Raw genomic sequence first — 55,218 nt, 5'->3', positions numbered from 1 at the left:
CCCCCACATAAATCATCAGTGCACCCACCCAACCTAGGATCAGCAATAAAGAGATCAGTACGCTCGCGCGATACAACCAATTGACGATGAACTCAGGTGGACTCAGCAGTTCCATGAGAGTTTGCCCGCCATTTAATGACGTTAATGGCAGTATATTCACCGCGCAGAGTTTGGTCGCAACCAGCGCAAACACCACGAAAGGCGAGTTTTGCTGTACGGCATTCATCGCACTTTCTATCAGTCCCTGACCGACCATGATGGGGTGCCGCGCACCGAGCAGCACCTGATATATGCCGACTCCCACCTGATTGATGGTATCGATACCCAGGGCGACACTGGCGATAGTCAAAAGCGGTAGCCAGCTCAGCAGAGGAATGGCTGCTCTTACCCAACGGCTTTGATGATCGAACGCATGTGGGTAGTCCGCTTTACTGAGAGGAAACATCCGGGAATCGAGCATTTGCACGCAGCCAGCGATTGGCAGCAATTTCAGGGTAAAGCGTTTCTGGTCGATAATACGCGGGCCATAACCCACAGAAATCGACATGACTCGGATGCCAAACAGGTGTGCGGTCAGTGCCATCGACAGGCAATGGAACAAGGTGATGGCGGCAAAACTCAAGATGAAGGCAGTCACAAAGGTTCCCTATTGGGGTGAACATCTGGCGAAGTGTTTTGAGTGTAGCGAGAAGCTCAACGCTGCGATGACATGTTCGCAATGGGTATGTCATCGCATAGGCATTGTTAGGCAGAGACAACGGCTTTCGGGTTTTCACCGTATTCGTTGGTGTCATGGCTGTCTTGTGCGAGGAAATAGATTAGAACAAGGACACCAATAATCGGGATCAGAGCGATTAATTGCCACCATCCTGAACGCCCCGTATCGTGCAGTCGTCTTGCTGCAATGCTCGTGCTTGGAATGAGTAGTGCGAGGCCGAGGATGAACGAAGCAACTTCTAAGCCAAGAGCCGACAATACAACGTTTATAATCAAATAGATAAGGATGAACATCCAATATTCTGTTCTACGGGCACGACCGGTGAAGTCTGCATATTTTTTTAGTGCACCGATAAAATGCTCCATGTTTATTACTCTCCATTTATAAAATCCAATATATCTCACTCTGTGGTAAGGACAATACAGAGTGGAAGTACGTTGCATGACGAGAAATTCCATATGCAACGAAGTGATCTTAAGCATTACTGATATATGAATGCAAGAGGGGGAATAGCAGGAAAGGGAGGCAGCGTATCGCTTGTCTACACCATGATGAAAAATTGCGAGTGAATGAACAGAATGACGTGCATACCGCGGCTTTATTCATCTGGGTGCCGTTGCATACAAGGATGAGCGGAGGGGACGGGCAGGGCAGTACCTTTTCAAAGCCGAGAATGGTGAAATTTGGCACTGCCCAGAATACGGTCAGTCTTACTGTAGTTGCTTAATCGCACCGATCAGGGCGTTGACGCCAGCTTCCACTTTACTGCGTGGGCAGCCGACATTGAGGCGCACGTAACCTTCGCCTTCCGGGCCATAAGTGTCGCCACGCATGATGGCCACTTTGTAGTCTTTGATCAGCACTTGCTGCAAGGCATCCATGTCGATGTTGAGCGGGTTAAGATCAATCCACGCCAAATACGTCCCTTCTGGTACTTGATAACCGATGTCAGGACAATGCACCTTCAATTGGTCTGCCACATACGTCAGGTTCTGATGCAAATAAGTTTTGAGTGCATCCAGCCATTCGCCGCCCTCGCGGTAAGCCGCAATATGGGCAATAACTCCAAGAATGGATGGTGATGACAGCCCATGTGCCGCCTTGAGTTGGTTCAGATAGGCCGCTCTTGCATCGGGATCCGCAATCACGGCATACGCGCCCGTTAATGCCGGAATGTTGAAGGATTTTGACCCCGAACTGACGATTGCCCAGTGCTGATCAACCGTGACCTGTGACCACGGGATATACGGCTTAAACGCCATGTCCATGTGGATGTCGTCAGAAATCACCTTCACCCCGTGTTGGTGGCAAATGGCCGCCATGCGTTTCAGCTCGTCTTCGCGCCATACGCGGCCTGTCGGATTGTGTGGGCTGCATAGCAGCAACACTTTACAGTCAGGGCGGGCGGCTTGGGCTTCAAATTGCGCCCAGTCGATGGCATAGCCGTCAGCCGTTTTGAGCAGCGGGCTGGCAAGCAGTTCACGGTGGTTGGCGGTCAACATATTGCCAAAGGCATCGTAGGCAGGGGAGTGTACCAATACACCGTCACCCGGTGCCGTCCACTGATTCACCAGTTGTGCGATGATATAAATCACCGACGGGCCATACACCACGGCATCGCTGTCTAGCGGTGCGTGGTAGCGAGTGGCAAACCAGCCTGTAATCGCATGCTTGAAGTCGTCGTGATTCCAGCGGCTGTAACCGAGTACACCGTGGCTTAAGCGGGTTTGTAAGGCGTCGAGGATGCAGGGCGCGGTTTCAAAATCCATATCGGAAATGGTGAACGGCAATAAGTCGGCTTCGCCAAAGCGATCTTGCACATAATCCCACTGCGTGCAGTAGGTACCGTAGCGGTTAACCGGTGTGGAAAAATCAAACATAACAACCTCTAAGAATAAGGTGCCGAACGATAGCCCTACCAGTAACGAGAGAGCAGAACCGGGCAGCGTGGAACCGTGTGTGGGAAAGGCCAACACCTATCGCAATGAACACTTAGTAAAAAGCCCAGTGCGATAGGAAGCGGCAAAACGGGAAGCTGTCGCTTCCCGTTGATTGATGGGCGAGGGCAATTATGCCGGTAATAGACCCTGGATTTCGTTTTTCACTAAATGAACCTGCGGACCAATGACCACTTGCAAGTTGTGCTCATCAAGTTTCACCACACCAATTGCGCCGTTGGCTTTCAGTACTACATCATTAACCAATGACATGTCTTTCACTGACAGGCGTAGACGGGTGATACAGTTATCTAGCGCAAGGATATTATCCGCACCGCCGAGTGCACCCAGAATGATGTCACCTTTGTAGCCAGAGGTTTTCTCGCCGGCTACTGCTGCGGCAATTTGCTCTGCCGTTTCAATTTCACGACCCGGTGTTTTCAGGTTGAAGCGTGTGATCGCAAAGCGGAACACAAAGTAGTACACCACAAACCAGATACCCGCGATAACCGGTACCAAGTACCACTTCGTTGCGGTGCCTTGCAGGATACCGAAGATGAAGAAGTCGATGATGTTACCGTCGGTGTTACCGATAGTGACATCCAGCAGGCCCATCACCATGAAGCCAACACCCGTCAGGATAGCGTGAATCAGGTACAGTGCAGGTGCCACGAACAAGAACAAGAATTCAAGCGGTTCGGTGATCCCACCTACCACACACGCCACCACACCAGATAACAGTAGCGCTTTCACTTTACCGCGGTTTTCAGGGCGAGAGCAGTGGTACATCGCCAGTGCTGCACCCGGCAAGCCACCCAGGAACGCAGGCATTTTACCCTGTGACAAGAAGGCTGTTGCAGAGGAAGAGAAGCCATCGGTTGTTGAGCAAGACAGTTCAGCGTAGAAGATGTTCAGCGCGCCGCTAACAGTATTGCCACACACATCAAGGGTACCACCGGCTTCGGTGAAACGGATCAGTGCAACCAGAATGTGGTGAAGACCGAATGGCAGGAGTAAACGCTCACCGGCACCGAACAAGAAGGGGCCGAATGGACCTGCGTGAGAAATACCGGTGCCAACGCCGTTAATCGCGGCAGCAAAGTAAGGCCAAATCAGTGGGACAACCAAGCCAACCACACCCAGTACAAGGGTCGTGATGATAGGCACGAAACGGGCACCACCGAAGAACGCCAATGCGTCAGGCATTTTGTAGGTGTAGAAACGTGCGTGCAGTTTTGCCACGATAATACCGACGATCACCGCACCCAGAATACCGGTATCGATAGATTGGGTACCGAGAATCGACTTCACACCGTACGCCGCTTCTTGCTCGGCATTGCCGAGTACGCCCGCTACCGTCAGGTAGAAGTTGATTGACAGGTTAAGGGCCGCATAGCCGACGAAACCGGCAAAGGCGGCGACCCCTTTTTCTTCACGTGCCAGACCCAGTGGAATGGCGACCGCGAACATCAGAGGTAGGTAGATAAAGGCGACCAGACCAATTTTGGTCATCCACATGAACAGCATCTGAAGCGGCATGATGTCCAAAAATGGCATGCTCTCTTTCACTGCGGTACTCGATAACGAACTGCCGATCCCAAGCAAAATACCAGAGAAGGCCAACAAAGCGACCGGTAGCATGAACGTTTTTCCAAGGCTTTGGAAAAATTCCCACAAGGTACTTTTCTTCGATGAGTGAGACATATGGATAACCCCTATCCGTATTATTGTTGTGAGTAGAGTAGATAAAACGTTTTATCAAAATCGTTTAAAAAAACGCTGAGGCAACGGTGGATAATGTCTGCACTCAACGCGGTATTGCTTTCGATAAAATAATGATAAAACGTTTTACCTAATGGTTTCGCCACGTGGATCACGAAAATACGCTCTGTTTAATCGGGTGATTTAAAGTGTGATCGAGGTAAAAGTGTGAAAGGGAAGGTAGAACGTTTTACTTGGGTGTAATATGCTTTGGATATCTTATCTTCCCACTTGCTTTGATACGAACAGCCAATGAGCCAGAAGAAAATCAAAATTACCGATGTGGCCGAGTATGCCGGTGTGTCTGTGTCGACCGTGTCGCTGGTCTTAGGCAACAAAGGGCGGATCTCCGAGGCGACCATTACAAAGGTCAATGAGGCGATCAAAACCCTGGGGTACGTCCGTAATGAAGCGGCGGCCAATTTGCGTTCCAACCAGTCCAACCTGATCGGGCTGGTGGTCAAAGACATCACCGATCCGTTCTATACCGAGATCACGGCGGGCTTTAGCCAAGCTCTGGAAAAACAGGGCTACATGTTATTTCTGGCCCAATACGGGGATTCGCCAGCGCGGTTGGAACATTGCATTCAGTCGATGATCCAGCAGGGCGTTGCCGGTGTGGCTTTCAGTCCACTGCGCGGCGCCAGTCAAGGGGTATTAAAAATGCTCGGTGATGCGGGGGTGCCCGTGGTGTGTGTGGCGCGAGCCAGTGTGAACGATGAGGTGGATTTTGTGGTACCGGACAATAGCCAGTCGGCAAAAAAGGCGACCTTGCACCTGATCGAACAAGGACACCGCCACATTGCCTATGTCGGCGGACAAGGGGACTCCCTGACTCGGGCCGAACGTATCGGCGGCTATTGCACGGCGTTGATTCAATATGGTTTACCGTTTAAAAATGAATGGGTGATTGAATGTGAAGGTACCCAGACGGCAGCAGCACAAGCGGTTCAGTCATTGTTAGTGCAGCACCCGAAAATTACGGCCATTCTTTGTCATCGCTCAGCGGTCGCATTGGGCGCGGTGTACGGGGTGCAACGCGCGAATCGCAGTGTCGGCCGGGATAACTACATCGGCCAGCAGGTGGCACTGCTCGGGTTTGATGATGTACCGGAAGCGGAGCTGACCCATCCGCCCCTCACGTTTATGTCCTCGACGGCGCAAGCCATTGGTGAGCAGGCCGGGCAACGTTTACTCCAGCGCATGAAACAGCCAGTGCAGAACACAGAGAAAGTGGTATTGCCCTCTGTCCTGATAATTCGTGGCTCGGCGTGATACCCGCGTAACACCTAATACCTGACATTTAACACCTTACACTTAACATCTAAGCCCGAGCATCCAAGACCTAACACATTGATATGCTTTGAAAGCGACTACACTAGAGAGTAACCACTCTTTAGGGCAGGGATTGATCATGTGGACAGGGACGCTGCGTGGAAAACACAAGCACAGTGGTGGCAGGCTACTTTGCGTAGTATGGCCATGGATGCAATGTCGCGTCATGATGATGTGGCGCGTGTTTATGGCGTGCTTGTTACTCATAATGTGCCTCGGCAGTACTGCGTTTGCCGTTGAGTTGCCTGAGCGCAGTGTGGTGGAGGCCGAGATCCGCCGTTTGTCTGCTGCTGATCCGCAAGACACGAACTTAATCGGCCAATACCAAGCGTTATCCCTCAAGCTCAAAAGCATCAAAAAGCTGACCGACGAGCAAGCAAAATTCAATACACTGATCACCCAGTATCCCCATCGACAAGCCGTGCTGACAGAGCAAATTGAACAAGCACGATCGCTCGACCTGTTTAAGGTCAATACCCTCAGTAGTTATGACGAGTTGGCGCAGGCGTTGGCGTCGTTGCGGGCGGCGGCCAGTGAATGGCGCACAGCATTTAAAACCAATGCGGAAAGCCTGAACACGTTGGATGCGTCACGTTTGACGTTGCCCAAACAGATTGTGGCGATCAATAACCAGATTGATGAGTTGGCATTGGTGGATAACAACAACACCGTGCAACTGCAACAATGGATAGCGTTGGCGAATCGGCAGCATTTGTTGTTGGAAAAACGGTTACTGGTGTTGCAGCAGCAAACACTGGATGAACGGGATAGCTTACTGAAACTGGAGCAGCAGTTGCTGACGACCCGAATGAAGTTGGCGTCACCTATCCAAATCACCTTGCAAAATCGGCTGGCACAGGTGGAGCAAGACTCGGCCAAAGCCATGATCCTACAAGCGACCCAGCTAGAGAGTGTGTATGGCGAGGGGGGCGCGATCACTGATGCCGACACAAAAAAAGACATTGCCACCAGTCAGGTATTGGCCAAAGAGCTGGAACGGGTGCTGGTGGATATCGAGCATGCGCGGCGCAAAAGCCAGCAGTTTGAAGCCGAGCGTCAGTTATTGTCGGATGAACAGCGCCTGATCAAAGATAACCTTGACTGGTTGCGACAAAGCACCGCGTTTGGCGCATCGTTACGGGCGCAACTGCAACGCTTGCCGCAACACATTGGGGATACCAATGTGCCCGATGCTATCGCAAAAAGTCATATCCGCATTTACGAGATCAGCCAGTTACGGAGCCGTATGACGGCCGACATGCCGTTAACCAAGGTGCCGTCCGAGGAAGCACTGGCCGCTGACCCGCAAAAAAACGCCCGTTACCATGTGCATCAGTTTCGCCGTGAATTATTGACGCGGTTGGGGGAAGAGTACGACAAACTCATTGTCGAGCTGGGGCGGCTGCAAGTGGTGAAAAGCCAATACCAAAGCGAGATTGATAAAGAGCGGGTGTTTCTGCGTGAGCAACAATTATGGATCCGCAGTAACCCGCCGTTATGGCGCAGTATTGCCCGTTGGCAGGCAGTGCAGTGGGACAAGATCGTGCCTTCGCTACAGGCCGCGTTCAGCACTTTCCCTGTATCGCAACGTTATTGGGCTCTGGCGGCGGTTTTACTCTACAGCGCGGCATGTGGGTTTGTGTATATGGCGTTATCGAAGCGAGAACGTGTGGTGAGTGAGACGGCAAAAAAAGTGCTCGGCCACCCGATTAAAGACCGATTCAGCCATACGATGGCCTTGGTGTTAGTGTCAATGTTACAAGCAGTGATATTGCCGTCATGGTTTGCCTTAATGACACTGGGCATGCACTGGTTATGGCCGGCGTTCATCGCAGGGGATCTGTCTCGCTTAGTCCTGACCAGTGCATTTGGCTTGTTCGTGGTGGAGTGGATTTATCAACTCACCAAACAGGGCGGGGTGCTGAACGTGCATTTACGTTGGCCACAAGAAATATGTACCTGCTTACACCAAGCCATTCGCCGTCTGCGCTGGGTGTTTGTGTTGTTGCTGTGGTTGATTTATGCCACCGAGTGGGTGTCAGGATTGAGTGCGTCAGAGCTGTCGCGGCTACTGTTTTTATTGTTGATCGGCTGCATGTTGTACATCTATGGTTTGTTGCTGAAACACAAACATTTACCGGCGGTGATGCCGTCACCGTTGAATCATCGCTGGGCATTATGGGTGACCCAAGCCTTGCTGGTAGGCTCGCTGCTGGCCATCATTGTGGTGGCGGCGATGGGGTACTATTTGGCCGCGTGGATTTTACTGACCTATCAGCAAGCGAGTTTGTTTATCGTTCTGGGGGTATTGATGGCGTACCAGTTGGGCGAGCGCTGGTTCAAGCTTGAACACCGTCAGCTCAATTACCAACGCTTGCTGGCGCGACGTGAAGAGCTGATCGCCCAGCAGCGGGAGCAAGCCGAACAAGATCCGGAATTGGCCGATTTACGGGAAGAGTTGCCGGATGTGGAAGAAAGCGGCATGGATGCGGAGCAGATCAGTGAGCAATCACTCACGTTATTGCGCGGTTTGTCCTTGATGAGCTTTGTCATCGCCATGCTCACGCTGTGGTCGAGTGCGCTGGAAATGGCGCGCTGGCTTGACAGGGTCGTGGTGTGGCAAGTCAGTGAGATGGGAGAAAGCGGTATCGTGGTGGTGGACATCACCCTGCAAGCCTTGGTGTATGCCCTGATTGTGGTCATGGTGACCGTGATTGCGGTGCGCAATTTGCCCGGCTTGCTGGAACTGCTGGTGTTGCGGCGATTGGATCTCGCTCCCGGTACCGGGTATGCCGTGACGACCTTGATCCGGTATTTGTTAGTGATGGTCGGGGTGCTCAGTGCCTGTTCGATTGTCGGAGTGCAATGGGCCAAGTTGCAATGGTTGGTGGCGGCGTTCGGGGTGGGACTTGGGTTCGGCTTACAGGAAATTTTCGCCAATTTTATCTCAGGGCTGATCATTTTGTTTGAACGGCCGATTCGGATTGGTGACATTGTGACGATTAACGATCTCTCCGGTACCGTGAGCAAAATTAAAACCCGCGCCACGACGATTATTGATTGGGACAACAAAGAAATTGTTGTTCCTAATAAATCATTTTTGACGGAAAAGCTGATCAACTGGTCATTGACCGACCCGATCACCCGTATCGTGATCCCGATTGGGGTCGCGTATGGATCCGATGTCGATAAAGTGGAAAAGTTATTGTACCAAGTGGCGCATGAGCATCCGTTGGTGCTGAAAGAGCCGTCACCGACGGTGTTCTTTTTGGCGTTTGGTGGTAGCAGTTTAGATTTTGAATTACGGGTGTATATCACGGCGATTGATTATCGCTTATCAACCATCCATTTGCTGAACAAAAACATTGATAGTCTGTTTCGTCAGCATCAGATCGAAATTGCCTTTCCGCAAATGGATATTCATGTGCGGGATATGCCTAAAGACAGTGGGCAAACACCCCCGCCAGTGCGGGAGTGAAAGAGAAGCGAAGGGAGATCCCGCTAGCCCTGTTTGAGTGTACTGCCCATTTGGGTAAACGGGGTGATGTTGGCTTTGGCTTCTTGCCATGCGCCTTCTACATCGCCACTGCAAATGGCCTCAATCATGGCCGCATGACTCAGGCCACTTTGGGCTAAATCGTAATCTTCGTGCGTGATGCTCAAGTAGCTTTGCAGTTGGTTGGCGATTTGGCTGTAGATTTTTTCCATCCGCTTGCTGTGGCTGGCTTCAACAATCTTCTTGTGCAGGTTGAAGTCAGCTTCACTGATCGCGTGACTGTCAGTGGGGTTGTTTTCACACAAGCGGCAGTAGTCTTGATACAGCTGACGCAGGGCGTCTTTGTCTTGCTCAGACGCTTTTTCTGCCGCCATGGCGGCGGCCTGACTCTCGAGTGCCACGCGCAGGTGGTACAGTTCCCACAAATCGTCGTCATCCAGCGAGATCACCTGCCAGCCGGCATACGGCTTTTGCACGATCAACCCTTCATGCGCGAGGGAGTTTAATGACATACGCACGGTGCTACGAGAGAGCTCTAGCTCTTTAGCGAGGGTACTTTCGACAATTTTCTCGCCTTGCACCATTTCACCGTTGACGATTTTTTGTCGCAGATAGTCGGTTGCTTGTTCTTCCAAGCTTTGTTTATTGATTTTCATTGTTATCAAAAGATCTCTTTGGCGTCATGCCGGTTGCTGGCTTGTTGCTGTCCATACGGATGACGGTTGAGCGTACCGTCAGTTGATACCCAAGGATATATTACGCGAAATCATATCAGAGTTTGATTTTTATCCGCAGCAGAACGCGATAAAAGCCGTCTGATCGCCGTATATTCCGTCGGCTTGTTCTGATAAAGGCATGCGAGCGCTTCCCGAGCGATGACCTGTGCTTTTATTCTTCCGGGCGGATCATATTGTCGGAAATATTCAATTCTTCTGCCAGTAAAGTGGCGTATGCTCAGCTTCATTATGGCGAAGACCGAGATGTCTTGCTGTTGTTCTGACTTTTTATGGCGAAATACTGATGTCTGATTTATCCCTCACGCTGCCACAACTGGGCTGGCGTCCTTTTTTCCAGCAACAATTGATGCTAGAAGACCTGACGGACTTTACGCTCGGCCGGGTGATTGAACAGCACCGTAGCCATATCGTGGCCATGTCAGAGCAGGGGCCGTTATCGTTACTGCAACGCCCTGACAGTGAGCGTGTGTGCGTGGGCGATTGGGTGTTATTCAATGCCGATTTAATCTTGGAACGCGGCCTTGAGCGCCAGTCATTGTTTCAGCGCAAAGCACCGGGGTCGAAAGTGGCGACGCAGTTGATTGCGGCCAATGTGGATACCGTCATGATTGTTTGCTCACTCAATCACGACTTCAGCCTTAACCGTATTGAGCGTTACATGGCGATCGCTAAAGACGCAGAGGTTGAGCCGGTGGTCATTTTGACCAAAGCGGATCAATGCGAAGATGCTGATGCCTTGCGTATGCAAGTGCAGGGGCTAGACCCTTTGTTAGGCGTGTATGCCGTGAATGCGTTAGACGCCCGTGATATTCAGGTGTTGCACAGTTACTGCAAAACCGGCCGTACGGTGGCGTTTTTGGGCTCATCCGGTGTGGGTAAATCTACCTTGGTCAATGGCTTGCTTGGCGAAGACGCGCAGCAGACGGGTGGCATTCGTGAAGACGACAGCAAAGGGCGGCATACCACAACGGGCCGTGCATTGAAGGTGTTGCCACAAGGCGGCTTGCTGATGGACACCCCCGGAATGCGTGAGTTGCAGCTTAGCGATTGTGAGCAAGGTGTCAGTGAGACATTCAGTGAAATTGCCGCGATGGCGGAGTTGTGCCGTTTCAGTGACTGCGCCCATGACGGTGAACCCGGCTGTGCGGTACAGGCCGCGCTGGAACGTGGCGAGTTAACGGCAAGGCGTTTGGTGAGCTACCAAAAGCTCATGCGTGAACAAGCCCTGAATGGGGCCACGTTGGCTGAAAAACGCGCCAAAGATAAAGCCTTTGGCAAAATGATCAACCGCACGCAGCAAACGGCACGTCACCATAAAAAAGGGTATTAAGCCGAGTTGTCGCGGGGTGACTTGCCCGAGCTTATCTGTTTGCGAGGGCGAGAAATACGGACGTGATAACGAAAAGGCCGCCGCTGATGCTGCGGCCTTTTTTGATGTCAGCTTGCCGAAAGAATCAGGCAGAACGCATGGGTAACGATGCGTTATCCCATAAAGCCTAAATTCATGGTGGTAAAATGGCGAGAGGTGGTTGGGAACAGGGTTTGAATGCCGGAGGGGGAAACCCCAAACCAGGCGGCCAGAGTCGCGGCCATTTGTTCGTGCGCCAGCGTGGGGATTAACCGTCCGCGTCCGTTGTCATTCGGGCTGCCGACACTGAAGTCGGGGTAGGCGCCGTAGCATCCGCCTTGTACACTGCCGCCAATCACCAGTTGGTTACTGCCCCAGCCGTGGTCGGTGCCTTTGTTGCTGTTGTTGTGCATGGTGCGACCAAAATCTGACATGGTAAAGGTGGTAACTTGGCTTTGCTGCTCCCCTAACGCGCGCGTGAACTCGGTGAGGGCGGTGTCTAATTGGCCATACAAGGCCGCATGTTTAGGCTGTTGATTGGAATGGGTGTCATAGCCGCCTTGGTTAACGATAAACACCTGTCGACTTACGCTGCCTGACGCGATAGAAGCATCAATGATACGTTTGACCGCAGAGAGTTGGGCACCGAGTGAATGTTGACGATTAATGGCCGGATCCAGCGGTGTGTCGTTAATGAGTGAGCGAAATTGCCTATACGGCGTCAGGAAATTATTGTGTTGGTGCAAATACTGCTGGTGGAATGGGGATACTGACACGGCATTGAGCATCTCGCTGTACGCCGATTCGAGATGAGAGGCACCCGTGAAGGCTTTTACGGTTGCGACGGTACCTTGGCGATTCGTGCGCACATCGCCGACATTCACCCCATTAAGCCACTGGTTACTGCCGAGTGAAATCAGTTCGGGAATCGCCCCGCCTTGCGCTAAGAGATCCATTACCAGTCCCCCCCAGCCATAAGCCGCATAAGCAGAACTGTGCCACGCACTTTCCCACGCGTATTGCTGTTTTGCGTGGTTATACAAGCCAGTGGGAAGTGGTGCGCCGGAACCGGACGGCCCCACGAGCGGGCCGATATTCAACAGGCCAGCGGCCATCCCTTCGTGAAACAACGCTTGTACCCCGGGCATGCTGGGGTGTAAGCCGATAGCAACCCCGTTTTCATCGGACTGCTGGGTCATTAACAGCTGGTCTTTGTCGATTGCTATATCAGGGCGCCTTGCTGCATAGCGGGGGTACATGTGATCGTCACCGGGCATGAGCATGTTGAATGAATCATTTCCGCCGCGGAGAAACACGCACACTAAGGCTTGGTAACTGTTTGCGGCATAGGCGGTGTTAGACAGGGTGAAAGACATTGGTAGTGCGGCGGCTCCCGTCATCAGGGCGCTTTTTTGTAAAAATCGACGGCGTGATAATGGCATCATTATTACTCCTGAATCTGGAATTCGGGGGACATGGCGGCGAGCCAAAACAACTGGTGCATCTCGTCATGCGTATCTTTCGGCAGGGCATCGAAGCGTGTACTTAAGCGGTGCTCGAGCTGCGGGGTTAAGGTGCCATGAAATAAGGTATTGGCAAGTAACTGTAAAAATCCGGCTTTGTCATTGGCTTTCCATAGTGGCGTAAAGGCGGAATAATCCAAGATTAAGCGGGTCTCAGGTTGCGCCACCACATCGCCATCGAACGTGACATCTTCTTTCAGTTTGCGATAAAGCAGGTTCGCCAATGCGGGGATCTCGGCCGTGGAATACAAGGCAAACTCAGGGCCGACGAGTGAAGTATGTTCGAGCGGGCCACTGGGGCGGTAGGTGGCGGGAAAGAAGTTAAATACTGACGGCGCAGCCAAAGGGCCTTGCGAGAAACGGTGTTTCTCTGGGGACTCGCTTCGTTGATAACCGTAGCCCAGTGTGACGTCATTATGGTGCGTAAATCCTTGTCCCATTTCCCCATTCAGGGCGCGATAGAGTGCCGCTGTCGTGAGGATCGGCTCGCGGGCTTTAGCGATCGCAAGGGGATGAATCAGGTAAGCATGCGGATCAGTCAATATGGCTTTGACGACGGCCCCTAAATCACCCTGCGTATCATGAAAGGTACGAGCAACACGCTTGAGATATTGTGGGCTGGGGTTCGACGTGACTAATTGCTTGATCAAATGGCGGCTCACGAACACGGCCGTTTCCCGTTTGGCGATCAGTATATCCAGCAGGCGATCCAGCTCTTCTTCAGCACTTTCATTGCCAGGGAAACGCTTGCCTAAGATTCGCTTGGGGTCAGTGTCGTGATTGGCCGGTGTCACTACCATGGGACTTAATAAGCCGTTGCTTTCATCCCACCCCGTAAAGAGCCGCGCCAGCGCTTGTACATCCCGCTCGTGATAGGCAGGACGCGGTACGCCCGTTTCCCGGTGAGTTTTAGTGATGCCTTTATAGGAGGTTTTCCATTCACCTAAGGTAAACAATTGCAACAACTCGCGCGCATAATTTTCATCGGGGAACCGTTGGGTGTCGGGATCGGGGGGCAAATTGCCAGCCATGGTCAGGAAGCGACCCATGGCAGGGGAGTAAGTCACTGCACGCAGCAAATCTTTATACTGGCCAAAGGCATGGTTAACCAAAATGTCGTAGTAAATGGCGAGCCCTTTCGCGTTGTCATCCCCTGCGAGCCCCGCATCGTTTTCAGAGACAACAAGCAGTTGGCTCAGAGCAAAAGCGACCCGCTGGCGAAGTTGATCGTCCGCATTCAGTATGATGCCCCACCATGCATGGCTACGGTATACACGGTGTTCTTGTTGTATGCCTGTGATATCGGTTTGGATCTGCTGAATACGCAGATATTCCGCTAAATGGGAGGTTGGCGGTAAGGCCATTTGTGTGTCCACCCAGTCAGAGGCCGATTGACCAACCGCGACATTGACCGTTGCAGGGGTTGGACCGAACGTGGCACGTTCGAGCAAGCGGGATGCATTGAGGTAATTCAAGGCATCGGGCGCATAGTGCGGGGAAAATTGAACGCGATAATCCGTCGTTGGTGCCCAAAGCGTGTTTCTTACGCGGGATTTGACGGGAGTGATATCGCCATTGCGATGTCGTTTGCCTGCGAATACCGTTGTGCTGTGTTGATTGATACAGAGGGAAACCTGATACGCCCATTGGGCTTTTCGGTTCTGTTGCTTGGTGGATATTTCACAGTCAAACGTCTCTTGTAAACGTTCATTGTGATGAATCGTGACATTGACAGTGTAAGGGATGTGCGTCGTTTGGATATTTTTTGAAATGCTACCATTATCAATCAAATCAACAGCGTATGCAGATGTTGCAATAACTTGAAAGAGTAAAACAACGATAGCCTTTTTCAATACAGACAAAGGATTGAAAAACATCGTGGATACTCCAATGTTGTGGGTGAGTATGCGAGTTATCGATTTTCGGTGTGAGCTGTTATGTCATACGGTTCCTCCTTCTTTGTGGTGTTGGGTGGTGTTGAATTAATAGGACTGTATTGAAAGGTAGACACTGCTGAGTGAATTAACAGGATACTCCTGCCGTTAATACAGCTTTCTGATGAAAGTGTGATATTGAGTCAGCTTTGACCTAATAGTTGTTTGTTGTCTTGAAAATATGCGGCGTATGGCTAAGCCTGTCTTTTTACATGCGCTGTGAGCAGATCTGAGCAAACGGCACGTCACCATAAAAAAGGGTATTAAGCCGAGTTGTTGCAGTAAAAAATGGGGGTGAGACGAAAATGATAACCTACGTGTTTTCACCCCGTTACCTGTCTTTTTGACCCCTATCCAAAAAGCTTTTTCTCCTCTTTGCTCTCAGCAGTAATCAAGTCGCAATAAAAATATACTCGAGCTTATTTATAATAAGGTGATTGAGCATATGTCCGATTCTTCCCCGCTAAAATTTAAGTTAACGGGCTCGGTTGGATTGCGGGGACGCAATCTGCCGAAAGATATTCTTACCGTACAAAAAGCCATTAATCATCACCTGTCGTCTTTTAAAACGCGGATCCCAAAACTCGCAGAAGACAGCACATTTGGCTCAAATATCCGACGTTCTAAAACGTTAGCGGCCATCCTTCATTATCAGAAAGAAGTGGTGAAGCTGAATAAGCAAGATGGTTTGGTGGCCGTCGATGGGCCGACGCATCGTTGTTTTAATGGACTCACCCCTTTTGCGTCAACGGCAACGTTATTTAAATTTCACAATACGCGCTACACATTAGCCCGCCCGAGTATGACGTTGTCGGCGTGTTTGGCGACCCTCCCGAACAATATCCGTCCTGAGTTGAAAGTGGCCGCCACCAAAGTGATCACCGAGATGTACGGTTACGGGATCGCCATGGGATGCAAAGACTTCAATAATACCAGTCTTGGCTATCGCAATTTCCATCATCAAGTCTGGGATGCCACGATTCATGGGCCTGGCGAGTCGGCGCATAACTTTGGTCTGGCTGTCGATATTGGTGTGCTTGAGTGGGTAGATGTCGAAGGCGTGCATCACGTGTTCGATTTTGATTTATTTGAAATGGCGCGAATGAAAGATTACAGCGGATTGCCGGAAAAAATTTGGCATCTACGCAATACCATTTTGCCCAATAAGTTGTTCGCTTATACGGGCTCTGCCGGATTGAAACAACCGATGCACATGCAAATGGTGAAGCCCGATCCCAAGGCCTTGTTCTTGTATGGGTTGAATACGGCGGTGAAGGGGTCCCAGTATCGCTACCGCAATGGCCCACGTGACACGTATGAAGTGCGTATGTCATCCGGGCCGTGGGTGAATCTTGGTAATGCCCGTTCGATTTGGCTAGAAGAGTACAGTAGCCCCAACATTTCAGATATCCAGCGCTATTTCATTCATGACCACATGAAACTCTTTGAGTTTAAAGCGCGTAATATGCCGGTGCCTACCCACCTGACGCTGGCATAGCGGAAAAGTACATCGCGTAAAGAGCATAGCGAAAAAAAGAGAAAGAAAACGCCCCCAAGTGAGTCACTTTCTATGAGAAAGAGATTGCTTGGGGGCGTTGTCGTTTTAGCGTTTCACGTTAATATTAACGTCCCCGATAATCTGGGAATTTACGCCATAATCCCTCAAAGTGGGTACAAAATGCATCGATATGGCGTTTATCATCCGTTAAGGTGAGATCTTCTGAGTTAAAACGGGACGCACTGCGTGTCCAGTTGAAACTGCCATTGATCAAGTGCTTCTGATCAAACAACGCGAACTTGTGGTGCATATGATAATCGGTGTTATCGATTTTGATAGGCAGGCCTTGGCGGGCGAGGTAATCAATGTCACTGCCGCTGTCGTTCACTTTGTCGTTGTCGGTGATGATCCGCACTTTCACACCCCGGTTGTGGGTATCGAGGATCACTTTGGTCAGGTTGTCGTCGGCAATGGTGAATACACAGATGTCGACCGTGGCGGATGCATGCTGCAACTGATGACAAATGCCGTCAAAGCAGGTGTTTCCGGGCGAAAACCAAGACTCTGCTAACAAACCGGTGGGTTGTGGGCGAGCGTTATCAAATTGTTTGACGACGTGCTCTAACCATTTTAATGCGATCAGCGGTTCACCACCGTCACGGATATGCTGTTGGACATAGCCAAAGGCGCGATTGCGCAGAAACGCGATATCGTCGGGTTGCACATCCGCTTCACGCAGTTGTGCTGCCAATTCTCGGCGCTCACTGTTATCGAGTTTGACGTCCTCAAAACTGGCCGCTAACGTTGTTTCCAAGGTGAATTTATTCATGGGTCGCTTTCCTTGCGGGGGCATTGTTACCGAGTAAGGTGTGTGCCACGTGGTTGAGGTTTTGGTTTAAGGTCACCATTTGCTGCACCATCTGCCCAGCGCGATCACTGTCGTCACCGGTTTGTTGCTTGCGGCTGTAACCGTCTTTGATTTGCTGCCAGCGGCGCTGTTGTTCCGGTGACAGTTCACCGCGCAGTTCGGCCAATTTCAGCAGGTTTTCTTCCGTGCCATTGGTCAGGGTTTGAGCTTCGCCTTGGTAGTGGTCTTGCAACAAGGTTTGCAACTCGTCGTCGGTCATAACCGATGAGATCTTCTCGGCCAGTTTGTTCATGTTTCGGTAAGAACCTTGCAGTTTAAACGGCGGCTCTACCCGATAAGCATCGGCGGTCGCGGCAGAGGCGATATACTGCTGGTTCACTTTGAGTACGGTTTGCTGCACGGTCAGCATTTTCTGCAGCGTGCCGACTATGTCATTGGCTTCTGTCGCGGAATAGGGGTGGCTCAGGCTGTTCAGCGCGATATTTTCCCCTTGGGCCATATCAATCAACCGGTAGAGATCGTTCAAATCGCGGGTCGCCAGCGGCGCCAACACGGTGTTGGCGGTCAGGGAGTTTTCGATGAACGATAATTCAAACGCATTCTTCTGATCCGACAGCATGTCACCCAAGTTATAAATATCAGCACGGTTAGCCAGCATGTCCGGGATAGTGAACATATCGCCCGAYTCCGTGTACGGGTTCCCCGCCATGACCACGGCAAACTTTTTGCCTCGCATGTCATAGGTTTTGGTTTGCCCGCGCCAGGTACCTTCCACGCGTCGGGTGCCGTCACAGAGCGAAATGAATTTCTGTAAAAACTCTGGGTGGGTGTGCTGAATATCATCCAAATAGAGCAGAACGTTATTGCCCATTTCAAAGGCGAGGTTGATTTTTTCCACTTCACGCGCGGCGTTTTGATCCGGTGCATCACGCGGATCCAACGAGGTCACCTGATGACCCAATGACGGGCCATTGATTTTCATGAACACCAAGCCAAGCTTGTGCGCGACATATTCAATCAGCGTGGTTTTACCGTAACCCGGTGGAGAGATCAGCAGCAACATCCCCATCAAGTCAGTACGCTTATTTTCCCCCAAGGTCCCCATTTGCTTGGCCAGATTATCCCCGATCAGCGGCAGGTAACTGTCACTGATCAGTTTATTACGGACAAACGAGGTCAGCGGACGGGGTAAAAACTCGCCTAAGCGGAGTTGCGATTTGGCCTCAGAGAGCAGATCAGCACGCTGCTTTAGGTAGGCATCGTACTGTGGGATCGTCTGGTGCTGGTGGTGTGCACAGCGTTGCAAGAATTCATCCAGCACCACGGTCAGGGTGCCGTTGTCCATGCGGGAGTGTTCACCCAGTAAGCCTTTGATGGTGCTCATCAGTGAAAACTCGACCGCTTTGACACTGAGCTGTGCCACTTCTTCCTCAGATTCCGTGGCATCCGATTGCAGCGTGGCGAGCATGGCTGCTTCGGTGATAAAGGCTTGTGCTGATTGATCACCTTTTTCAGCGGCTTGGTGCGCCGCATACGCGGTGAGCCACTGTTGGTGATCGGCAAAGGCCTCGTGGGTCGGTAGCGGCGGGTTGGTCCAGCCTAAGCTACGACGGAACGACAGGTACGCTTCGCTCTGTTCAAGGGCGTCACGGCTGATGTCGACCGGCAATACCGAGGCCGCCCCTTCATCGGACAAAATGGCAATGGCGTATTCGGCGCATTGCTCAGGGATTGCATTGGCTTGCGGTGCAATCTGATCTCGCAGTGCCGTTTTCACGCTGTCGAACGCGGTGTTTGATCCTAAATGTTGCTGCATCAATACCGCATTGCGGGCTTGTTGGCACCAGACTAAATAGTCTTTGTAACCCAGTGCGGCTAACCACAGCAGTACCGAGGCGCGTTCGGCTTGACCAAAGCGCAGCAGACCGGCTTGCTCGTAACACGGTAAAATAGCAGCGAGGATCTTCTCGGCATCGTGATCATGCACCCCTTTCACATACCCTTCGCGGTAGCGTGGCGCGGCAAAAGCTTGGATCTCTGCCAGCAGGTGGTTGTCTTTCAGTGCCTGCTGCAAGCCGTCAATGGTGTGGCCGTCGACGCGACGTTGGGCACTGTCTAACAGGGCATACGCGAGGTATTCCGCGCGGTACACGGTGGGGCTTTCTGACGCCACATCCAACGCGGCCATGTCTTGCAGGGCGAGGAAGTCGGCAGACTCAACAGGTTGGTAATATTCGGTGCCGGAAATGTGCAATGACAACGCCTCCTCGTGGGTGACGAGGGTTAAATCCAGCGATTGCTTGTTCACACTGAAACGGTGTTTGCCTAAGCGCAGAACGTTGCCGCCTTGCTCGAAGATGTCCTGATTATCACGCAGTGCGCGCAGGGATTGATCTTGCACCGCTTTCAGTTTGCTCTCGACCGCATCGGCTTTCACGCTGTCGCCCAGCGAGCGCATGGATTCCGCTAACTGGCGCAGCTTGAGCACCATATTATCGGTGGCAAAGAAGCTGTTAAGGGCGGCCATATCATCGAAACGGGTGACCCGCTTTTCAATGCTGTTAAAAGTCACGTTGGCCGCTTGGTTAAGGTTTTGCACCCGTCGTTGCTGGGCCGTGATGAGCTGCTGCTTATGGCCTTCTAACGTGGATTGGATTTCGTCACGCTTGGTATAGATCTCGGCCAAGAATTCATCGAAATCGGCAAAGCGAGATTCCAGTTTTTCCAGCAGGCCAATCAGCTTGGCTAACTGATCATCACATTGATCAGGGGTTTGAGCTTGCTCCATCGCGCTGTTGACGGCTTGCGCCAGCAGTTTGAACTGCGAGCCAAACTCCGCCTTGGCTTCATTACCGCGCAAGGCTTGGTGTTTTTGGCGTAACCGTGCTGACGTGGCATTCAGCATGGAAGAGACTTCGGTGGTGAGATCGAGAATACGGGTGGCTTGGGTGGGGTCATCAGTCTCGATTTCTGCCACTTCTTCCGTGACCAACGCTAACTCAGCCCGCACTTGTTCCGTTTGGGTTTGCAGGGCATTGAGTTCGGCGGTTTTATCCACGGTCTGGAGTTTGTCTTCGATGCCGCTGATCGCCTGTTTATACGGGCGGTAGGCTTTCTCGTCTTGCAGCAGTTCTAACAGCAACAGGTTCATCGCATGACGCTGTTCGGCCAAGGTGTCGAGCATCGCTTCGACCGGCGCATCGGGCATGTAGCGGAATTGGCGCAATGCCATCACGTTGCCCACTTCGGCTTTCAATTCTGCTAACAGGCCAAGCAGTACACTGGCTTCATCACGCGGCGCCAGTTTAAGGCGGCCAATAAGGGCGTTCACTTCTTCGGTTTTGGCGGCGAGTGCCGATTCAGCATGCTGCTGTAACTGACGGACTTTGGCAAATTCATCAATGATGGAATCGGCTGTGCCCATGACGGCCATGACGGCTTTGTTGAGTCCCAGCGCGGCGGTATTATCTAACCAGTCATAATGATCCAAGGTGGTCTGACAGGTTTTCAATAAGGCTTCAAACGCGTTCTGGCTCACGTCTTCCGTTTGCGCCAACTGGCAAATGGTTAGCAGTGAGGAGAGGGCACGCACGAGTTCGCTGTTGCCCAAGTTAGCCAAGAAAGGATCGGCGCCTTGTTTGTGTTGCTGGTGATGGTGCGCGTATTGCTCCGGCATCATGAACGGCGTGTTCCAAATCCGTAGCGGATGGATGGTCGAGGCTTCTGCATTTTCGGAGACGCGGAACATCAGCATGCGGCCATCGGGGTACAAGCTGCAACCGTGGCTGTGCATGGGCGCAGAGAAGTTCTTCTCAATCAGGTTGTAGACATAAATGACGTAATACCCTTTGTCGACATTAAAGAAGTAGTACAGGACATCTTCGCCGTTCGGGGAGGCGATTTTTTGGAAGAAACGTAGCCCTTGCCAGTCTCCCTCAAAGTGTTTGTGATCGCCACCGGATAAGACATACCCACGGGAATATAACAGGCCATGTTTTTCGGGTAGAGCTTTGCCGCTGATACTTAAAGCGTCGGTACGGGTGACCTGTTGATTAATCGGGTTGTAGACAAAATAGCGTGTCTGTTTCTCACGGTTAGGCAGCACTTTGAGTACGATAAGATCGCCGACAAACGCATAGCTGATTTCAGCATCGGCCACACTTTGATAGGCGTCTTCGACGGGCTCACGGTATATCCCTTGGCCTTCGTCGGTGTTGTCCTCAATTTTGATGGTTAAATCGCCACCGACACACTCAACAAACAATTTATCGGCAATGGAAACATGCGGGTGTTCGCCATTGATGTGATCGTTACGCCCTGTGGCGATCCACTCAAAATCATGTTGCGGCGCGTCATTGAGCGAGACATGGCCAAGGCTGTCGAGGTAGCGCACGCCTTTGCCGCTGATCTCAAACCGGAAGACCTTGCGATCTTCTGAGCGCATGCCGATTTGGAACGCGATATAGAGGATCCCGTCTTGACGGGAGATTTGGGATAAACGCGCGTCTTTGTAATAGGTGAAGAGCTCGGAAAATTCATGAATGAATTGGGTGTCACTGAGGAACGAGGCCTCAAGGGGCACGGGGTCGAGGCGGTAGGTGCCGTCGGTTTCATTCAGGGTATAAACGCCAAAGACATCACTCAGTGATGGGCTGGCTTTTAATCCAACATAGACATGGTAACCGAATAGGATTTGGCCGTTCACTTGCGCCATATCGACCGGAATACAACGGGCGTCGGTTTGTACGTTGGCCTTCCCAATCAACGCGAAGTCGCTGCCGCCGAAGGTCTGCTGGCGTTTGAGATTAAATTGCTGAGAAAGGTCTTTTAGGTTTTCGCCTTGTTGGGAAAGACGGGCTTTGAGTACTTCGTAAGCCCCTCCTTCGCTCACGGCATCATCAATCGCATTATGAGTCGTTTCTGTCACTGTCTCATATCCTTAGAGAAGCACACCCTCTAAGCGAGGGTGTGAGGTGATTTAATGTGATGGTTTACGGCCTTGATCAGTTATCAAGGGAGGAGCCGTTGTTGCCAGATAAGCCTTTTTTGAGTGACGCCAGCAATTCGTTCGCGCCCCCTTGGCTATTGAGCATATTGGCGATGGCGATATTGCTGATATCCCCACTGTTCACATCGGTTTTTTCTAAGATATCTTTTAAGTCTTGCGGCAGGCTGCGATCGCCACTGATGTAATCTTTCACCAGCGGTGCCAGCACTTCCGATTCCTTAAAGCGGCTATCCATAGCAGCAGAGTCAATGACGGTACGGCGTAATTGTTCCATGCCTTCGCCACCAAACAGTTTAATGTCGGCGCTAGACAGGGCGTTCGCCAGGGCTTTCGCGCTTTCGGTGGACATTTCTTGCTGGGCAGTGATGCGTGCCATTTCCAGCTCTTTTTGTTGCTGAAGTTGCATAACCCACTTGTCGTGCTCGCGGGTCTCATCATCATATTGTTTCGCGGCTTCAAAGCGGGCGGTTTGTGCTTCCGCTTCTGCCAGACCTTTCGCACGAAGTGCGCCAGCTTCGGCTTCACCGGTTGACTGTAGGGTGTAAGCGTGTGCTTCGCCGGTTTCTTTAATCGCGATCGCGCGTTCACGTTCCACGCCCACTTCCGCCATGCCAGTGGCACTGATGTGCTCTTTCTCAGCTTGTGCCATGCGCTCTTTCGCGGCCGCTTCACGTTCTTGCTTAATGTACTGTGCTTCTGCGGCTTTCTCGTTCGCGATGAAATCAGCTTCTGCTTCTTTCGCTCTGACCACGTAATTCGCTTCCGCTTGGCGGGTCTTCACTGCCAGTGCATTTTCAGCATCACGCGTGCGGATCTTCAGCTCTGTTTCATTTTCAATGAGTCGGCGATCCGCTTTCTCTTTCGCGGCTTCTTTCTCTGCTTTCGCAATCACCAACAGATCAATTTGCTTGGCTTCGGCTTCCGCTTCGGCTTCAATCAGGCGCACTTTCTTGAGACGATTAACTTGCTCGGTCGCACGTAAGTTTTCTGTTTCTTCTTCTTCGCGTGCAATCTTACGTTCGATCTCGACACGTTGAGATTTCGTTTCTGCCACAGACTTCATGGCTTCTTCAACGGTGGTCTCTTTTTCCATCTCTTTTTGAGCCACTTCAGAGGCAGTACGTACTTTCTCTGTTTCAACGGCTCGGTTGAGTTCTTCTTGCTGAATTGCCACTTGGCGCTGATTCGCGATACGGGTCATTTCGACTTCCATATCAACACTTTCTTTGCGCTTGGAAACCGCTTCTTCGGTTTCTAGCTGCGCTAATCGTTCCGCGCGCTCAAACTCTTGGCGCTTTTCTTCCGTCAATGCATGCTCTTGCGCTTGAATAATGTCGACTTCACGGCGAGTACGGGCAATGCTTTCTTGCTCTTGCTTGTCGAGTTGTAAGCGGTTGGCTTCTGCTTCTACGTCTTTTTTACGGACAGACGTACGCTCGTCTTGACGAATGGCGTTTGTTTCGGTGTTTTTCACCGAGGTAATAGAGGAGATCTTGCGAATACCTTCTACGTCCAAAATGTTGTTTGGATCGTGCGCATCCAGCGCGGTTTGGTCGACTTTGTCGATCACCACGTCATAGATTTTGAAACCGTCCATCTCGCTGCCGATCACATTGACAACCGCATCACGGAAGGTGCGGCGATTGGTGAGCAGTTCTTCAAAATCAAATTGCTTAACGGCGGTTTTCAAGGCTTCCGAAAACTTAGGTTGAAAGTGCTCTTGCAGGCGTTCAAGGTTCGATGCACCATCAGCGGTGATCAGCTTGGCGACACGAACAATGTCTTCTTCTTCATGGTTAACGCCAATGTAGAAGTCCACTTTCAGGTCAGCACGAATGTTGTCTTTACAATGCAGGCCTTCGTATTCTTCTCCTTCTTGGTCTTTACGGCCGCTACGGATCACCGAAATTTTCTTTCGGGTAATATCCATGTATTCAGCACGGTTAATGATCGGCCACACAAATGCGCCGGTCAGTGAGGCACGGGTGCGATCTACCCCGTTAATAATGAGCGCTTCACCTTCATTTCTTACCTTCCGGTAACGAGAGGTTAAAAATAGCAAAATGACGACGAATAGCCCCACGCCCACTAATATAAAGAAAATGCTGGGGGTGATTTCCATTTCCATTACCGACTCCTTCAGTTTAAATGAAATGTATTGTGTGATTTGAATGTATGCGCGTTAAGAATAAAAAAGGGTTTTTGTTATTCTGTGATTTTTGATACCAGGTACCGCTTTGTGTTGTCGTCCTGCGCGAGAATAAGGACTTCATCACCATATTGAATGTTTTCATTGAGGTTATTGTAAATATCGATCTGAATTTCATTACCGGCCTCGGTAATGATGCCTTCGCCTTGTTCGCTATTGACGATGGCACTGCGTACGAATGCGCGCTTACCTTCAATGGTCACGACAGCAAAGCTGTTTTCTTTGCATAACAAGGGAGCAAGGGGGCGTAATAGCTGGGCGGATAAAAACAGTGCCACGTAGAGCACCACAACCAGTGTAATAACGGTGATACCGTCAATCATCAGCCCCGAGAACTGCCCAAGCAGCAAACTCTCAAGGTAATACGCCATCACGGTCGCTAAAAAAGTACTGATACACAGGGTGATAGGGAGCGGGATCTGTGCGATGACAGGGGGGAGAAAAAGTGTTGTCGCCCATGATCCATCCATGTCACTGCTGTTGGTGTCTGAGATATTGAGCATTAAATCAATGATCATCAGTAATGCAAACACGCAAAATGGAATAAAAAAAACAGCGACGGGGTAAGACAGTAAAACGGATAAAAAAGAACTCATATTCTTATGTTTCCATTACATATATTAGCGGTGTGAGCCGGTAGTTTATCTGACTAAACGGTAACTTTTAACGGGTTGTCTGTTTTTTTAGAGTCTACTTCTCAATTTTAGACGTAATGCATTGCTGATTAAAATGGAGAAGAAACGTGTCGCGAGGGGATATGTCGAGTATTACTGCGCGTATTGTATAGTGTCTTTATTATCAATAATGACATTTATTTCCAGTGTTTATTTATGGCCATATTATTGTTAAACCCATCACTATCAGTAATGGGTTATCAGGTGACGTGTTATTTACGACGGTGCGTCTTATCTATTTACTTTTGCAATATAGGATAAGTTGCGGGAATAGTGTTTCCAAGGTAAGCCATAGCCCATCAGTAGGTCGTCATTGATCATCTCATAGGCGAAATATTGGGGTACAGGAATCGCCACCCGTCCCGGTTTGACAAATAAGGTCGCGACCGATAATGACTTCACGTTAAACCCTGTCATCACGTATTCCACCAGTCGTTTCATGGTCCCGCCAGATTCAATAGCATCATCAATAATAATGACATGTTTGTCGGTAATCGATACGTGCGGGTGATACACAATGTCTGATGTGTTATGTCGGTCACCTGGCGTATGGGGGCAGGACAGGGTATCCATACAAACAGGAAATGTCAGGGCGCGCACAAGATCGGCCGTGAACAGAATGCCGCCCGGTACCACCGTGAGCACCACGGCTTCTTCCCCTTGAAAAGCGGTATTCAATTGCTGGGCGACGGTCTGTACGCCTTGTTGGATCTGAGCGGTGGTGAGTACAACGTCACCTGCGTGGTTTGGTGTCATAAAGACCTCGGTGAAAAGAGAAAGAAGAATACGGAAGAGAAAAGCCGCATCACCCCCGTGCAATACACGGGAGGATGCATAAAAGGATTGTCAGGCCGGAAAGGACGCGTTATGCCTTTTCGGTAACAGGTTCAGCTGCGGTGGCCGTTTCAGGAGCCGCTTCCGGGGTGTTGTGTCGGCGATTCAGGCGTTCTGTGGTTACCAGCATGATGAGGCAAAGCGCCAGTAAAATCACTGGGAACAGAGTAAAAGAGAGCGCCGTCATGGTGGTGCCCATCAACGGTGGCAGCAGGGTGGTGCCCACATAGGCACAGGCCATGGACAGCCCAATAATGGCTTGTGATGCCGCTTTGCCAAAACGTTGCGGGGTAAGGTGGATCGTATTGGGATAAATGGGCGCACAGCCCAAGCCAACTAACATTAATCCGACAGGGGTAAACGCCGCAGGGAGCGGTAACAAGAGCGCGAGGACGCCGGCCAAAATAGTCAGTAAGCCGGTGCGGATCAAGGTGGCGCTAGGAATGTGGTCGGCAATAAAACCACACAAGAAACGGCCGCCGGTGATCCCAAGGAAATACATGGCTGTCCAGAACGCGGCATCTGTCGGCGCCATGCCTTTTTCAACGGTTAGATAGCTTGCTGCCCACAAACCGGTGCCGGCTTCCAGCGAACAGTACGCGCAGAACATCAGCAGTTGCAGTTTTACGCCGCGAATGGATAACACTTGGCGGTTAGTGACCGGCGATGCCGTGGCCTCGTCGTCGTGTGGTGTCGACCCCGTTGCTCGCTGCCACAGTGGCAGAGATAGAAACAGGCCCGCCACCAAGGCAAATTGAATGTAGGACAAGGTGGCATACCCGTCGCGCCAGCCGCCTTGTTGGCTGAGGAACATCGCCATGATCAGCGGGCCGGCCGTGGCACCGACACCCCAGAACGAATGCAGGTAGTTCATGTGTTTGGACTGGTAATGCAGTGCAACGAAATTGTTCAATGCGGCATCCACAGATCCGGCGCCTAACCCCAGCGGGATCGCCAATAGCACAATGATCCACGCATGGCTGGCGACGGTGAACCCAAGCAAGGCGAGGGCGGTCATCAACACACTGATGGCAACGACTTTCCCCGGGCCAAAGCGGTGGATGAGTTGAGTGGAGAGTAAGCTGGAAATCACCGTACCGGCACTGGTCACGAAGGCAATGACACCGGCAAAGGCGAGATCGGCCCCTAAGTCGTGACGCATCACTGGCCAGGATGAACCTAATACCGCATCGGGCAATCCCAAGCTGATGAAGGCGAGATAAATGATAACAAGAAGCAGGATCATGGGTTGTTTTATCGCAAGTAAAAAGAAAGTGGACAGAACAATACGTTCACTTGATAGGTAAAAATAGACGTATACTGCCCAAAACTATAACGATCCTACCAAGATGCTGAGCGGGTCAGCCTAACTACGCTGTATACCGCCACGCGGCGCAAACAAGGAATGCACACCATGCAGGTTTACCATATTCAAACCGCCCCCGATGGCAGAGAGCTCACCCCGCACGGATCCGATGATTTTCCCTTTGCGTTTTATGATGAGCGTTTTTCTGAATTCGTCACGGGTGAAGTGCCATGGCACTGGCACGATAAGATAGAAATTGTCTGGGTAGTGGAAGGCGTGACGAAAGTGGAGTGCTTGGGCGGCGCCGACATTTTGCATCCTGGGCAGGTAATTTTCATCAATGCGGGTGCACTGCATAAGTTGACCAGTGTGGGTGATACGGATTGCCGTATTTTGAATGTGGTGTTTGACCCGCGTTTGATTGGCGGTGCGGTCTTTAGTCGGATTTACACCCAATATGTCGCGCCCGTGATCAAGAATACGGCGTTGCAGTGTTATGTTTTTTCGCCGCAAACGGCCTGGCAACTGCAGGCGATCACGGCACTGCAGGCGATGTTTGCCGTGTGCCAGCAAGCCGGTATCGGTGGTGAGGCCGAGGATGCACTGGGGTATGAGTTGGCGGTTACCCAGCATCTATTGGCCTTTTGGCAAACCTTCTGCACGCAGGATCCTGCGGTGCTGGCCAAGCGGCGTGTGTCGTCGGTGTGCGAACGGCGTGTACATACGGTGTTGCAGTTCATTCACCTGCATTATGCCGAGCCCCTGTCGATAGCCGCGATCAGCCAAGCGGCAAATATCAGCGAAAGTGAGTGTTACCGGCTGTTTCGCCAGACGCTGAAATGCTCCCCTAACCAGTATGTGTTGCAGTACCGCTTACAACAAGCGATGACCTTATTGTATGAAACCCGCAAACCCATCACGGATATTGCCTATGAAGTTGGCTTTAACTGTCCGGCGTATTTTACGAAAAAATTCCGCTTAGCCTTGGGACAAACCCCGAAAGACTTCCGTCAAACCAGTACTGCACTGTGATGAATATCATTCTGGCTGGTTTGTGATCACCGTGGCTTTTTGTGAATAAAGCCTCGGCAACGGCGGTGTGTACAAAGCGTGACATCGCATCAAACACCGTGATCCTGCCTCTCATAAAGACCGATATTGGCGACTTGCTTCACAGAATGCAGCGTCTTTTTTTCAGTATGGTGCCTGCCATAAATAAGACACGACATCCAAACCCGACAGAGGTTGGGTGCACCCACTTCCCCACCTAAACCTACTAATAAATTGAAACGTATAAAGGGATATATCGGTGAATTTTACTCTCTCTGCGGTGGCCAAAGCGGTGCTACCAGTGTGTTCTGCTTTTGTGATTATGGGTTGTAACAGTAACGATACGCATACGCCTGATGGCTATTTTGATACCACTAATCCACCCGCCATTGATATTACGCTACCGGCTACGGATGGCCCACAAGCCGCGTTGCCAGAAAGTGGCGCAGTGCCAGAGCCAGCGAAAGCGGCAGACAATGAAGCCGTGATTTACATGGTGGCTAAAAATGGCACGGCAACCAATCGCTTCCAGCAACGTATTGGTGCTGCGCCAGATTATGCGCAATACAGCTTGCATGTGTGGAACAACGAGACCTGTGATCGAGCAGGTGTAGAAAATGGGCCGTGGGATAATGTCAGTATCAAGCCGGCGGGTGTGGATGCACACGGGCCGTATTGGCGTTTGCCACTCAAAGACGGTGATACCGACTGCCTGAATTTCATCCTGCGAGATGACAAGCTGAACAACTTATCAGGGGCAGATGCCAAACTCGTCTTTGGTGAGATCACGGATCGCACCGCGTCGTATTTAGCGGGCAGCACAAAAGCCTACGACGAACGCGGTGATGCGTATGTGCAATTGTTTGGTATTGCCAATGCCGAAGCACACCTCGTAAGCAGCCACCTGTTGTTATGGGATGGGGTTGAACAGGCCGAAGAAGTGCGTTTATACGTCTCATTGGACGGGAAACTACAGCCGAATGCGCAAGGTCACTATGATGCGGAGTATGCGGTACTGACACCGATCGCATTGCCAGCCAACATCAAAATCGCCCAGCCGCACTTAGCGGGCAAAACCGCGTATGCGATTGATGGCGACATCGATATGCGCACCATCGTAAAGGCGCAAATGGCCGTGTTGGCGGTGGATGCCGCAGGTACGGTGATTAATGGCACCCAAGTGCAACCCGCCGCGGCGTTTGATCAGTTGTTTGCTGGGGCTGCCAAAGATATCGCGCTTGGGGCGACGATTGAAGACAAGGGCACCCAGTTCGCGGTGTGGGCACCCTCTGCACAAAACGTGGTCGCGGTGCTGTTTGATAATGACAAGAACGAGTTGGGCCGCCTGCAAATGGCGTATGACGAGGCCTCTGGCGTCTGGTCATTGCTGACTGACAAAGCCCCTAGTGGTACCTACTACCGTTACTTGGTGGATGTGTTCCATCCCGTGTCAGGTAAGGTGGAACATTACCAAGTGACCGACCCGTACTCATTGAGTTTGTCGATGAACTCCACGTTCAGTCAGGTGATTGATCTAAATGATCCGGCATTGAAACCGGACGGCTGGGATGATTTGAAACGCCCTGTGGCACAAACTAATCCGGCGGAATTTGTGATTTATGAAGCCCATGTGCGTGATTTCTCTGCGCTGGATGCCTCCACGCCAGTGGCTGACCGAGGTAAGTTCTCGGCCTTTACTCAGCGTGATTCCGTGCCGGTGCAGCATTTGAAGTCACTGAGTGATAACGGCGTGACGCACCTGCATTTACTGCCGATTTTCGATATTGCCTCGATCAATGAAAATCCGGACGAAGTGGCGAACATCGATGAACCGTTCAGTAAGTTGTGTCAGGTGAACGGTGCTGTCGCCTCATCGCCGTTTGGTCAATACTGTGAGTCAGGGTTACTGATCTCTGAAGTCTTTGATCGCGTGGCAGAAGGTGACACAAAGGACAATCCGGCGGTACAGGCGTTAAACCGTTTTGTTTCGAGCAGTGACAGCTTTAACTGGGGCTACGATCCGTTCCATTACACGGTACCTGAAGGGTCTTATGCACGTAATGCCGAAGGCCCGCAGCGGATCAAAGAGCTGCGTGAAGCCGTCATGGCAGTGAAACAAGACATCGGCATGAACGTGGTGATGGATGTGGTGTACAACCACACCAATGCCGCCGGCCCAGAGGCGCGTACCTCGGTATTGGATAAACTGGTGCCTTGGTACTATCAGCGTTTGAACCCGATGACGGGTAACGTGGAAAACTCCACCTGTTGTTCAAACACCGCCCCAGAGCGCGCCATGTTTGAAAAACTGATTTCAGACTCGCTAGTGGTGTGGTCGCGTGATTATAAAATTGATGCGTACCGTTTTGACTTGATGGGGCATCACCCGTTGTCACAAATGCAGCGCTCGTTGCAAGCCGTACAGAAAGTGGATCCGCAAACCTATTTCTACGGTGAAGGCTGGAATTTCGGCGAAGTACAAAATGATGCCTTATTTGTACAGGCGACCCAACCACATCTAGGCGGAACCGGGATCGGCAGTTTCTCGGATCGCTTGCGTGATGCGGTCCGTGGCGGTAGCCCGTTTGATGGTGGCAATACGTTGCGTGAAACCCAAGGTTTCGGTAATGGCGCGTATGTCATGCCTAATGAAATCAGTACGGTTACACTCGACAATGCGTTGCACTTGGCGGATCTGACCCGTTTGGGCATGGCCGGTAACCTGAAAGCCTTTACCTTGATCGATGCCACAGGCAAAGCGATCAAAGGGGAGGAGATGAACTACAGCGGGCAAGCGGCCGGGTACGCGGAAGATCCGAGCGAAATTCAGAACTACGTGTCTAAGCACGATAACCAAACCTTGTGGGATAACAACCAATACAAGATTGGCTATGACGTGTCGATGGAAACCCGTGTTCGCATGCAAGCGGTATCGCTAGCGACAGCGATGTTGGGTCAAGGCATGCCGTTTACCCACATGGGGTCAGAGTTGCTACGCTCGAAATCGATGCAGCGTGACTCGTACGATTCGGGTGATCGCTACAACATGGTCGACTTTACCTTGCAGGATAACAACTGGGATAAAGGCCTACCACGTCAGGATAAAGACGGATCAAACTATGCGTTGATTGAAAACGTGATTGCCAATACGAGCGATAAAGCGATCCCTACGCAGGCGGACATGGCAACCATGGTGACGTATTACCAAGAGTTAGCGCGTTTACGTCAGACCTACCCGTTAATTACCTTGGGTAAAGGGGAAGCCGTCATCAAGCGTGTGGATTTCCATAATACCGGTAAAGATCAGACCCCTGGTTTGATTGTGATGTCGATTGATAACGGTAACACCAGCGGGACGGATATTGATCCGACAGTGGATGGATTGGTGATCGTGATTAATGCCACGAATACGGAACAGCTTATCCCATGGGCGACGCCATTACAGCGTAGCGCGCAGCACACCAGTTCGCTGGCTGCCGATGCGCGCTTTGTTGAGGGCAATATGCATGTACCCGCCTGGACGCCAGTGGTGTTTGAACTGCCGCGTGCCGCCAGTGGTCGTGCTGCGGGGATCCCTGTGACAGCGAAGTAACGGTCTCTTTTACTTTCAGTATTTCAATCTATTAACAATAAAGCCCTCGACAGAGGGCTTTATTTTTTAGCTGAACAGCAACGCGGTGTTCGCTGCTCGGTGATCAGAGTTCAGTGATCAGTGATCAGTGATCAGTGCATTTTGCGTTGTGCAACGCCACGTACCAAATCTTTCCCTTGCTCAAACACGTCTTTGGTTACCCAGCGTGCCAGCAGTACTTCGTGCTTGTTGTTGAACGCAGCAACAAAATGACGGCCGTCAGCATTGTTGGTTGCCATACCAATCCCTTCGATATCTTGTAAACCTAGACCGCCTTTTTCGATGGAATCTAAGAAACGCGCCAGCTCTTCTAGGTTGTCGATAATATCCAGTTCATTATTCATGTTTTTTGCTCTTTTCTACGACGATTTATAGCCTATATACCACCGTTTGAGGGACAGCTCTCGGGCGGGTTGGAATGGGAGTACTTTACAGGTGACGAACAAAGATTGGAACCCTGTCACAATGGGTCGACAGCATCAGCCTGTTATGTGATCTATTCGATCGAATGAAGCGAAAGGCTGGCGGCAGAGCAATGTGAAGAATGACGTTATAAAGAGGAAGAGTGGAAAAAGGGATCGGGAGTAAAGAGAGGCCGTGGAAAAGGAGGCCTCCCGAGTGTTCTTTCAGGATAATACACGCAGCACTTTTTGAGTCTGGTAGACCACATTGAGTCCGTCATCCACCCAGCAATCAATCATTTCGCCTTCCATCGGTAATTCGTCGAGATCTTCCGCGATACCGAAAAGTCCATTGTCCAGTTCTACAACGACGTCCATTTGTTGTCTCCTTTGATTGAGCATGTCGGTTGATGGTGGTCACCGCTTTCCTTACAGCGACTATATGTGAATAAATGGTTAATGCCTATGGGGAATGTGTGAAAAAGTGGGGCCTAGCACAGAAATTAAAAAATATACTTTCTATGCATGCGGATAGTGTAGTAGGGGGAACGAAAAGAGAGTGGGGCTGTTTTCGATGAGAGATGAACGTCTTTCATTATGTAACATCGGCGAGAATCGTCAGCGATAAATAAGAAACAGTTCAATAAAGCATTGGTTTTGTCTTGTTATATTCGACATACTTCAAATTCTACCATGTCGTGATCGTTTGAAATAATTCATCAAACTGTTATCTTAATCGAGCTTTGTTAATGTCATCAGACGCATCAATGGCTGTATAAATAAAAATATAGGTAAATGGAATACTCTATTAACAACGAATAATGCTAATCCGTTTCTCCGAGTAAATAAATGCTGTCCCAGATACATGATGGGTAGGATATTATTGCTTTTATTTGTCAGCGCTATTATTCAGTCATTCATCTCTGTCGTTATATGGCGATATGGATATTTATTATAAAGAAAGAGTATCAAATGAAAGTAAAGATGTTAGCAGTATCCATTGCTCTTCTTGTTTCTGGTGTGGCACACGCGACAACAGATAACCCATGGTATGCTGGTGCCCGTCTTGGGATCAGCCATGTGAGCGATCTTGGCGGCAGCTTAGAGCCAGAGGGCAGCAACCCGGCGGGCGGCTTCTTTATGGGTTACCAATCCACGCCATGGTTGGCATTGGAAGCGGGCTATACCTATTTGGGTGAAACCGATGTGAAAGGTTTCCCGGGCAGTTATCAAGCACAAGGGTTTGATGTGGTCGGTAAGTTCTCTTACGCGGCCGCAGAAGACGTGGACTTGTTCCTGAAGGCCGGTAGTTACATTTACGACTGGAGTGCCAAAGGCCCATTACAAGGGGATGACAGTGGCTTATCGGCAACCTTAGGCGCCGGTGTGGAATACTTTATCAATAATAACTGGTCAACCCGTTTGGAATACCAGTATTACGATAACGTGGGTGGCGCGACCATTCACTTCACAGGCCTGTCTTTCGCATACCACTGGGGCGCCCCAGAGCCTATCGTGATCATTGAGCCTGAGCCGGTTCCTGAGCCAGAGCCGATTGTGGTGCCAGAGCCAGTGATGGTTGAAGTGGAAACGGTGAAAATTATCACTCTGGATGAAGTGAAAGTGTTGGTGCCTTTTGCATTTGACGGTACCGCATTGACCAAAGAAGAGCGTGCAAGCCTTGCGCCTATCGCCCAGCGTCTGCAAGAGAACAACATGGCCGTTGTCGTGGTTGTGGGTCACGCCGACAGCCGTGGTGCGAAAGCGTATAACCAAACGTTGTCAGAGAAGCGTGCACAGGTTGTGGCAGAGTCCTTGAGTAAAACACTGAACCTCGACATGAACCGCATTGTGGTTGAAGGCCGTGGTGAAAGTGATCCGATTGCGAGCAACGCAACGGAAGAAGGCCGTGCGCAAAACCGCCGTGTAGAAATCATTTCACCGGCCATGGACATTGAAGAGATCACCACTGAGTGGGTGGAGCAACTTCAGGTGCCTGAGCAGGCAGAAGACGCGACACAGCAAGCTACGCCAGACGCGACAACGGAAGCGCAAGATTAAACAAACGCGTAATCTGCAGCGTGAACGTGACCGAGCATTATTTTACCGTGTTCTAAGCGTATCAACATAAATACCTAAAAGCCCATGAGTCTTCTCATGGGCTTTTTTATTATTGCCGTTTTCTATCCCGCGTGTTTGTCTTACAGAGAGTGGCATGTGCTTGGATGCGCCTCGTGATTAAAAAGAAACGGTGTCTATTTACGTTTTGCCTGCTTTCTGGCACGTTAATATGTGGAGCCTGACAGGCAATCAATGAAGAAGACATCATAATAAATACCTTAAATGGRTAAGAATAAAGCCATCAATAATTGAAATTGGAATAGGTAAATAATGCAAAGTAATGATCTTCACGCGTATTTAAAGAAAACCGGGTTGCACACCCCGCCAGCATTGACCTTAGTCGGTTTAACGGCATTGCATAAGGCGCAGCATCGCTGTATGCCCTTTGAGAATTTTGATGTCGTGTTGAATCGTGAGGTGTCGGTTGAACCGGACGCGATAGTGCAGAAACTGGTGTATCGCGCGCGCGGCGGCTACTGCTTTGAATTGAATGGGCTGTTGCAACAGGTGCTGAAAACGGTTGGCTTTACCGCTCGTGCGCTGATTGGCCGCGTACACCTGACGGGAACGGCATCGGGACGTGGGCACTTGATCACGCTGGTGGAGATTGATAACCAACCATGGATTGTGGATGCAGGTTTCGGCTCCGCGACCCCGCGCGCGCCGTTGCCATTGGTGCTAGACCAACCCTTGATGACGGACACACAGTGTTTCCGTTTTATTCAGACGCCTGAGTACGGCTACATGTTACAACTGCGTGTTGCGGCTGAATTTACCGATGAGTCCGCCGATGAGTACACATGGTCGAACTTATACAGTTTTGATTTGGAAGCGGTGTGCCGTGGCGATATTACCTATGGCAACTTTTACAGTGCCAATGCACCCAGTTCGGTGTTTGTGACGTCTCGCATCAGTGCACTGCCGACCGAGAACGGCATTGTGACCTTGCTGAACAATACCCTCAAGCGCGTGGAAAACGGACACAGCGAGATCATCGAATTGCCGGACGGCGACGCCTACATCGCGGCCTTAAAGACGCACTTTGGGATTGAATTGGACGCGACGTGTGATCAATTCCGCCCCTTAGCACCGCCCATGCTGTAACGTGTTGCTCACGTGCTAGTGCGCGTCTGCTAACTATGTACTGCGCGCCGGTATTGACCGTGCGCGCGACCCGCTTGTCTCCCTGATGTATCACCGATGAGGGGAGTTTGTTTTGTCTCTCAACTTCGTTCTCTTCCTGTATTCAAGGGATCCGCCGAGTGCAATACTGAGCCCCTTACCGTTCTGTCACCCCCGTCGAGTAAAAGGATTTTTCATGACGTCAGTGAGTACGCTTAATCCGGCAAAGACTGCCGAGGCACCGCGCGATTCTCTCTCTTCTCACGCTGACCGCATCCCCCAACAACCTTGTCCGATGGAACACATTGATGCCCTGATCGAGCAAGGTCACTACCTTTCGGCCTATCAGTGTGCGGTCGCCGCATGGGGCCCCCATGCCCATTGGCAAGATGATGCGCACATCGCGCGGTTAATCCGTTTGTTGCGCGGGTTGGGGCGTCACCGTGCTGCCACGTATTTAGAATTGAAACGTTATCGCCGTTGGTTTACACGAACAGGGACGCCAAGGGAGGAAGTGGGAGGAGAAACTCGGGGGGAAGAGAGCCGAAACGAGGCGCCGCAAACGGAAGAGGGCGACCTCGACAGGCACCATCACGTCAAGCTGCGGTATTTCATGTATGTGCTGTCCCGTAAAGGGGCCATTGCCTGTTACGACATGGCACAGCACGCGTTAGAGGCAACCTGTGGGCATGCGGCACACACCGCAGACTGGAAAGTGGCCAAAGCGATCATTCTGTGCCGCGTGCGTGATTTTGCCCAAGCCCATGCGTTGCTTGATACCGCCAGACAACAGCCCGCCACCGAAGACTGGGCGGAAAAAATTCGCATTCGTGCATTGGAAGAGGAAGGGCGCTGGGAAGCAGCCCTGACACGCGCACAAGCCCATTTTTTCGATACACAGTGTCCCTTCACGCTGGAAATGATTGTGCGGTTACTGCAAGCCCAAGAGGGGCCTCAAGCGGCTTTATCGGCCTTGTTGCCCCATCTGTCGTGCTATCAGAGTGTTGCATTATGGCAAGAGGCGGCCAACACCCACTTTCAGCTGCAGCAATACGATGACGCATTGGCGTGTTTGGGTGAGGTGGACGCTTTACAGGTGATGGGGAAAGACAAAGGCGATGCGTATGCCGACGGGTTACGTAGTCAACTTTATCTCGAAATGCGTCATTTACCGGCCGCGCAGGCGGCATTACGTCCGTTGCGGGATGGTTTTTCAGCTAGCGTGCGACAGCGATTAAGCGGGCTTGAAACCCTATCACCGGTGCTCAAACTCAATGTTCCCCATGTCACACAAAAGCACATGACGTGTGCGCCTTCTTCGCTGGCCGCGGTTGTGCGTTTTTGGGGGCAGCTGGCTGATGAAGATGCCATCGCGGAGCAGATCTGCTTTGAAGGTACATCAGATACCTTGCAGCGTGAATGGTTGATCGACAACGGCTGGCGCTATCTCGATTTTGACTTAACCCAGGAGGCCGCCGAAACCCTGTTGGCACGTGGGGTGCCGTTTACCTTGGTGACGACCCAAGGGATGTCATCACACTTGCAGGTCGTAAAAGGTATCGACCGCGAAGCCGGTTACTTGTATCTGATGGATCCGTCGGTGAGCATGGAAAGCAAGATCCTCACCGAAGCAACGTGCCAGTTAGAAGCGGTCAATGGCCCCCATTGCCGCGCGATTGTTCCGGTGACGCAGCCGCATTTATTGGGTGGATTAGCGTTACCCGCCCAAGCCTTGTATCCCCTTCGCCATGAACTGGATGCCGCCGTAGAGGCACAAGATGTCTCCCGTGCTCACGCCCTTGTGCAGCAGTTAGTCGTATTAGATCCCACACACCGCTTAACCCTGTTAGCACAGCGCAAACTGGCGGGTCTGCAACGTGATGATGCCGAGATTGAGCGGGTGACGGATCAATTATTGGCGCAATACCCCGACACCACCTATTTAGTCATATCGAAATATCATTGCTTGCGAACGCGTCTTGGCCACCGAGAGGCTTATCAGTGGCTATCGGATCAGTTTAAGCGAGTAAGAAACGTGGAGGTGTTTACCCTGCTGCTGGAAGATCGTGCTGCTGCAGAGACGCTGAGCGGTGATGATGACGGCAGTGCGGGCAATGAAAGCGGTGACGCCATTGACGCCCTCGCCAAGCGGGCACGGATATGGACGAGTGCCGAGTATTTCTGGCTCAAAGGCCATGATGCGTGGCGCGATGGGGATAAAGACACCGCCTCGCGTTTGTACCGTTGGGCATTATGTTTGGAGCCCTCGCAAGAGGCTTATCTGCGCAGCTATTACGTCACGTATTTGGATCAAGGGCGGGTTGATGAAGCGTTGGCCACCTTACAGGAACTCTTTGAGGCCTCTATTCTGGTGTCCGCCAGCATGGCGTATTCCTTGTATCGCGCCTATTGCCTGAATAACGAAGAGCATGTCGGGCTGGCAGTATTGGCACGGGCGTGTGAAATACAGCCCAGTGACGCCGCATTGATTGCTTATTACTTGGGGGAGTTGGGACGATTTGGTCAGTGGGCACAATTTGAGACCGCTTATGACCAGTATGCCGCGCCGTTGTCTGCGGCTGACCGGCTGGCAATATCGGCCAAACAAGCCTTTGCGCAAGGCGACAATACGGTCGCCATTGAACGTTACGAAGCCTTGTTAGCATTACAGCCCGGTAATGACCACACAGTGGATTGCTTGTTGGAAAGCTATCACCGTGCGGGTCTGACAGACAAGGTTCACGCCTATTTGGCCACGCAGCGGGCAAATAAAGGCGAGAGTTTACGAACATTGAACTTGCTGGCTCAGCACTCCCGCGATGACAAAACCCAGATCCAAACGTTGGAAACGATTACCGAACGGTATCCGTTGGAATACCACAGCGCGCGTCGGTTGGCGTATTTTAGGCTTGCCGCCGATGACATCGATAGCGCAGAACGCATCAGTCAAACCTTATTAGACAAAGACAGCCGTAACGCAGACAACGTGCTGTTACAGGCGGAGATTTGCCTGAAGCGGGGCCAGTGGACGCAAGCCAAAGCCCATGCCAAAGCCGCGATTGCTTTTTCGCCGAACAGTGACGCGGCCTTTGAAGCATTGATGCGCACGCATACCGCGCCGGACGAGAAAGTGACGGTGATCCGCGAGTTTGCCGAGGTGCTAAAACGCATTCCCAATGCCGATGATGGCGTATGGCATTTCTGGCAGGTGGCCGGTCACTGGCTGGATACGGATGAACTGCGGGCGTTCTGTGATGCAATGATCAGCCGCCACGGGCAAAACTGGTGTGTATGGGTGGTCAGTGCCTATCAGCGGGAGCAGATCGGCGACATAGAACACGCGATTGATGATTTAGATCATGCGGCGAAGCGCTCGCCGTTAACCGCGCGTATCTTCGGTGAAAAAGCCCGTATGTTGTCGTGTCTAGGGCGTTATGAAGATGCCACGCCGGTGTTTGAGTATGCCATCACACTGGCTCCGGGCTGGCCTTTTTTAGCCATGGAATACAACCAGCACTTAGAGCGCATTGCTGAGCCGAAAAAAGGGCTGGTGGTGCTTGAACGTTGCCGACAATTTAATGATGACGACGGCGTGTTGTTAGGCCACCTTGCCGACAGTTACCTCAACGATCACCAACAGGCCAAGAGCCTAGCGACCTTTGTGGACGCGATAAGCCACCGCTTTTACTACCCATGGGCGTGGAACAAGCTGTACACGCTCAGCGAGCAATTGGATGACGGCCAAACATGGCGCACGTTGTTAGCGACGCGACAACAGGCCCATCCTAACCATGTCGACACCTGGCTGATCGCCGCGCAGCTCAGCAAGGCGTTGGCGGAACGTATTGATCATTTACAGCGGGCTGTGGTGTTGGCACCGACCCACCTTGAGGCAAACCGTGATTTGGTGGAAGCCTACATGGCGATGGGCCGTGATGACGAGGTGTACGCCCTGATCAATGGCGACAAATGGGACGGTCGTGCACCGCTGTCGTTGGCGATCAAAGAACCGATGTTGTTGTTTGAACGCGGCGACTATACGCAAGCATTGGTGATATTAACGGGCATGGTTACCCGACATCCACGCTATGAAGCCGGTTGGTTACTGCGGATGCAGTGTGCCGTGCGCGGTGAGCATACCGCGGAAGCGCTCACGTGCGCAGAGGCACTGGAGGTGATTGCCGGCAATGATCTGGAGGCCTTGTATGAAGTGGGCTGTGTGTATGAACAATACGGTGATGCACAGCAGCAAAGGCGCATATTGGGGTTATTTGAACGTGCCTATGCGATTGGTCCACAGTACAAAAATATCGCGTTCTCCTATTTGGATCGCCTGCTTGAAGAAAAACAATACGTGACGGCCCGGCATGTGGCCAATGCCATGGATGCGCATTTTGCCAAGCCGTGGATCGACGCACGGCGGTACGAGATCTATGCCGCGCAGGGGCACCAGCAAGCCGCCATTGATATGTATCAACACATTGTCGCGGCAGGGGAAGACGCCGCGTGGCTGTATAATTATCCGTTGGCTTGGGCGGAGAAACAGCAACAGCCGTCACTGTTTTCGGCGCTGTGGCAGGTGTTGGATCACGCGATGTCGCAGCACGATACCCCGTTCACGTCCGCGGCGGCTGATGTGTATGCACAGTGGTGCGAAAAACAACATGGCTTGCCGAGTTTATTGGCACTGTTGGATAGAAACGTTGAACCGGCTATCTGGCGTGCATTTTGTTATGCGTATTTAGAGGCGCTCAGTCAGAAGAGATCATTGCCCGCCGCGGGTTTTTGGGAGCGGTTTGATGCACGTATTTACCCCGATATGGCTCTGGCGAGCCAGAAAGGCTTAGTGCTGTTACAGGCGGAACATTATTATGAAGCCAAAGCACATTACGAAAAAATGGGCGTAGTCGACAACCCGGCAGTGCCGGGGTGTGCGCTTTACCATTGTGCGTATGTGTGTTCAAACACCAAAGATTACGCGCTGTTAGAGAAAGTGATGCCGCAGTTTTTATCCCGCCCGAAAGATAGCAGTTATAACAACGGATTGGTGTGGTATTGCTATGTGCAATTGCGTTTGGGCCAGCGTATCGACCCACACGTCTTGAGCCAAGTTACCGAGCAGGGGCTGACGTCGAGTGAAAAAAGTATGTTGGCCATCCTGCAATGCGCGGTTGGCTTTGATGCGGATCGTGATGCGGGGGTGTCAACGAGCATTGAGTCGCTCACGGCGATGCCGAGCACCTTCCGGCTGGATACCTTCGGGGTGATGGATCTCTGTGAGGTTTATATCCGTTATTTGTTGGCGAACAGTACCGGGAGTTGGTGGAAAAAAAGCCGACTCAAACGACGTTTGCGCGCGCGTTTACGTTAATGATGTGTTCGTGTAATTATATGATTAATAATGACATTGTGAGTTTTATTGATTTTTTTATTATAACGTATTGACCGTTTTATTTCGGAAGCATATATTATTTACACGAACTGCCTAATGGAGTTCGCTAACCCATTGCCTTTCGCCTTATCAGGGTTTGGCATGGATAGAAATCACTCATGAATCGCATGTCCCCGCGCTGAATGCCTGTGGAATGTCGTTTCATCACTTAGTGATGTATTGCTAAGACAGTATCGTAATGCAATCGCAAATTTACGGTGTCGTAAACTGTTTTGCTGTCATGACTGAGCTATTGCTTCTTATTGAGGATAGATTTATGCGTAACAACGATTTTGCCCCCCTATACCGCAACGCCATTGGTTTTGACCGTTTGTTTGACATGGTGGAAGCGAGTGCGAAGAAACCCCAATCTGGCGGCTACCCACCGTACAACATCGAGCAAAAAGACGAGCATCATTACTGCATTACCATGGCCGTGGCCGGTTTTGCTGAGTCGCAGCTTGAGATCACGCAAAAAGAAAACATGCTGGTGATCAGCGGTGTCCGTCAAGCGGAAGCAGAGAAAAACTTTATTTACCAAGGCATTGCTGAGCGTAACTTTGAACGCAAATTCCAATTGGCCGATCACGTTAAAGTGTTGAGCGCGAGCCTTGAAAATGGCCTGCTCCACATTGAATTAGAACGTGAAGAGCCAGAAGCGATGCAACCCCGTAAAATTACGATTGGCACCCACGCCTGATCCCACCGCGAAGGCGATACGCATCGTGTCCCATGGCGTGTGTAAAGGTGTGCTTTCAGCGTTGATCACCTCGTGATGGCCTCAACGCCGTATAAAGTGATGACGAATGCCGAAAAACAGGTCACAATTACACCGCCTGAACAACGGTGATAGTGCATCCCTTATCCTGCCATGGGAGTGATGCCAAAGATAAGGTCATGAAGGGGCAGTGTGTCCGCGGTTGAAAAGCCCGTCACAGGCTGTGATTTCATGAAACATAGGGCGTCAGAGTATTACTCTTGCGCCCTTTTTTTCAGAGGTGTTTGTTATGTCACAACGCGATTATTATGAAATTCTAGGTCTCGCTAAAAACGCGTCTGAAAAAGAGATCAAGAAAGCGTATAAGCGCCTAGCGATGAAGTACCATCCGGATAAAAATCCGGATAACCCGTCCGCCGCCGATCAATTTAAAGAAGTGAAAGCGGCGTACGAAATTCTTAACGATAAAGAAAAGAAAGCGGCTTACGATCAGTTTGGTCACCGCGCCTTTGAACGCCCTGATATGGGCGGTGGTCGTCAGCAGTACGGTGGATACAACGACTTTGACGACATTTTTGGCGGTGCCTTCGGCGATATGTTTGGCCGTGCGCGCGGTGGTTCGCAATTTAATGGCTTTGGTCAGCGTCCACGCCGTGGTCAAGATGTGCTCTTCAATATGGATGTTGATCTGGAAGAGATCGTGCAAGGCTGCTCAAAAGTGGTCGAATTGCCGATTTATGAAGGGAGCGTACAAACCACCAAGAAGCTGAACATCAAAGTGCCTGCCGGTATCGAAAATGGCGGCAAAATCCGCTTGGCGGGTAAAGGCGAACCGGGTGTGCAAGGCGGCCAACCCGGTGATGTGCTGATTCAAGTGAACATCCGTCCGCATCTGCGTTTTACCCGTGAAGGGAATAACTTGCTGTGCGCGGTGAAAACCGATTTCGTGACCGCTGCGTTAGGCGGTCAGGTGGAAGTGGTAACCATCGACGGGAAACGTGTGAACTTGAAAGTGCCTGCAGAAACCCAGACTGGCGGTAAGTTCCGCATGAAAGGTCAGGGCGTGACGGACCGCAATGGTCAAGCCGGTGACTTATTGATTCAGGTGAACATTGAAACCCCGCGTAACCTGAGCGATCAACAAAAAGCCTTACTGAAAGAGTTTGCTGCGCTATAAGTGGCCAGCAAAATTTAAGGTTTTGATTATTAAGTAAAAGCAATGGCTGTCCATTGCTTTTACTTTATGGGTCACGCACAGCGCTTTTCGTTAATGTGCACCGTGTGATCCCTTGTTTTGGGGAATCGCCACCATTTACAATGTAAATTATCCCCATTGCAATATCACAGTAACGATGTGCTTTGTGCGATCTGTTGATGCGCATCGTGATGATTGTTTATCGCTTAAAGGCATCTTCTTGTTGCTCGTCGCAGAGAAATCCTTACACTAAGCCTCCCAGACTGACAAAACTGGTCATACCATTATTTTTGTCCTTTGTTGGTGTTCATACACGCATGACGTTCCCTTTTACCCGAAATATTAAACTGACGCATATTTCACTGTTTCTGCAGGCAGGGGTGCTGACCTTTATTCTCCTGTCCGTGTGCTATTGGAGCTATAACATCCTGCATACGCAGCGCCTGCTGGCGACGGTAGAAAGCCAATTCAATACCCTTTATTCCTCGGTACGTCGCTTTGGTTCGTATTACGATAATGCCGACAGTGTGGTATTGGAAACTGGTGAATATAGCCACAATGATGTGGGCTTGTTGATCAAGTCAAAGAATGGCACCGATGTGAAGTGCCTGTCGAACGGGATCATTAAACTGCGGGCGCAATTGGAAACCAGCGCCGCGGATAATATCTGGACCATTGCGGTGTTTGATAATCAGAGTGCCTATGGCTACTTTGACCCACTGCGTCCGGCCTATCAAGCCGCCTTTAAGCGTTACCGAAAAGAAGACGTGATGCAGCGCATCGTACAGCGAGAAGGGCTTAATGAGACTTACCGCCAGTTTTACGGCTGTAATATCCACATGAGTGAGCCGTACGATGAAGAAGGTACCGGTGCGCGTATTCGCTCTATTTTCTACCCGATCCACAATCAGAAAAAGTTGGATGCGCTGGTGGTGGTCGACATTAAAGACACCTTCATCAATACCATCATTGAACAATACAATCATGATCAATATACGGTGATCAATCACGGTGCGGCAGATAACCTTTATACCCGCAAGTTGCAGTTGCCGTGTTCCGATATGGGCACCATTGAGGTGGGTGTTGCGTATGTCGATATTGTGAAAAAAACCTGGTTCCCCGCCTTGTTGATAGCGTTTTTGTATTGCGTTGGCTTGCAGTTCTTTGTGCGCAATAGCCGTTCATTGCAAAAAGATAAAATGACAAACTTTTATCGCCGCGATTACTATGAGCCGCGTTTGAAAAAGCAAAGTGACTTTTCGCTGTTGATTATTGATATTGACCATTTCAAATCCATCAATGATACCTATGGGCACAAAAAAGGGGATGACATTATCACCCAGTGTACCCAGCGTATATTGGGCTTGATCCGTCAGGATGATGTTGCGATCCGTTGGGGCGGCGATGAGTTTATTTTGGTGTTCAACAATATGGGGCCGGGTAAGTTAGCCGATAAAGGTGAGATGATCCGTGCCGCTATTGCCGATCAACCCATTGCTGACATGGCCGTCACGATCTCTGTCGGTGGGGTGTATGCGCGTGATACGCCATTCTCACAAGCCTATAAAACGGCGGATGCCGCCTTGTATGTCTCGAAACGAAAGGGGCGCAATGCGGTGACCGTTGCACAAGCATAACCAGACCAAAAGCCTCTTTATATAAGAGGCTTTCTTTTCCCCGTTCATACCGCAGAGAGACACCCTTTCCCGTATCGCTTTTCCCCTGCATCGATTTTTCGTATCATCACCCGGCACGTAAGGCGAAGAAAGTAGCTATACTCACAAGGTAATACAGTGAGTTACTGGTACGGGGCGCTGATTCACAGGCTGTGAACGTTGAGCAAAAGAAGAAGGGATGCAATGGCAAACGAATACCGTAAGAACACGATAGTTTCACGGACACAGCGATGCACATTCGTTCGTGCCACGTCATTGAGTTTGATGCTGTTCACCGCATGCGGGGTGATAGCGCAAGAGGCACAGCCGTCCTCATCCACATCTTCCGTATTTTTAGCTCCCCCCCTCTCTTCACCATCTTCGCTTTCGGGCTCATTGTCAGAACATTGGTCCAATTCGACTTGGGAAGAGACTGAATACCCCGATACCGTCTATGACTCGCCGTATAACGTGGCATTGTTTTCGGCTGAAAACGGGGAGGATCAGGCGCGATTGTGGTCGCAAACTAAATCCATTTTTTGGTACGGCGTGGGGGTGGCGGGTTTCATTGCCTTACTGCCGGAAGACATCTCCAACTGGGATACCAGTGATGACCGCCTGTTTGAAAAATGGTGGGACAACGTACGCCAAGGCCCGGTGTGGGATCGTGATGTGTGGTACATCAACTACATCGGTCATCCCTATTTTGGCGGGGTGTATTACCAAATCGCCCGAAAATCGGGTTATCGTCAGTGGGATGCGTTTGTGTACTCGTTTCTGATGTCGACCTTTTATTGGGAATACGGGGTGGAAGCGTTTGCTGAAGTGCCTGCGGTGCAAGATTTGGTCGTCACGCCCGTGTTGGGTTGGGTGTACGGGGAGTGGGCGTTCAATAAAGAGCGTGAAATCATTCAGCGTGGCGGGCAAGTATGGGGTTCCGACTGGGTGGGAGACACCGCCTTGTTCTTACTCGACCCAGTGGACAGCCTTGGGCGCGGCGTGAACCACTTGTTTGGCCGTGACGTAATCAAAGCCGGTACCGGCTATCTGGGGATGCAAGAGGTGACGCTGGCGAACGGTAACACGGACACCCAAGTGAACCTGCAATTGCGCTATCAGTTTGGCGAAGGCGACACCACGCCTGCTATGCAGCGTCGTTATACCTATACCCGTCCGATGAGTATGACCGATGATCCGGTGGATTTTGGTATCGTCGGAATGTCGTTAGGGACCCGTTACCTGAATCTCGACAAGGCATGGGGTATTGAAAACCGCTGGGCGCCGACCGCCAGTTTAGGGCTGTACTTTACGCCGTCTTTTTCCGCGCGACTGAGTTATTCCCGTATCGACAGCGACAGCAAAGAAACCGGTGAGCGGGTCACGTATGAAAACTACAGCGTTGATGCCCAATATTACTGGTTGGCTGAGCAGCCGTTACGGCCGTATATCACGGGCGGGATCGGGGAAACCTTGTTGGATTTAGACCGTGACACCACCACCTTCCAATTAAATGCGGGGCTGGGGATGCACTACCAGTTTAATACGAACTGGGCGTTCACGATGGATTGGGTGCATTACTACAGCACCGCGCGGGATACTCATGATGATTTGTTTTCTGGCCAGTTGGTGTACCGATTTGGCCGAGGAGAGCGGTAAAGGACTGTTTCGAGTGCCGGGTGGCGAGAGCCGAGTACCGGGTTTCGAGTTGAGAATTGCGAGTATCGAGAACTGAGTTTCTAGGTTCCCGCACCTCGAAACAAAACAGCGCGCTGTCAGGCAGTCTGACAGCGCGCGTGATAGGTTCATGGCGTAAAGTGATGATGCAAAGAGGATTACGCTAAGGTGATTTTCGCAATACGGCGTTTACCGACTTGGTAAATGGCAGTACCCATCGCAGGAATGTGCTGACTGTCAGTCACTTTCTCCCCGTCACACTTCACCGCCCCTTGTTTGATCATGCGCAGTGCTTCAGACGTCGACGTCACCAATCCGGCATCTTTCAGCATATTGGCGATTGCCACGCCGTGCGCCAGCACTTGCTCGTCGAGATCATCCGGTAGTGCTTGATGCTTGAAGCGATTATCGAAATGCGCTTCTGCTGCATCAGCGGCAGCGTCATCGTGGAAACGGGCCACAATTTCTTTCGCCAGCAACACCTTCACTTCTTTCGGGTTGCGGCCTGCGGCCATTTCGGCTTTGAATTGCGCAATTTCAGCCATAGGACGGAACGACAGTAGCTCAAAGTAGTTCCACATCAAATCATCAGAGATCGACAATAGCTTGCCGTACATCTCGTTAGCAGGCTCCGTCACGCCGATGTAGTTGTGCGCCGATTTAGACATCTTCTTCACGCCATCCAAGCCGACAAGCAATGGCATGGTGATCACCACCTGTGGGGTTTGGCCGTGTTGCTTTTGCAGCTCACGCCCCATCAGCAGGTTAAAGGTTTGGTCAGTACCGCCCAGCTCAATATCCGCTTCTAGCTCGACCGAATCGTAACCCTGTAGTAGCGGGTACATGAACTCGTGAATACCAATCGCACGGCCGGTGGCGAAACGCTGTTTAAAGTCTTCACGTTCCAGCATACGGGCAACGGTTTGGCTGGCGGCCAGTTTCAGCATGCCTTCTGCACCCATTTTCGATAGCCAATGGGAGTTGAAGACGATCTCTGTTTTCGCCGGGTCTAAAATCTTAAACACCTGCTCTTGGTAGGTGCGGGCGTTAGCTTCCACTTGTTCCGTGGTCAGCGGTGGGCGCGTGGTGTTCTTACCTGACGGATCGCCGATCTTACCGGTAAAATCGCCAATCAAGAACATCACGCGATGGCCGAGATCTTGAAACTGACGGAGTTTGTTCAAGATCACCGTGTGGCCTAAATGAATATCCGGTGCGGTAGGATCGGCGCCTAACTTCACGCGTAATGGTCGGTTAAGCGCCAGTTTTTCTATTAACGCGGCTTCCGGCGTAATGCTGTCAACGCCACGTTTGATTTGGGCAAGGCTCTGTTCAAGGTTCATCAAAATGCTTCCGAAAAAAGGTGAAATTCCGTCATGACCGTCATCACGATGGCCGACAATCACGAATGGGCTTGCAAGCCATGAGCGTGGCGTTTGCGAATAATGGCGGCACGAATGTGGTCATAACAAAAGTTGTAGACGAAGGCGTAAACCGCGATAAATAACGTGACACCGATATCCATCATGAAGGCATCCAGCAGGCTGACAGACAGCAACCAGGCCATCAAAGGCACAGTGATCAATAACAAGCCGCCTTCAAAGGCAGTCACTTGCAGTACGCGCACAGCGATACCACGTGTTTCACGTTGTCCCGGAAAGAAGCGGTCGAAAATGGCGTTGAATACCATGTTCCAAAGCATGGCGACCGTTGCCACAGCTATCATTGTTCCTGATAGGCTGCTGACGGGGTGATCGGTGAATAACATCAACCCTAAAACGGAAAAGGCAATGGCTAAGGCTTCAAATAAAACCGCGTGGAAAATACGTTCAAACACTGACATGACTGTGACTCTTATAATTAGGTGTTACGCAAAGGGGATAGGATACGGATTTCAGTAACGAGGAAAAGTTAGCAGCCATCACGAAGTGTGATACCTTTTACGGTGATAATGACGGTAATGGGCAGGCGAGAGGATAAATCATGTACAGCTTTGAACAACTGAAAGTCTTCGTGACCGTGTGTGAATGCGGTTCGTTTTCGGCTGCGGCCCGCAAACTGAAACGAGCGCAGTCGGGGGTGAGCCAATCGGTGTCCAATCTGGAAATTGCCCTAAACCAAACCTTGTTTGATCGCTCAGGTAATTGGCCGGTACTGACGGCAGCGGGTAACGCCTTGTTGCCCATGGCGCAATCGGTATTGTTACAACAGCTTCGGTTAGATCAAAAAGTGATGGCGCTGGATGCCGACGAAGAGCACGACTTGATCATCGCCATGGATGAAAGCCTGATAGAGCCGCAACTATTGAGCCGATTAGCGGTATTAGGCGAACAGTTCCCGATGACCCAAATTGAAATCGTGTCTGCTTCGACCTTTGATATTAAAACCATGATCAGCGATGGCGATGCACACATCGGGGTGGTGTTTGCCGATGGCACCATGCTGGAAGAAGCCGAGTTTCGCTCATTGGGTTATAGCCGTTTTGTCACCTTAGCGGCCCCGTCACATCCTCTGGCGCAGAAAGCCTCCGTCACGGACACCGACTTACGTACCTATCGACAAGTCGTACACCGTTCTTCAACCGGGCAAGAGTTGTGGTTCAGCTACGCCATCAGTACGCAGGTGTGGTATGCCAACACCCACCAGTTATTGTTAGATTTAGCCTCCGAAGAGATAGGCTGGGCGATAGTACCTGATAGGCTGGCGGCGCCGTATTTTGCTGATGGTCGATTAACGGAGCTGAATGTTGAGTACGAACCCGAAGGGTGGGTGACGACCATTGATGTGATTGAATCGCGGCGGCATGCGGGGGGGCCAGTGCATCAGGCAGTATTGAAATTGCTCAATGATGCGTTTGAACAGCACCGTTTGTGATCCCGATCAGCGGCTTTTTCGGTGAGAGGGAACGTAAGGTATATAGTTAAGAAAGAGTGATAATTAGGGATAACGAGAGATAAGGAAATCGCCATGTTACGTACGCTTGGATTACTTACTACCCACGGGGTCGCGTTGGCGGCCGGGTTCGCCTTGGGGGTGTATGCCCTGCCTATTTTGATTGCCCCCGATGGCCCCACCCGTGAGCATGATCAGTGCCACCGCCCAAGATGCTCAGTTTACCGCCACGTTTGATAAAGACCGCCAAGACAGTGATTTCCTGCATTGGGGAGAAGGGCAGGTCACGGTGGGCAACACGGCCATTACCTTTGTGGGTGAACTGGCCCCAGGGCCTGACTATAAACTGTATTTATCGCCAGTATATGTGGAGACCGAAGCCGACTTCAATGCCAATAAATCGGCCATGTTGCAGCTCGGCAATATTCAATCGTTTGACCGTTTCATGTTGCCGGTGAATCCCGCGATGGATATCGAGCAATATAACACCGTGATCGTGTGGTGTGAGTCGTTTGGCCAATACATTACGTCTGCCCAGTATCGCTAAAGCCAGAGTATCAATAAAGCCAACGCGACAGCGGGGAATGTGATCTGATCAGGTGTGATTTTTTCCTGCTCTGGCAGTATAACAGCAGGAGATAACGGTAATGCGAGGATGCGATGCGGCAAATTGATGACAACATTTGGGTTCATGAAGACAGCATGAACATGTTAGGCGCACCGTTAGGTTTGCGTATGACGGTCGTACGTTTATCTACGGGTGGGTTGTGGGTGCATTCCCCCACGGCGTTGTCTGCGGCGCTGCAACAGCAGGTTGATGCCCTTGGCGAGGTGCAGTACTTGGTCGCCGCCAGTAATAACCACAGCAAGTGGCTGCAAGACTGGTGTGAAGCGTATCCTGAAGCCGATGTGTATGTCAGTGCCGGTATTCCGTGTAAAGTCCCGTTGAGCAACTACCACATCTTGCAGCAAGGCATGGAAAATGTGTGGGCAGAAGATTTGACGTGGGAAACCATGCCGTCAGTGCCTTTGTTCAATGAAACCGTGTTTTATCATGCGCCGTCACAGTCGCTTATTGTCACGGATTTTATTCAGCATTACCCGGAGCAAGATGCGTACGATGGCATGGTCGGGATGATGACCAAATACGTGTTTGAACCGATTGGTTTCAAAGGCTGCTGCGTTGCTCCGCCACTTAAAATGGGGTTCACTTTGAAAGACAAACCCGGCTTTCGGCGTTTTATTGAAAAGATCCAAGCGTGGGATTTCACCCGCATAGTGGTGACCCACGGTGAGATCATTGAAGAAGACGCCAAATCGGTATTTAACGACCTTACTCACCGCTTTCTGCAATAACGGTGTTTTCCAGTAAAAATCAGCATAAGATGACGGCAGTTTTGGCAAAGTGGTGTTGTATTGAGCAGTTGATTAATCTTTTTTAAATTAGCGCTTTACAGGCTCGCCGTTGTTTCGTATTATCGCCGCACTCAGGAGAGATGGCTGAGTGGTTTAAAGCACCGGTCTTGAAAACCGGCGTGGGTTTATAGCCCACCTAGGGTTCAAATCCCTATCTCTCCGCCACATTCTAGAAATCGGGTTTACCGGGTTTCATACAGAATTGGAGCGGTAGTTCAGTTGGTTAGAATACCGGCCTGTCACGCCGGGGGTCGCGGGTTCGAGTCCCGTCCGCTCCGCCAACACAACGAAGCCTCAGCAGAAATGCTGGGGCTTTTTTGTATGCGTTGAATTTAAGTTCGCCCTGCGGTCGAATGAGTCCCGCTGGAGTGCCAGCCCAGCCGYTCCGCCAACACAACGAAGCCTCGACTGCGCGTCCCGGTCGAAATGACGGGGCTTTTTTGCWTCTAACGCTCCCGAAAGTGCGCTGCACTTTTTCGCGARCCGGAATGCCGGACCATCGASTCCCGCAGCTCCGCCAACATAAGAAACCCTGTCAGAAATGGCAGGTTTTTTTGTATGCGTTGMATTTARGTTCGYCCTGCGGTCGAATGAGTCTTGTCGACATAGCTCAGTCGAGATAGTGAGATGATCTTGCATCCGATTTTCTTCGCCTTTAAACACACTTCACAATCATCCCTTTCAGTCCYTAGTCGGACTTTTCTGTTCATAGTCGATAAGGCATAGTCGTCACTATACCCTGACGCACGAACACCGTGAGGCGGTAGCGTGGCTGGCATACGGGAACGCACCGCTTTATTTGTGCGATAGGGTCAACATCATCGTAGTGAAAATAAACGTTCATGGTGTTTACATTAATTTGTGATATTACGCAGATGCGGAAAATGTAGAATGTACTATATGGAATGATTCTACATTTCCTCTTTTGTTGTTTAAATTAATGCTTTTATATCAATTGGTTAGATGTAGTGTTGGAATGTGATAATAGTTATATATGGAATTGTAACGTAGAACAATTCCATATATAAAGTTGTTACACGTTTCTAAAGTTTAATTGATAAATTGAGTAATTAAGTGGAAAAAATTTCAAAGAAAAAACTTTTAAAAATCCTCTCTGAGTCTAGTGATTTTGGGAATCTGGGAATGTTCGTGGGTGCTGGGTTCTCCAAAGCGGTACTAAACGGTGGAGCAAGAAATATTGCCTTATCTTGGGGAGAGTTATTGGAAAAAGCATCAAAAAAAATGTCAATTCAATATGATGAAATTGACATCGACGGCGTTGGCTATCCAGAGGTGGCTTCAAAAATCTGTGAGCTTCATTCAATAAAAAGGGACATCGAGTACTCGAAGTCTCTATTTAAGTTAAAAGAAGAAATATCTGCACTTACAAGTTGGTATCCAGAAAAAGAAAAGCGAGAAAAGTACTCTGCTTACCTAAATGATCTATTACCTAATTGGATTATTACGACGAACTATGATTTAGTTATCGAAAGTTTGTTTACTGGTAAATGTTTACCTCTAAGTCCCAATGAATCAATGTGTGCACCTAAAGGTATTGTTCCAATTTATCATTTGCATGGGATACGTTCGACTCCAGAGAGCATAGTAATCTCTCAAGAAGATTATGTTTCGTTGTTTCGTCCGCATGAATATAGGCAGATCAAGTTAGCATTAACTATCAAGGAGTCAACAGTTTTACTTTTAGGCTATGGTCTTGGTGACGTAAATGTACTAACTGCTTTGGATTGGTCGAAAAACGTATTTTCATCTAGCAATGAGAACTACCCAAACGAGGTTATACAAGTAGTAAGAAAGGAAAATCCATCAACAAGAGCATATAAAGATCGCAATGGTATCCTTATCTATGAAGTAAGTGATCTTGATGACTTTTTTGAAGATTTCTCCAAAGAAAACAAGAGTTATTTGACCAAAAAAGCTAAGGATGAAAAATCGCTCGTTGAAATCATTAGTAAACTGGAAGACCCAAGTGAAGCTTTGGTTGGTAAGTTTATTGATGATGAAGAGTTTCGTTTAGGTATATTGAAAATGTTAGCTAAATTCACTTCACCTGTTATATCTGGTTTCATATCGTTTCTAAGTGAAGTGTTTGACGAACTTTGGAAGCGTGCAGAGCCTAATGGTGCATTTGAAGCTTACAATGAAAACTTGATTGTACAGTTAGATATGCTAACAACTTTAGAACTTGAGCAAATCCCACCTGCGTTGTTAGAAACAATAGCATATAACCTTGATCGAGTGGGGTATTATGTCGGAAAGGGCATCGGAGAATCGCATTCTGCCAATCGTACTTTTATTAGAAGAAAAGGTGAATTATCTAAAGAAGCCGTATTTGAATTAGGCAACATTGCAGAGCAGCATCACTACTATAATTTGCAATCATTAATACAACGCATAAACGTGTAATCGGGTAGCCGGAGGTATTTACCCTCCAGCCCCCACACCACCCTGCATGCGGATCCGCACAGGGCGGTTCATTCAGAACGCCTAACTTAGATCTTTTGGTTAGGATATTGAACAGCTATCCATCCGTCTTTCAGTGAAAATAATCCCGCTTTCTTAAGGTAATCATTACTCAGCGCTTGCTGTATCCCGGGTGTTTTCGAGCTTCGCCACGGCCCTTTGCTTGTGATACCACAACCAACGGCTGTTTGGATCCAGACGCCGCGTTTCAGTAGATTTTGCACCTTTGTCCGTGGTTTTCGCCACTGACGCCAGTAACACATGCGTACTCGCCGACGGATCCACTGATCTAAATCGACACACGCTTGATAAGCGTTAGCGATGCCAAAGTAGTTAATCCAGCCTTGCAGGTATTGCCGTAATTTGAACAGTTGATAACTCATRCTTACGCCCCAGTTTCGGTTTGTTAGCCGYCTTATCTTTTGTTTCAAAATACATACCGTTTTAGCRTGCCACTGGATCTTGCCTCGGGAAAAGGTGAAACCGAGGAACTTGCTTTGACCAACCTTAACCACTTGGCTTTTCTGTTCATTAACAACCAGTTTTAACGTCGTGGCGAGGTAGTGAGTGATGCTCTTTAGCACACGGAATCCCGCTCGTTGAGACTTCACCAAAATGATGAAGTCGTCCGCGTAGCGGGCGAATTTATGCCCTCGGCTTTCCAACTCTTTATCCAAATTATCCAACATAATGTTTGATAGTAATGGCGAGAGTGGGCCACCTTGAGGAACACCTTCTGAGCTTGCTTCAAATTGGTCGTTGACCATCACACCTGCTCGTAGGTATTTACCAATAAGTGCCAGTAGACGCTTATCCTGTACCTTTTTCTTCAGTTGAGTCATCAAGAGATCATGATTAACTCGGTCAAAGAATTTAGACAGGTCAACATCGACAGCAAATGTGCGTTTCTGCTTGATGGTATCCCGTACTTGCAGTACCGCTTGTTTGGCATTTCTATTCGGTCTAAAGCCAAAGCTGTTAGTTGAAAAGAAGGGGTCAAATARGGGCGTGAGTATTTGAGCAATGGCTTGCTGTATCACTCGGTCAATAACGGTAGGGATACCCAATTTGCGTTTACCTCCATCGGGTTTATCAATCTCTACACGTCTGACCGCTGAGGGTTGATATTCACCGTGCTCTAGTTGAGATTTACACTGCTGCCAGCCACCTTGTTGAAGCCAAAGCGGGAAGGCGTCAATGGTCATGCCATCGATACCTGCYGCACCTTTGTTGGCTTTAACTTGGCACCATGCTTGCTGTAAATTCTCAGGKTGAAGCAATTGAGTGAATAGATCGCTGTTGAAGGATGGTTGCCTATCATTACGCTGTTGATAGTAATCGCCTGTCGGCGTAGTGGGTATCGACAAGTTTGACAAGACTCCTCCTTCTTCTAAATGTTCAGGCCTTCACCTTGTCCCAACCATTACGATGGGCGTTTGGCTACTATGCCGTCTGCTGACTTCTGCTTAATCACTTAACGAGTTACCTCGTAAAGCGCTATCGTTGTTCATCGGTTTCGCTCGCGTGAGTTGATGATGCTCACRCGCCAGGCCWGTTGAACCAGCGGCCAARCTGGTTAGGTTAACGATCGCTTGTTAAGCAGATCTCCCCAGATAAGGACATGGACTTTCACTGCRCAACTGCATCATTTACGGTAGTCATTAAATCACTTGGCTTCGTCGTCTTGTGCCAACTCGCCTCTGACCTACGCCTAATATGATGTTCTTGTTCATCAGCTCGCAGTTTTGCTCGCGGCTTCCTTCAGACCGTTCCTCGCGGAAAAGCCCTTGCCATTCGCTAGTAGTTAACATTTAATATCAACAAGTTGATGATTAAATGGTGATTTTCCTACAGAGGACTTTCACCCCATTAGTTCATGCCCATGCTGGGCGTACACAAGGCATTTAAACGGAACTAAAACAGTGGGTTACGTTCCGCTTCGCTCCACATTTTAACCCACTATTTTAGTCCGCTTAATGCGGCTACATGGACTCCCCCGGTTGTCAACAACAGCGTCAGGTAATATAAGGTTTGGGACTGCCGCTCTACATTCGGTCTGTTTATTGGCTTATTTGCCATGACCCTGATGACACTACGCGGTTGCGGTTCCTCATTCGTTAGAAGGCATCTTTTGTGCCCGCCTGCATATCAGGTTTTCCCGCAAATGGTCTTAACCATACATCATCATTGGCTATTGCAATGACCCGGTGAAGTGTGTGACTCCCTCACAAATACGTTTCTACAT

At 50.5% G+C, this 55,218-nt stretch carries 34 protein-coding genes, 2 tRNA genes and 1 pseudogene; 19 read left to right on the top strand and 18 right to left on the bottom strand.

Translation table 11 applies throughout. The features are described from left to right. From L4C36_RS15640 to malX, 4 genes are all read right to left on the bottom strand, one after another. Window positions 1–637: site-2 protease family protein (locus L4C36_RS15640; protein ID WP_428478737.1), on the bottom strand; the 637-nt coding region annotated here is incomplete at its 3' end. Between the two features lie 107 nt (window positions 638–744). Further along, on the bottom strand, window positions 745–1,083 hold the full coding sequence (locus tag L4C36_RS15635; protein ID WP_428478736.1) for a DUF805 domain-containing protein: 339 nt from the start codon (window positions 1,081–1,083) through the stop codon (window positions 745–747). 345 nt (window positions 1,084–1,428) lie between these two features. After that, window positions 1,429–2,598, bottom strand: a complete 1,170-nt coding sequence (locus tag L4C36_RS15630) for a MalY/PatB family protein (protein WP_428478735.1) — start codon at window positions 2,596–2,598, stop codon at window positions 1,429–1,431. A 189-nt stretch (window positions 2,599–2,787) separates the two neighbouring features. Further along, window positions 2,788–4,359: a maltose/glucose-specific PTS transporter subunit IIBC gene (malX, locus tag L4C36_RS15625; RefSeq protein ID WP_428478734.1), complete on the bottom strand. Its 1,572-nt coding sequence runs from the start codon at window positions 4,357–4,359 to the stop codon at window positions 2,788–2,790. 309 nt (window positions 4,360–4,668) lie between these two features. On the opposite strand from malX, the gene malI reads away from it, so the two are divergent. Both malI and L4C36_RS15615 read left to right on the top strand, forming a co-directional pair. Further along, window positions 4,669–5,691, top strand: a complete 1,023-nt coding sequence (malI, locus tag L4C36_RS15620; RefSeq protein ID WP_428478733.1) for a Mal regulon transcriptional regulator MalI — start codon at window positions 4,669–4,671, stop codon at window positions 5,689–5,691. A gap of 226 nt (window positions 5,692–5,917) precedes the next feature. After that, window positions 5,918–9,229, top strand: a complete 3,312-nt coding sequence (locus tag L4C36_RS15615) for a mechanosensitive ion channel domain-containing protein (RefSeq protein ID WP_428478732.1) — start codon at window positions 5,918–5,920, stop codon at window positions 9,227–9,229. Window positions 9,230–9,252: 23 nt separating this feature from the next. Here L4C36_RS15615 and L4C36_RS15610 read toward each other — a convergent pair whose 3' ends face one another. Further along, window positions 9,253–9,903: a GntR family transcriptional regulator gene (locus L4C36_RS15610; RefSeq protein WP_428478731.1), complete on the bottom strand. Its 651-nt coding sequence runs from the start codon at window positions 9,901–9,903 to the stop codon at window positions 9,253–9,255. A gap of 364 nt (window positions 9,904–10,267) precedes the next feature. Between L4C36_RS15610 and rsgA the strand changes: the two genes are divergently transcribed. Then, window positions 10,268–11,314 carry a ribosome small subunit-dependent GTPase A gene (gene rsgA / locus L4C36_RS15605; RefSeq protein ID WP_428478730.1) on the top strand — a complete coding sequence of 349 codons (1,047 nt, stop codon included), beginning with the start codon at window positions 10,268–10,270 and terminating at the stop codon, window positions 11,312–11,314. A gap of 152 nt (window positions 11,315–11,466) precedes the next feature. On the opposite strand, the gene L4C36_RS15600 is transcribed toward rsgA, so the two are convergent. Continuing rightward, window positions 11,467–12,777 carry a DUF1501 domain-containing protein gene (locus tag L4C36_RS15600; protein ID WP_428478729.1) on the bottom strand — a complete coding sequence of 437 codons (1,311 nt, stop codon included), beginning with the start codon at window positions 12,775–12,777 and terminating at the stop codon, window positions 11,467–11,469. 2 nt (window positions 12,778–12,779) lie between these two features. Then, the gene (locus L4C36_RS15595; RefSeq protein WP_428478728.1) at window positions 12,780–14,732 is read right to left on the bottom strand and encodes a DUF1800 family protein; all 1,953 of its coding nucleotides are present in this window, start codon (window positions 14,730–14,732) and stop codon (window positions 12,780–12,782) included. Window positions 14,733–15,234: 502 nt separating this feature from the next. Here L4C36_RS15595 and L4C36_RS15590 point away from each other — a divergent pair. Beyond that, on the top strand, window positions 15,235–16,287 hold the full coding sequence (locus tag L4C36_RS15590; protein WP_428478727.1) for a M15 family metallopeptidase domain-containing protein: 1,053 nt from the start codon (window positions 15,235–15,237) through the stop codon (window positions 16,285–16,287). A gap of 124 nt (window positions 16,288–16,411) precedes the next feature. On the opposite strand, the gene L4C36_RS15585 is transcribed toward L4C36_RS15590, so the two are convergent. The 6 genes from L4C36_RS15585 to L4C36_RS15560 all read right to left on the bottom strand — a co-directional run bounded on the left by L4C36_RS15585 (window position 16,412) and on the right by L4C36_RS15560 (window position 27,126). Beyond that, window positions 16,412–17,116 (bottom strand): phospholipase D-like domain-containing protein, encoded by a 705-nt coding sequence (locus L4C36_RS15585; RefSeq protein ID WP_428478726.1) that lies wholly within the window; start codon window positions 17,114–17,116, stop codon window positions 16,412–16,414. After that, window positions 17,109–22,082: a DNA repair ATPase gene (locus L4C36_RS15580; protein WP_428478725.1), complete on the bottom strand. Its 4,974-nt coding sequence runs from the start codon at window positions 22,080–22,082 to the stop codon at window positions 17,109–17,111. Before L4C36_RS15580 ends, L4C36_RS15585 begins: the two co-directional genes overlap by 8 nt. Before the next feature lie 76 nt (window positions 22,083–22,158). Continuing rightward, window positions 22,159–24,291: a peptidase gene (locus L4C36_RS15575; RefSeq protein ID WP_428478724.1), complete on the bottom strand. Its 2,133-nt coding sequence runs from the start codon at window positions 24,289–24,291 to the stop codon at window positions 22,159–22,161. Window positions 24,292–24,368: 77 nt separating this feature from the next. Beyond that, on the bottom strand, window positions 24,369–24,968 hold the full coding sequence (locus L4C36_RS15570; RefSeq protein ID WP_428478723.1) for a DUF1449 domain-containing protein: 600 nt from the start codon (window positions 24,966–24,968) through the stop codon (window positions 24,369–24,371). Between the two features lie 309 nt (window positions 24,969–25,277). Further along, window positions 25,278–25,802, bottom strand: coding sequence for a phosphoribosyltransferase (locus L4C36_RS15565; RefSeq protein WP_428478722.1), 525 nt, complete (start codon window positions 25,800–25,802; stop codon window positions 25,278–25,280). A 109-nt stretch (window positions 25,803–25,911) separates the two neighbouring features. Continuing rightward, window positions 25,912–27,126, bottom strand: a complete 1,215-nt coding sequence (locus L4C36_RS15560; RefSeq protein ID WP_428478721.1) for an MFS transporter — start codon at window positions 27,124–27,126, stop codon at window positions 25,912–25,914. A 168-nt stretch (window positions 27,127–27,294) separates the two neighbouring features. Here L4C36_RS15560 and L4C36_RS15555 point away from each other — a divergent pair, with 168 nt between their 5' ends. Further along, complete coding sequence (locus L4C36_RS15555; protein WP_428478720.1) at window positions 27,295–28,218, top strand: AraC family transcriptional regulator; 924 nt, start codon at window positions 27,295–27,297, stop codon at window positions 28,216–28,218. A 277-nt stretch (window positions 28,219–28,495) separates the two neighbouring features. Further along, window positions 28,496–31,828: a pullulanase-type alpha-1,6-glucosidase gene (pulA, locus tag L4C36_RS15550; protein WP_428478719.1), complete on the top strand. Its 3,333-nt coding sequence runs from the start codon at window positions 28,496–28,498 to the stop codon at window positions 31,826–31,828. A 131-nt stretch (window positions 31,829–31,959) separates the two neighbouring features. On the opposite strand, the gene L4C36_RS15545 is transcribed toward pulA, so the two are convergent. Next, window positions 31,960–32,211 (bottom strand): hypothetical protein, encoded by a 252-nt coding sequence (locus L4C36_RS15545; protein ID WP_428478718.1) that lies wholly within the window; start codon window positions 32,209–32,211, stop codon window positions 31,960–31,962. 282 nt (window positions 32,212–32,493) lie between these two features. Further along, the gene (locus L4C36_RS15540) at window positions 32,494–32,646 is read right to left on the bottom strand and encodes a hypothetical protein (RefSeq protein ID WP_428478717.1); all 153 of its coding nucleotides are present in this window, start codon (window positions 32,644–32,646) and stop codon (window positions 32,494–32,496) included. Window positions 32,647–33,240: 594 nt separating this feature from the next. Here L4C36_RS15540 and L4C36_RS15535 point away from each other — a divergent pair. The 7 genes from L4C36_RS15535 to L4C36_RS15505 all read left to right on the top strand — a co-directional run bounded on the left by L4C36_RS15535 (window position 33,241) and on the right by L4C36_RS15505 (window position 46,166). Continuing rightward, on the top strand, window positions 33,241–34,329 hold the full coding sequence (locus L4C36_RS15535; RefSeq protein WP_428478716.1) for an OmpA family protein: 1,089 nt from the start codon (window positions 33,241–33,243) through the stop codon (window positions 34,327–34,329). Between the two features lie 330 nt (window positions 34,330–34,659). Continuing rightward, window positions 34,660–35,493: an arylamine N-acetyltransferase family protein gene (locus L4C36_RS15530; protein ID WP_428478715.1), complete on the top strand. Its 834-nt coding sequence runs from the start codon at window positions 34,660–34,662 to the stop codon at window positions 35,491–35,493. Window positions 35,494–35,707: 214 nt separating this feature from the next. Beyond that, window positions 35,708–40,882 (top strand): C39 family peptidase, encoded by a 5,175-nt coding sequence (locus tag L4C36_RS15525; RefSeq protein WP_428478714.1) that lies wholly within the window; start codon window positions 35,708–35,710, stop codon window positions 40,880–40,882. Between the two features lie 337 nt (window positions 40,883–41,219). Beyond that, entirely contained in the window at window positions 41,220–41,642 is a 423-nt protein-coding gene (locus tag L4C36_RS15520) for an Hsp20 family protein (RefSeq protein WP_428478713.1), read from the top strand. 307 nt (window positions 41,643–41,949) lie between these two features. After that, a complete protein-coding gene (locus L4C36_RS15515; protein WP_428478712.1) occupies window positions 41,950–42,837 on the top strand; it encodes a DnaJ C-terminal domain-containing protein in 888 nt (295 codons plus the stop codon). A 335-nt stretch (window positions 42,838–43,172) separates the two neighbouring features. Further along, the gene (locus L4C36_RS15510; protein WP_428478711.1) at window positions 43,173–44,492 is read left to right on the top strand and encodes a GGDEF domain-containing protein; all 1,320 of its coding nucleotides are present in this window, start codon (window positions 43,173–43,175) and stop codon (window positions 44,490–44,492) included. A gap of 222 nt (window positions 44,493–44,714) precedes the next feature. Beyond that, entirely contained in the window at window positions 44,715–46,166 is a 1,452-nt protein-coding gene (locus tag L4C36_RS15505) for a DUF3943 domain-containing protein (protein WP_428478710.1), read from the top strand. A gap of 176 nt (window positions 46,167–46,342) precedes the next feature. Here the strand turns inward: L4C36_RS15505 and tyrS are convergent, their stop codons facing one another. Together tyrS and L4C36_RS15495 are read right to left on the bottom strand one after the other, a co-directional pair. After that, window positions 46,343–47,527 carry a tyrosine--tRNA ligase gene (gene tyrS / locus L4C36_RS15500; protein WP_428478709.1) on the bottom strand — a complete coding sequence of 395 codons (1,185 nt, stop codon included), beginning with the start codon at window positions 47,525–47,527 and terminating at the stop codon, window positions 46,343–46,345. Window positions 47,528–47,586: 59 nt separating this feature from the next. After that, window positions 47,587–48,027: a PACE efflux transporter gene (locus tag L4C36_RS15495; RefSeq protein WP_428478708.1), complete on the bottom strand. Its 441-nt coding sequence runs from the start codon at window positions 48,025–48,027 to the stop codon at window positions 47,587–47,589. A 140-nt stretch (window positions 48,028–48,167) separates the two neighbouring features. On the opposite strand from L4C36_RS15495, the gene L4C36_RS15490 reads away from it, so the two are divergent. The 6 genes and pseudogenes from L4C36_RS15490 (at window position 48,168) to L4C36_RS15465 (ending at window position 52,916) form a co-directional block, all read left to right on the top strand. Continuing rightward, on the top strand, window positions 48,168–49,058 hold the full coding sequence (locus L4C36_RS15490; protein ID WP_428478707.1) for a LysR family transcriptional regulator: 891 nt from the start codon (window positions 48,168–48,170) through the stop codon (window positions 49,056–49,058). A 93-nt stretch (window positions 49,059–49,151) separates the two neighbouring features. Then, window positions 49,152–49,623, top strand: a pseudogene (locus L4C36_RS15485) (DM13 domain-containing protein). A gap of 113 nt (window positions 49,624–49,736) precedes the next feature. Next, on the top strand, window positions 49,737–50,432 hold the full coding sequence (locus L4C36_RS15480; RefSeq protein ID WP_428478706.1) for a DUF4336 domain-containing protein: 696 nt from the start codon (window positions 49,737–49,739) through the stop codon (window positions 50,430–50,432). A gap of 134 nt (window positions 50,433–50,566) precedes the next feature. After that, window positions 50,567–50,657, top strand: a tRNA-Ser gene (locus L4C36_RS15475). A 39-nt stretch (window positions 50,658–50,696) separates the two neighbouring features. Then, window positions 50,697–50,773 (top strand) — tRNA-Asp (locus L4C36_RS15470). Between the two features lie 793 nt (window positions 50,774–51,566). Beyond that, window positions 51,567–52,916, top strand: coding sequence for an SIR2 family NAD-dependent protein deacylase (locus tag L4C36_RS15465; RefSeq protein WP_428478705.1), 1,350 nt, complete (start codon window positions 51,567–51,569; stop codon window positions 52,914–52,916). A gap of 86 nt (window positions 52,917–53,002) precedes the next feature. On the opposite strand, the gene ltrA is transcribed toward L4C36_RS15465, so the two are convergent. Continuing rightward, complete coding sequence (gene ltrA, locus L4C36_RS15460; protein ID WP_428478704.1) at window positions 53,003–54,349, bottom strand: group II intron reverse transcriptase/maturase; 1,347 nt, start codon at window positions 54,347–54,349, stop codon at window positions 53,003–53,005. Window positions 54,350–55,218 lie beyond the last annotated feature (869 nt).

Source organism: Photobacterium japonica, from assembly GCF_050337005.1.
GTDB lineage: Bacteria > Pseudomonadota > Gammaproteobacteria > Enterobacterales > Vibrionaceae > Photobacterium > Photobacterium japonica.
The sequence above is the reverse complement of the archived record's forward strand: the minus strand, read 5'-3'. Positions and strand labels throughout refer to the sequence as shown.

Bases quoted from the DNA above. Each gene is read 5' to 3' on its own strand.
- L4C36_RS15635 (WP_428478736.1), bottom strand. From the start codon at position 1,083: ATGGAGCATTTTATCGGTGCACTAAAAAAATATGCAGACTTCACCGGT.
- L4C36_RS15630 (WP_428478735.1), bottom strand. From the start codon at position 2,598: ATGTTTGATTTTTCCACACCGGTTAACCGCTACGGTACCTACTGCACG.
- malX (WP_428478734.1), bottom strand. From the start codon at position 4,359: ATGTCTCACTCATCGAAGAAAAGTACCTTGTGGGAATTTTTCCAAAGC.
- malI (WP_428478733.1), top strand. From the start codon at position 4,669: ATGAGCCAGAAGAAAATCAAAATTACCGATGTGGCCGAGTATGCCGGT.
- L4C36_RS15615 (WP_428478732.1), top strand. From the start codon at position 5,918: ATGATGATGTGGCGCGTGTTTATGGCGTGCTTGTTACTCATAATGTGC.
- L4C36_RS15610 (WP_428478731.1), bottom strand. From the start codon at position 9,903: ATGAAAATCAATAAACAAAGCTTGGAAGAACAAGCAACCGACTATCTG.
- rsgA (WP_428478730.1), top strand. From the start codon at position 10,268: ATGTCTGATTTATCCCTCACGCTGCCACAACTGGGCTGGCGTCCTTTT.
- L4C36_RS15600 (WP_428478729.1), bottom strand. From the start codon at position 12,777: ATGATGCCATTATCACGCCGTCGATTTTTACAAAAAAGCGCCCTGATG.
- L4C36_RS15595 (WP_428478728.1), bottom strand. From the start codon at position 14,732: ATGTTTTTCAATCCTTTGTCTGTATTGAAAAAGGCTATCGTTGTTTTA.
- L4C36_RS15590 (WP_428478727.1), top strand. From the start codon at position 15,235: ATGTCCGATTCTTCCCCGCTAAAATTTAAGTTAACGGGCTCGGTTGGA.
- L4C36_RS15585 (WP_428478726.1), bottom strand. From the start codon at position 17,116: ATGAATAAATTCACCTTGGAAACAACGTTAGCGGCCAGTTTTGAGGAC.
- L4C36_RS15575 (WP_428478724.1), bottom strand. From the start codon at position 24,291: ATGGAAATGGAAATCACCCCCAGCATTTTCTTTATATTAGTGGGCGTG.
- L4C36_RS15570 (WP_428478723.1), bottom strand. From the start codon at position 24,968: ATGAGTTCTTTTTTATCCGTTTTACTGTCTTACCCCGTCGCTGTTTTT.
- L4C36_RS15565 (WP_428478722.1), bottom strand. From the start codon at position 25,802: ATGACACCAAACCACGCAGGTGACGTTGTACTCACCACCGCTCAGATC.
- L4C36_RS15560 (WP_428478721.1), bottom strand. From the start codon at position 27,126: ATGATCCTGCTTCTTGTTATCATTTATCTCGCCTTCATCAGCTTGGGA.
- L4C36_RS15555 (WP_428478720.1), top strand. From the start codon at position 27,295: ATGCAGGTTTACCATATTCAAACCGCCCCCGATGGCAGAGAGCTCACC.
- L4C36_RS15545 (WP_428478718.1), bottom strand. From the start codon at position 32,211: ATGAATAATGAACTGGATATTATCGACAACCTAGAAGAGCTGGCGCGT.
- L4C36_RS15540 (WP_428478717.1), bottom strand. From the start codon at position 32,646: ATGGACGTCGTTGTAGAACTGGACAATGGACTTTTCGGTATCGCGGAA.
- L4C36_RS15535 (WP_428478716.1), top strand. From the start codon at position 33,241: ATGAAAGTAAAGATGTTAGCAGTATCCATTGCTCTTCTTGTTTCTGGT.
- L4C36_RS15530 (WP_428478715.1), top strand. From the start codon at position 34,660: ATGCAAAGTAATGATCTTCACGCGTATTTAAAGAAAACCGGGTTGCAC.
- L4C36_RS15525 (WP_428478714.1), top strand. From the start codon at position 35,708: ATGACGTCAGTGAGTACGCTTAATCCGGCAAAGACTGCCGAGGCACCG.
- L4C36_RS15520 (WP_428478713.1), top strand. From the start codon at position 41,220: ATGCGTAACAACGATTTTGCCCCCCTATACCGCAACGCCATTGGTTTT.
- L4C36_RS15515 (WP_428478712.1), top strand. From the start codon at position 41,950: ATGTCACAACGCGATTATTATGAAATTCTAGGTCTCGCTAAAAACGCG.
- L4C36_RS15510 (WP_428478711.1), top strand. From the start codon at position 43,173: ATGACGTTCCCTTTTACCCGAAATATTAAACTGACGCATATTTCACTG.
- L4C36_RS15505 (WP_428478710.1), top strand. From the start codon at position 44,715: ATGGCAAACGAATACCGTAAGAACACGATAGTTTCACGGACACAGCGA.
- tyrS (WP_428478709.1), bottom strand. From the start codon at position 47,527: ATGAACCTTGAACAGAGCCTTGCCCAAATCAAACGTGGCGTTGACAGC.
- L4C36_RS15495 (WP_428478708.1), bottom strand. From the start codon at position 48,027: ATGTCAGTGTTTGAACGTATTTTCCACGCGGTTTTATTTGAAGCCTTA.
- L4C36_RS15490 (WP_428478707.1), top strand. From the start codon at position 48,168: ATGTACAGCTTTGAACAACTGAAAGTCTTCGTGACCGTGTGTGAATGC.
- L4C36_RS15480 (WP_428478706.1), top strand. From the start codon at position 49,737: ATGCGGCAAATTGATGACAACATTTGGGTTCATGAAGACAGCATGAAC.